The sequence below is a fragment of the Fictibacillus gelatini DSM 15865 genome (assembly GCF_000430745.1).
GTDB classification, from domain to species: Bacteria; Bacillota; Bacilli; order Bacillales; family Fictibacillaceae; genus Fictibacillus_A; species Fictibacillus_A gelatini.
In genome coordinates this window covers 38,597-94,944 of sequence record NZ_AUMP01000006.1, presented here as the reverse complement: position 1 = coordinate 94,944, position 56,348 = coordinate 38,597, and the positions used below count along the sequence as shown (strand labels likewise).

Annotated in this window: 63 protein-coding genes, 12 tRNA genes, 1 pseudogene and 1 other annotated feature (2 of these 77 running past the window's edge); of the genes and pseudogenes, 67 read left to right on the top strand and 9 right to left on the bottom strand. The window is 40.9% G+C overall.

The window, feature by feature from the left end; translation table 11 throughout:
- The 5 genes from H538_RS0109930 to H538_RS0109910 all read left to right on the top strand — a co-directional run.
- On the top strand, positions 1-170 hold the final stretch of the coding sequence (locus tag H538_RS0109930; RefSeq protein WP_026677465.1) for an ABC transporter permease. Its footprint begins 763 nt before the window's first position; 170 of the gene's 933 nt are visible here — the last part of the coding sequence; its start codon lies off the left edge, out of view; the stop codon is at positions 168-170.
- Position 171: 1 nt separating this feature from the next.
- Positions 172-1,125 carry an ABC transporter permease gene (locus H538_RS0109925; protein WP_026677464.1) on the top strand — a complete coding sequence of 318 codons (954 nt, stop codon included), beginning with the start codon at positions 172-174 and terminating at the stop codon, positions 1,123-1,125.
- A gap of 5 nt (positions 1,126-1,130) precedes the next feature.
- Positions 1,131-2,150 carry an ABC transporter ATP-binding protein gene (locus tag H538_RS0109920; RefSeq protein ID WP_026677463.1) on the top strand — a complete coding sequence of 340 codons (1,020 nt, stop codon included), beginning with the start codon at positions 1,131-1,133 and terminating at the stop codon, positions 2,148-2,150.
- Between the two features lie 23 nt (positions 2,151-2,173).
- Positions 2,174-3,790 (top strand): peptide ABC transporter substrate-binding protein, encoded by a 1,617-nt coding sequence (locus H538_RS0109915; RefSeq protein ID WP_026677462.1) that lies wholly within the window; start codon positions 2,174-2,176, stop codon positions 3,788-3,790.
- A gap of 63 nt (positions 3,791-3,853) precedes the next feature.
- A complete protein-coding gene (locus H538_RS0109910) occupies positions 3,854-4,771 on the top strand; it encodes a C40 family peptidase (protein ID WP_026677461.1) in 918 nt (305 codons plus the stop codon).
- 346 nt (positions 4,772-5,117) lie between these two features.
- Here the strand turns inward: H538_RS0109910 and H538_RS0109905 are convergent, their stop codons facing one another.
- The gene (locus H538_RS0109905; RefSeq protein ID WP_026677460.1) at positions 5,118-5,432 is read right to left on the bottom strand and encodes a MerR family transcriptional regulator; all 315 of its coding nucleotides are present in this window, start codon (positions 5,430-5,432) and stop codon (positions 5,118-5,120) included.
- 285 nt (positions 5,433-5,717) lie between these two features.
- Between H538_RS0109905 and H538_RS0109900 the strand changes: the two genes are divergently transcribed.
- Complete coding sequence (locus tag H538_RS0109900; protein ID WP_026677459.1) at positions 5,718-6,170, top strand: MarR family winged helix-turn-helix transcriptional regulator; 453 nt, start codon at positions 5,718-5,720, stop codon at positions 6,168-6,170.
- On the top strand, positions 6,167-9,295 hold the full coding sequence (locus H538_RS0109895; RefSeq protein WP_026677458.1) for an MMPL family transporter: 3,129 nt from the start codon (positions 6,167-6,169) through the stop codon (positions 9,293-9,295). Before H538_RS0109900 ends, H538_RS0109895 begins: the two co-directional genes overlap by 4 nt.
- A gap of 136 nt (positions 9,296-9,431) precedes the next feature.
- On the opposite strand, the gene H538_RS25080 is transcribed toward H538_RS0109895, so the two are convergent.
- Entirely contained in the window at positions 9,432-9,749 is a 318-nt protein-coding gene (locus H538_RS25080) for a YjcZ family sporulation protein (RefSeq protein ID WP_051291414.1), read from the bottom strand.
- 301 nt (positions 9,750-10,050) lie between these two features.
- On the opposite strand from H538_RS25080, the gene H538_RS0109885 reads away from it, so the two are divergent.
- The gene (locus H538_RS0109885) at positions 10,051-10,944 is read left to right on the top strand and encodes a GNAT family N-acetyltransferase (RefSeq protein ID WP_026677457.1); all 894 of its coding nucleotides are present in this window, start codon (positions 10,051-10,053) and stop codon (positions 10,942-10,944) included.
- Between the two features lie 78 nt (positions 10,945-11,022).
- Here the strand turns inward: H538_RS0109885 and H538_RS0109880 are convergent, their stop codons facing one another.
- On the bottom strand, positions 11,023-12,189 hold the full coding sequence (locus H538_RS0109880; protein ID WP_245595221.1) for a YhgE/Pip domain-containing protein: 1,167 nt from the start codon (positions 12,187-12,189) through the stop codon (positions 11,023-11,025).
- Positions 12,190-12,520: 331 nt separating this feature from the next.
- Between H538_RS0109880 and sigX the strand changes: the two genes are divergently transcribed.
- The 11 genes from sigX to H538_RS0109825 all read left to right on the top strand — a co-directional run bounded on the left by sigX (position 12,521) and on the right by H538_RS0109825 (position 22,642).
- Positions 12,521-13,066 (top strand): RNA polymerase sigma factor SigX, encoded by a 546-nt coding sequence (sigX, locus tag H538_RS0109875; protein ID WP_026677455.1) that lies wholly within the window; start codon positions 12,521-12,523, stop codon positions 13,064-13,066.
- Positions 13,053-14,258, top strand: a complete 1,206-nt coding sequence (locus H538_RS0109870; protein ID WP_026677454.1) for a hypothetical protein — start codon at positions 13,053-13,055, stop codon at positions 14,256-14,258. The genes sigX and H538_RS0109870 overlap by 14 nt, the downstream gene beginning before the upstream one ends.
- 365 nt (positions 14,259-14,623) lie before the next feature.
- On the top strand, positions 14,624-17,662 hold the full coding sequence (locus H538_RS0109865) for an efflux RND transporter permease subunit (protein WP_026677453.1): 3,039 nt from the start codon (positions 14,624-14,626) through the stop codon (positions 17,660-17,662).
- Between the two features lie 162 nt (positions 17,663-17,824).
- Complete coding sequence (locus tag H538_RS0109860; RefSeq protein WP_026677452.1) at positions 17,825-18,550, top strand: SDR family NAD(P)-dependent oxidoreductase; 726 nt, start codon at positions 17,825-17,827, stop codon at positions 18,548-18,550.
- Positions 18,550-19,581 carry an S-adenosylmethionine:tRNA ribosyltransferase-isomerase gene (locus H538_RS0109855; RefSeq protein ID WP_026677451.1) on the top strand — a complete coding sequence of 344 codons (1,032 nt, stop codon included), beginning with the start codon at positions 18,550-18,552 and terminating at the stop codon, positions 19,579-19,581. The genes H538_RS0109860 and H538_RS0109855 overlap by 1 nt, the downstream gene beginning before the upstream one ends.
- A gap of 12 nt (positions 19,582-19,593) precedes the next feature.
- The gene (locus tag H538_RS0109850; RefSeq protein WP_026677450.1) at positions 19,594-19,950 is read left to right on the top strand and encodes a VOC family protein; all 357 of its coding nucleotides are present in this window, start codon (positions 19,594-19,596) and stop codon (positions 19,948-19,950) included.
- Between the two features lie 101 nt (positions 19,951-20,051).
- Positions 20,052-20,561, top strand: coding sequence for a DUF6886 family protein (locus H538_RS0109845; RefSeq protein ID WP_026677449.1), 510 nt, complete (start codon positions 20,052-20,054; stop codon positions 20,559-20,561).
- Between the two features lie 115 nt (positions 20,562-20,676).
- Positions 20,677-21,084, top strand: a complete 408-nt coding sequence (locus H538_RS0109840; protein WP_211235562.1) for a VOC family protein — start codon at positions 20,677-20,679, stop codon at positions 21,082-21,084.
- Between the two features lie 20 nt (positions 21,085-21,104).
- Entirely contained in the window at positions 21,105-21,650 is a 546-nt protein-coding gene (gene lepB / locus H538_RS0109835; protein ID WP_026677447.1) for a signal peptidase I, read from the top strand.
- A gap of 50 nt (positions 21,651-21,700) precedes the next feature.
- Entirely contained in the window at positions 21,701-22,216 is a 516-nt protein-coding gene (locus tag H538_RS0109830; protein ID WP_026677446.1) for a DNA-3-methyladenine glycosylase I, read from the top strand.
- 90 nt (positions 22,217-22,306) lie between these two features.
- A complete protein-coding gene (locus H538_RS0109825) occupies positions 22,307-22,642 on the top strand; it encodes a L,D-transpeptidase (protein ID WP_026677445.1) in 336 nt (111 codons plus the stop codon).
- A 179-nt stretch (positions 22,643-22,821) separates the two neighbouring features.
- Here H538_RS0109825 and H538_RS0109820 read toward each other — a convergent pair whose 3' ends face one another.
- The gene (locus tag H538_RS0109820; protein WP_026677444.1) at positions 22,822-24,069 is read right to left on the bottom strand and encodes a helix-turn-helix transcriptional regulator; all 1,248 of its coding nucleotides are present in this window, start codon (positions 24,067-24,069) and stop codon (positions 22,822-22,824) included.
- A gap of 225 nt (positions 24,070-24,294) precedes the next feature.
- Between H538_RS0109820 and H538_RS0109815 the strand changes: the two genes are divergently transcribed.
- The 13 genes and pseudogenes from H538_RS0109815 (at position 24,295) to H538_RS27100 (ending at position 32,917) form a co-directional block, all read left to right on the top strand.
- Complete coding sequence (locus H538_RS0109815) at positions 24,295-25,194, top strand: hypothetical protein (RefSeq protein ID WP_026677443.1); 900 nt, start codon at positions 24,295-24,297, stop codon at positions 25,192-25,194.
- Between the two features lie 224 nt (positions 25,195-25,418).
- Positions 25,419-25,847, top strand: a complete 429-nt coding sequence (locus tag H538_RS0109810; protein WP_026677442.1) for a YwqH-like family protein — start codon at positions 25,419-25,421, stop codon at positions 25,845-25,847.
- Positions 25,847-26,110: a YwqI/YxiC family protein gene (locus H538_RS0109805; protein WP_026677441.1), complete on the top strand. Its 264-nt coding sequence runs from the start codon at positions 25,847-25,849 to the stop codon at positions 26,108-26,110. The genes H538_RS0109810 and H538_RS0109805 overlap by 1 nt, the downstream gene beginning before the upstream one ends.
- A gap of 23 nt (positions 26,111-26,133) precedes the next feature.
- Entirely contained in the window at positions 26,134-28,110 is a 1,977-nt protein-coding gene (locus H538_RS25075) for a ribonuclease YeeF family protein (protein WP_051291413.1), read from the top strand.
- On the top strand, positions 28,100-28,792 hold the full coding sequence (locus H538_RS0109795; protein WP_026677440.1) for an SMI1/KNR4 family protein: 693 nt from the start codon (positions 28,100-28,102) through the stop codon (positions 28,790-28,792). Before H538_RS25075 ends, H538_RS0109795 begins: the two co-directional genes overlap by 11 nt.
- Before the next feature lie 36 nt (positions 28,793-28,828).
- Positions 28,829-29,371 (top strand): T6SS immunity protein Tdi1 domain-containing protein, encoded by a 543-nt coding sequence (locus tag H538_RS0109790; protein ID WP_026677439.1) that lies wholly within the window; start codon positions 28,829-28,831, stop codon positions 29,369-29,371.
- Positions 29,372-29,508: 137 nt separating this feature from the next.
- Positions 29,509-30,021, top strand: a complete 513-nt coding sequence (locus tag H538_RS23505; RefSeq protein ID WP_081412620.1) for an immunity protein YezG family protein — start codon at positions 29,509-29,511, stop codon at positions 30,019-30,021.
- Positions 30,022-30,210 (top strand): immunity protein YezG family protein, encoded by a 189-nt coding sequence (locus H538_RS27040; protein WP_322786396.1) that lies wholly within the window; start codon positions 30,022-30,024, stop codon positions 30,208-30,210.
- Between the two features lie 38 nt (positions 30,211-30,248).
- A complete protein-coding gene (locus tag H538_RS27035; protein WP_322786395.1) occupies positions 30,249-30,554 on the top strand; it encodes an immunity protein YezG family protein in 306 nt (101 codons plus the stop codon).
- Positions 30,535-31,083, top strand: a complete 549-nt coding sequence (locus H538_RS0109775; RefSeq protein WP_026677438.1) for a T6SS immunity protein Tdi1 domain-containing protein — start codon at positions 30,535-30,537, stop codon at positions 31,081-31,083. Before H538_RS27035 ends, H538_RS0109775 begins: the two co-directional genes overlap by 20 nt.
- A gap of 62 nt (positions 31,084-31,145) precedes the next feature.
- Positions 31,146-31,538 carry a hypothetical protein gene (locus H538_RS0109770; protein ID WP_026677437.1) on the top strand — a complete coding sequence of 131 codons (393 nt, stop codon included), beginning with the start codon at positions 31,146-31,148 and terminating at the stop codon, positions 31,536-31,538.
- Between the two features lie 33 nt (positions 31,539-31,571).
- Positions 31,572-32,171, top strand: coding sequence for an immunity protein Imm33 domain-containing protein (locus H538_RS0109765; RefSeq protein WP_026677436.1), 600 nt, complete (start codon positions 31,572-31,574; stop codon positions 32,169-32,171).
- A 29-nt stretch (positions 32,172-32,200) separates the two neighbouring features.
- Positions 32,201-32,917, top strand: a pseudogene (locus tag H538_RS27100) (SMI1/KNR4 family protein).
- Positions 32,918-33,024: 107 nt separating this feature from the next.
- Here H538_RS27100 and H538_RS0109755 read toward each other — a convergent pair.
- Both H538_RS0109755 and H538_RS26075 read right to left on the bottom strand, forming a co-directional pair.
- Positions 33,025-33,942 (bottom strand): class I SAM-dependent methyltransferase, encoded by a 918-nt coding sequence (locus H538_RS0109755; RefSeq protein WP_026677435.1) that lies wholly within the window; start codon positions 33,940-33,942, stop codon positions 33,025-33,027.
- Between the two features lie 146 nt (positions 33,943-34,088).
- Positions 34,089-34,241, bottom strand: a complete 153-nt coding sequence (locus tag H538_RS26075; protein ID WP_154657942.1) for a hypothetical protein — start codon at positions 34,239-34,241, stop codon at positions 34,089-34,091.
- 155 nt (positions 34,242-34,396) lie between these two features.
- Here H538_RS26075 and H538_RS0109745 point away from each other — a divergent pair, with 155 nt between their 5' ends.
- From H538_RS0109745 to H538_RS0109730, 4 genes are all read left to right on the top strand, one after another.
- Positions 34,397-34,786 carry a VOC family protein gene (locus tag H538_RS0109745; protein ID WP_035350504.1) on the top strand — a complete coding sequence of 130 codons (390 nt, stop codon included), beginning with the start codon at positions 34,397-34,399 and terminating at the stop codon, positions 34,784-34,786.
- Between the two features lie 166 nt (positions 34,787-34,952).
- Entirely contained in the window at positions 34,953-35,306 is a 354-nt protein-coding gene (locus tag H538_RS0109740; RefSeq protein ID WP_026677433.1) for a GNAT family N-acetyltransferase, read from the top strand.
- 31 nt (positions 35,307-35,337) lie between these two features.
- A complete protein-coding gene (locus H538_RS0109735; protein ID WP_026677432.1) occupies positions 35,338-36,282 on the top strand; it encodes a magnesium transporter CorA family protein in 945 nt (314 codons plus the stop codon).
- A 160-nt stretch (positions 36,283-36,442) separates the two neighbouring features.
- Positions 36,443-36,868, top strand: coding sequence for a hypothetical protein (locus H538_RS0109730; RefSeq protein ID WP_026677431.1), 426 nt, complete (start codon positions 36,443-36,445; stop codon positions 36,866-36,868).
- Positions 36,869-36,936: 68 nt separating this feature from the next.
- Here the strand turns inward: H538_RS0109730 and H538_RS0109725 are convergent, their stop codons facing one another.
- A complete protein-coding gene (locus H538_RS0109725) occupies positions 36,937-37,818 on the bottom strand; it encodes a LysR family transcriptional regulator (protein WP_026677430.1) in 882 nt (293 codons plus the stop codon).
- Between the two features lie 115 nt (positions 37,819-37,933).
- Between H538_RS0109725 and H538_RS0109720 the strand changes: the two genes are divergently transcribed.
- Entirely contained in the window at positions 37,934-39,022 is a 1,089-nt protein-coding gene (locus H538_RS0109720) for a citrate synthase/methylcitrate synthase (protein WP_026677429.1), read from the top strand.
- A gap of 175 nt (positions 39,023-39,197) precedes the next feature.
- Here the strand turns inward: H538_RS0109720 and H538_RS0109715 are convergent, their stop codons facing one another.
- A complete protein-coding gene (locus H538_RS0109715; protein WP_322786394.1) occupies positions 39,198-39,764 on the bottom strand; it encodes a rhomboid family intramembrane serine protease in 567 nt (188 codons plus the stop codon).
- Positions 39,765-39,954: 190 nt separating this feature from the next.
- Between H538_RS0109715 and H538_RS0109710 the strand changes: the two genes are divergently transcribed.
- The 17 genes from H538_RS0109710 to H538_RS0109630 all read left to right on the top strand — a co-directional run bounded on the left by H538_RS0109710 (position 39,955) and on the right by H538_RS0109630 (position 53,630).
- Entirely contained in the window at positions 39,955-40,683 is a 729-nt protein-coding gene (locus tag H538_RS0109710; protein WP_026677427.1) for an ABC transporter ATP-binding protein, read from the top strand.
- Entirely contained in the window at positions 40,673-41,698 is a 1,026-nt protein-coding gene (locus H538_RS0109705) for an ABC transporter permease (RefSeq protein ID WP_026677426.1), read from the top strand. Before H538_RS0109710 ends, H538_RS0109705 begins: the two co-directional genes overlap by 11 nt.
- A gap of 30 nt (positions 41,699-41,728) precedes the next feature.
- Positions 41,729-42,388, top strand: a complete 660-nt coding sequence (locus H538_RS0109700) for a TetR/AcrR family transcriptional regulator (protein ID WP_026677425.1) — start codon at positions 41,729-41,731, stop codon at positions 42,386-42,388.
- A gap of 18 nt (positions 42,389-42,406) precedes the next feature.
- Positions 42,407-42,769 (top strand): holo-ACP synthase, encoded by a 363-nt coding sequence (gene acpS, locus H538_RS0109695; protein ID WP_026677424.1) that lies wholly within the window; start codon positions 42,407-42,409, stop codon positions 42,767-42,769.
- A gap of 228 nt (positions 42,770-42,997) precedes the next feature.
- Complete coding sequence (locus H538_RS0109690; protein ID WP_026677423.1) at positions 42,998-44,008, top strand: LolA family protein; 1,011 nt, start codon at positions 42,998-43,000, stop codon at positions 44,006-44,008.
- A gap of 156 nt (positions 44,009-44,164) precedes the next feature.
- A complete protein-coding gene (alr, locus tag H538_RS23490) occupies positions 44,165-45,298 on the top strand; it encodes an alanine racemase (RefSeq protein ID WP_035350502.1) in 1,134 nt (377 codons plus the stop codon).
- A gap of 205 nt (positions 45,299-45,503) precedes the next feature.
- Positions 45,504-45,773 (top strand): CopG family ribbon-helix-helix protein, encoded by a 270-nt coding sequence (locus H538_RS0109680; protein ID WP_211235563.1) that lies wholly within the window; start codon positions 45,504-45,506, stop codon positions 45,771-45,773.
- Positions 45,774-45,776: 3 nt separating this feature from the next.
- Entirely contained in the window at positions 45,777-46,127 is a 351-nt protein-coding gene (ndoA, locus tag H538_RS0109675) for a type II toxin-antitoxin system endoribonuclease NdoA (RefSeq protein ID WP_026677421.1), read from the top strand.
- A 235-nt stretch (positions 46,128-46,362) separates the two neighbouring features.
- Positions 46,363-47,181 carry an STAS domain-containing protein gene (locus H538_RS0109670; RefSeq protein WP_026677420.1) on the top strand — a complete coding sequence of 273 codons (819 nt, stop codon included), beginning with the start codon at positions 46,363-46,365 and terminating at the stop codon, positions 47,179-47,181.
- Between the two features lie 11 nt (positions 47,182-47,192).
- A complete protein-coding gene (locus tag H538_RS0109665; protein ID WP_026677419.1) occupies positions 47,193-47,549 on the top strand; it encodes an STAS domain-containing protein in 357 nt (118 codons plus the stop codon).
- A 2-nt stretch (positions 47,550-47,551) separates the two neighbouring features.
- Positions 47,552-47,953 (top strand): anti-sigma regulatory factor, encoded by a 402-nt coding sequence (locus H538_RS0109660; RefSeq protein ID WP_026677418.1) that lies wholly within the window; start codon positions 47,552-47,554, stop codon positions 47,951-47,953.
- An 11-nt stretch (positions 47,954-47,964) separates the two neighbouring features.
- Entirely contained in the window at positions 47,965-48,987 is a 1,023-nt protein-coding gene (locus H538_RS0109655) for a PP2C family protein-serine/threonine phosphatase (protein ID WP_035350499.1), read from the top strand.
- Between the two features lie 64 nt (positions 48,988-49,051).
- Complete coding sequence (locus tag H538_RS0109650; RefSeq protein ID WP_026677416.1) at positions 49,052-49,384, top strand: STAS domain-containing protein; 333 nt, start codon at positions 49,052-49,054, stop codon at positions 49,382-49,384.
- On the top strand, positions 49,381-49,863 hold the full coding sequence (gene rsbW, locus H538_RS0109645; RefSeq protein ID WP_026677415.1) for an anti-sigma B factor RsbW: 483 nt from the start codon (positions 49,381-49,383) through the stop codon (positions 49,861-49,863). The genes H538_RS0109650 and rsbW overlap by 4 nt, the downstream gene beginning before the upstream one ends.
- The gene (sigB, locus tag H538_RS0109640) at positions 49,829-50,620 is read left to right on the top strand and encodes an RNA polymerase sigma factor SigB (protein WP_026677414.1); all 792 of its coding nucleotides are present in this window, start codon (positions 49,829-49,831) and stop codon (positions 50,618-50,620) included. The genes rsbW and sigB overlap by 35 nt, the downstream gene beginning before the upstream one ends.
- Positions 50,617-51,225, top strand: a complete 609-nt coding sequence (locus tag H538_RS0109635) for a PP2C family serine/threonine-protein phosphatase (protein ID WP_026677413.1) — start codon at positions 50,617-50,619, stop codon at positions 51,223-51,225. The genes sigB and H538_RS0109635 overlap by 4 nt, the downstream gene beginning before the upstream one ends.
- 221 nt (positions 51,226-51,446) lie before the next feature.
- Entirely contained in the window at positions 51,447-53,630 is a 2,184-nt protein-coding gene (locus tag H538_RS0109630; RefSeq protein WP_026677412.1) for a Tex family protein, read from the top strand.
- Between the two features lie 28 nt (positions 53,631-53,658).
- Here H538_RS0109630 and cmpA read toward each other — a convergent pair whose 3' ends face one another.
- Positions 53,659-53,772, bottom strand: coding sequence for a cortex morphogenetic protein CmpA (gene cmpA, locus H538_RS26070; protein ID WP_154657941.1), 114 nt, complete (start codon positions 53,770-53,772; stop codon positions 53,659-53,661).
- A 91-nt stretch (positions 53,773-53,863) separates the two neighbouring features.
- Between cmpA and H538_RS0109620 the strand changes: the two genes are divergently transcribed.
- The 13 genes from H538_RS0109620 to H538_RS0109560 all read left to right on the top strand — a co-directional run bounded on the left by H538_RS0109620 (position 53,864) and on the right by H538_RS0109560 (position 55,905).
- A complete protein-coding gene (locus H538_RS0109620; protein ID WP_026677411.1) occupies positions 53,864-54,334 on the top strand; it encodes a SprT family protein in 471 nt (156 codons plus the stop codon).
- Between the two features lie 282 nt (positions 54,335-54,616).
- Positions 54,617-54,691 (top strand) — tRNA-Asn (locus tag H538_RS0109615).
- Between the two features lie 7 nt (positions 54,692-54,698).
- Positions 54,699-54,789: transfer RNA gene (locus H538_RS0109610), tRNA-Ser, on the top strand.
- A gap of 4 nt (positions 54,790-54,793) precedes the next feature.
- Positions 54,794-54,868, top strand: a tRNA-Glu gene (locus H538_RS0109605).
- A gap of 30 nt (positions 54,869-54,898) precedes the next feature.
- Positions 54,899-54,974: transfer RNA gene (locus tag H538_RS0109600), tRNA-Asp, on the top strand.
- Positions 54,975-54,980: 6 nt separating this feature from the next.
- Positions 54,981-55,055 (top strand) — tRNA-Gln (locus H538_RS0109595).
- A 170-nt stretch (positions 55,056-55,225) separates the two neighbouring features.
- Positions 55,226-55,301: transfer RNA gene (locus H538_RS0109590), tRNA-Lys, on the top strand.
- Positions 55,302-55,356: 55 nt separating this feature from the next.
- Positions 55,357-55,440: transfer RNA gene (locus tag H538_RS0109585), tRNA-Leu, on the top strand.
- An 18-nt stretch (positions 55,441-55,458) separates the two neighbouring features.
- A tRNA-Leu gene (locus H538_RS0109580) sits at positions 55,459-55,544 on the top strand.
- 44 nt (positions 55,545-55,588) lie between these two features.
- A tRNA-Arg gene (locus H538_RS0109575) sits at positions 55,589-55,665 on the top strand.
- Positions 55,666-55,668: 3 nt separating this feature from the next.
- Positions 55,669-55,745, top strand: a tRNA-Pro gene (locus H538_RS0109570).
- A gap of 4 nt (positions 55,746-55,749) precedes the next feature.
- Positions 55,750-55,823, top strand: a tRNA-Gly gene (locus H538_RS0109565).
- A 5-nt stretch (positions 55,824-55,828) separates the two neighbouring features.
- Positions 55,829-55,905, top strand: a tRNA-Ile gene (locus tag H538_RS0109560).
- A gap of 198 nt (positions 55,906-56,103) precedes the next feature.
- Positions 56,104-56,348: a sequence feature (16S ribosomal RNA rRNA prediction is too short), on the top strand; it runs 49 nt beyond the window's last position.

Here is a 56,348-nt window from a genome sequence, read left to right as displayed (position 1 = left end):
CCGGCATGGGCCAATATTTTGTCAGCAGCATTAACGACCGCGATTATCCTGTCATTATGGGCACGACCGTTTTTTACAGCACACTTCTCATTTTTTTGCTTTTTTTAGTCGACATTGCTTATGGAATTATTGACCCGAGAATTAAGCTCCATAAAAAGGAGGGGGAGTAGGATGGTGCTTCCAAATCGCACAGGTAATGAAAAAAGACAGTTCCCTCCGGATGAGTTGTTTATTCCTAAAAAAAGAAAAGCAAGGAATGCCGATGCAATTGTTCGTCCCGGGCTGTCGTACTGGCAGGATGCCCGCCGCAGATTGGTGAAAAACAAACTTGCGATGGCTGGATTGGTTTCGTTAATTTTACTTATCATCATGGCCATTTTCGGCCCGATTTTGTCACCGTATGAAGTGACGAAACAGGCATTAACCGAAAGCAATTTGCCGCCTTCTGCTTCACACTGGTTCGGTACGGACAACCTTGGCAGAGATGTCTTTACAAGAACATGGTATGGGGCGAGGATTTCGTTATTTGTCGGGGTTATGGCGGCATTGGTCGACTTTGTGATCGGCGTCATTTACGGAGGGATCTCGGGATACAAAGGCGGCAGGACCGATCATTATATGATGCGGATCGTTGAAATTTTATACGGTCTCCCTTATTTATTAATGGTCATTCTTCTTATGGTCGTCATGGGCCCGGGGCTTTTGACAATCATTGTTGCACTCAGTATTACCGGTTGGACAGGAATGGCGCGAATTGTTCGTGGGCAGGTGCTGCAATTAAAACATTACGAGTTCGTCCTCGCTTCAAAAACGTTTGGTGGTAAAACGAGACGGATTATTCGAAAACACCTGCTTCCAAACACGATGGGTCCGATCATTGTCCAAATGACGTTAACAGTTCCGACCGCGATATTCGCTGAAGCGTTTCTCAGCTTCATCGGGTTGGGCGTTCAGGCACCGTATGCAAGTTGGGGTGTCATGGCGAGTGATGCATTGTCGACAATTTTAACCGGCCAGTGGTGGCGGCTTTTCTTCCCGGCCTTTTTTATTTCATTAACGATGTTTGCGTTCAACGTGTTAGGTGATGGATTGCAGGATGCACTCGATCCAAAATTACGGAGGTGATCCGCATGAATACGATCCTTGATGTGAAAGATTTACACGTTTCATTTAAAACTTACGGCGGGGAAGTTCAGGCTGTCCGGGGAGTCAGTTTTACCGTTAAAAAAGGGGAGACCGTTGCGATTGTCGGGGAATCCGGATGCGGCAAAAGCGTGACCGCCCAGAGCATTATGAAGCTCATTCCGAATCCCCCGGGGAAAATTACATCCGGCAGCATTCTCTTTAAAGGCCGCGACCTTACAAAAATTTCCGAAAAAGAGATGAGGAAAATCCGCGGTTCAGACATTTCAATGATTTTTCAGGATCCAATGACTTCGCTCAATCCAACGTTAACAATCGGCGACCAGATTACGGAGGCGATTTTGCAACATGAACCAGTCGTGACGAAAAAAGAAGCCCAATTTCGGGCATGTGAAATGCTCGGGGAAGTCGGCATCGCCAATCCGAAAGAACGATTAAAACAATTTCCCCACCAGTTCAGCGGGGGGATGAGGCAGCGCATCATGATCGCGATGGCGCTCGTCTGTAATCCGTCCATTTTAATCGCGGACGAACCGACGACAGCTTTAGATGTGACCATTCAAGCGCAAATCATCGACCTTTTTAAAAAAATCCAGCGAAATACGGGGGTCGCAATCATTATGATTACCCACGATTTAGGGGTCGTTGCAAAGCTCGCCGATCGGATCAACGTCATGTATGCCGGTAAGGTTGTCGAGTCAGGAACGACCAGCGAAATTTTTTATAACCCTCAGCACCCTTACACGAAAGGATTGCTAAATTGCGTGCCGCGATTGGATTTGGAGCGCGGCCAGCCTTTAATTCCGATTCCCGGGTCGCCGCCAGATTTATTCGCACCGCCTATCGGTTGCGCTTATAGCTCAAGATGTGAGTTTGCCATGGAAGTATGCGATGCCTATCAGCCCGGTAGAACTCTTGTAGCAGAAGGGCATGAAGTAAATTGCTGGCTACAGGACCAAAGGGCGAAACAGGTCAAGTTTCATTTGCGTGAAAAGACATATAGCTAAAAATTTCAAGGAGGTACTTTCCGATGAAAAAATGGTCAGTCATGCTTGTTGCTTTTGTGATGATCGCAATGGTAGCAGGATGTACAACAGGGGCAAACCCGCCAGGCAAAGAGGGAGATAAAAGCGGGAAGGAGAAAATCGTATCACTAAATAACGGCAATGAACCGACTTCACTTGATCCGCCTATCGGTTTTGATGCCATTTCATATAACCCTTTAAACAACTTGATGGAAGGGTTGACCCGGCTTGGTAAAAATAACGAGCCGGAAGCAGCCACAGCTGAAAAATGGGAAGTTTCAAGCGATGGGAAAACGTATACGTTTAAAATCCGCGAGGACGCCAAATGGTCGGACGGAAAACCGGTGACAGCGCAAGATTTTGAATATGCATGGAAGCGTGTCGCAGACCCGAAAACAGCTTCTCCTGCGGCTTTCTTATCCTACTTTATTCAAGGGGCCGAGGAATTTAACACCGGTAAAGGAAGCGCACAAGATATGAAAGTGAAAGCGAAAGATGATAAGACGCTCGAAGTGACGTTGAACAGTCCGCAAAAATATTTTCTAAGCGTCATTTCCAACCCGGTATTCTTTCCCGTGCCGAAAGAAACGGTGGAAAAAAACAAAGACTGGGCAAAAGAAGCCAATACATTTGTTGGAAACGGCCCATTCAAATTGGCGGAGTGGAAGCATAAAGACCAGATGAAAATGGTCAAGAACAATAACTATTGGGATGCAAAAAGCGTGAAATTAGATGGCGTCGTCTGGAAAATGATCGGTGACAGCAACACAGAATACCAAATGTTCCAAACAGGGGAACTGTCAACATCAGGAATTCCCGCTGACTTAAGCGAAAAGTTATTTAAGGAAGGGAAAGCGAAGGTTGAAGATCAATCCGGGACTTACTTCTTCCGGTTTAATGTAAAAATGAAGCCGTTCCAAAACAAAAATATCCGGAAAGCGTTCAGCCTTGCCGTTAATCAAGAAGACATCGTTAACTATGTCACGAAAAATAAGGAAAAGCCGGCCCATGGGTTTGTCGCCTACGGATTTAATGACCCGGCGGGAGGGGATTTCCGCGAGATTGGCAGCGACTTGATCAAGCCGGATAAGGAAAAAGCAAAAGAGCTTCTGCAAAAGGGGATGAAAGAAGAAGGGTATGATAGACTTCCGCCAGTCACTTTAACCTATAGCACGGGGGATGATACACATAAGAAAATCGCTGAAGCTCTTCAGGAAATGTTCAAGGAAAACCTTGGCGTCAATGTTAAGCTGGCAAGCCTTGAGGCCAATGTCTTTTCAACGGATCAAAAAGCGTTGAAACTGCAATTTTCCCGCTCTTCCTTTTTAGCGGACTATGCGGACCCGATCAACTTTTTAGAAAGCTTTGTGACTGACAGCCCGATGAACCGGACAGGATGGGGCAACAAGGAATATGACAAGCTTATTGCAAGTGCGAAAAAAGAAGGCGATGAGAAGAAGCGGTTTGAAGACATGCATAAAGCGGAAAAGATTTTAATCGATGAAGCGCCAATTTTCCCGCTCTACTTCTATAATCAAGTGTACTTGCAAAATGAAAATGTAACCGGCATCGTCAGACATCCGGTTGGCTATTTGGAATTAAAGTGGGCGGACGTAAAATAGACGATAAGATGGGTGTTCTAAAGGGTGGACACCCATTTTAACGGAAAGATCGGAGGGCTTAGTTTGGAAAATGAATGGATCGTCAATGTATCCGTTGCGACGTTATGGACATCACCTGAATCTCCACGGGAGAAAGATCAGCTGCTGCTTTCTAATCCTGCACAAATAAAGAAGTGGATTTCATCGAACAGCTATGACGATAAGCTGGAGCTCCATGCCAAAAATATGATCCAGTCACAGCTACTTTATGGCCAAAAGGTGATTGTGACAGAAGAAAATGGAGAGTGGTTATCGGTTCTTGTTCCCGACCAGCCTTCTGGGAAAAACGAGTCCGGGTATCCGGGATGGATCCCGAAGCAGCAGCTCACGCCGGCTTCGTCATTTGAAGGCGGCTCCTATGATTCTTTTGCGGTTATCTCCTCTCCTACTGCTTTTTTATATCGTTTAGAAGAAAAGAAGGAAATAGAAATAAGTTTTAATACCCGGCTCGCCATTCAACAAATAGGGGAAGAATGGGTTGAGGTACGGACGGTTGATGGAACGAAAAAAGTAAGAAGAAATGATGTTGAAATTTTCTCTGTCTACGATGGCATCCCTAAAGGAACCGGGCAAGATATTGTCAGGGCAGCGGAGAAATTCCTTAACCTGGAGTATTTATGGGGCGGTATGTCGGGGTTCGGTTACGACTGCTCCGGTTTTGCTTATACGATGCACCATTTTAATGGAATCACGATCCCGAGAGATGCGTCTGACCAACATAAACGCGGGAAAAAAGTGACGAGAGACGAATTAGAACCGGGAGACCTTGTTTTTTTTGCCTACGACGAAGGCAAAGGTTTCGTTCATCATGTCGGAATCTATTACGGGAATGATCAAATGATCCACTCGCCGAAAACAGGAAAAACAGTTGAAATCATAACATTAACAAATTCTCCTTATGAGATTGAATTTTGCGGAGGCAGGAGATTTGGCAAGGAATAGAATCATAGCGCACGAAACCCTTCTTTCTAAGAGAAAAGAAGGGTTTTTTTAATGAAAAAACAATGTCAGATTTCCTTACATCATTGAAGCGAAGAAGGAGCTTCCGTGATGCGCTTTCCAATAAAGATAAGGTCCTATATGAAAATCAACCATTTAAAGGAAGAGGGATGAAATAAAAAAGAAAAAATGGTGTTCGTAGGAAATGGTTAGACCCCATTTGCAAAATGCCGGGTTTTAAAGTTTGTGCGGTAAGGGTAAGGCCGGTCATCGATTTAACAGTAAATTAGCTAGAGCGCTCCCGGACATTTGCCTGAGGGAGCGTTTTCGCTTGAAGGATAAATGTCGCTCATTCCCTTATTTTGAAATGGGCATTCAATTGCCCTCGAATCATTTTTTTAACTTCCTTTCGATCAAGTTGCTTTTCTCTCCGCATCATTTCTTTTCTAATTTCATAAGTTTGCACCCCGTCTTCAATTTGATTTGCGATTTCCATGAGCCGTTCAATATCTGAAAAAGAATATTTCCGATTGCCGTGCTTCGACCGTTCGGGAAAGATTAAATTCCGTTCTTCATAATAGCGAATTTGCCGGTGGGTCAGACCGGTTAATTCACTGACAATTCCGATGGTGATTACTTTTTTGTCTTTGTAAGACTGACTCATTTCATTCACCCCCGTTTATAATCCGCTGTTGCTCGTACTTAATGTTAATAAAAATAACAAATATATGTCAATAATTATACGAAAATTATAAAATTTCCGCTATGTTAGTGTAAGGATTTCTTACAATGATTTAAATCAAACGTTTGATTGATGGATCTGTTCTCTTATTGCTTCAAACCAGACTAAAATTTTCATTGACAGAGAATATACTTTTTCATATAGTTATCAACATAAACAGTTCAACTCGTGAACAATATGATTCTACATAGAAAAAAGGTGAATACAATGGATTTGCAGGAGGTTATTAACCGTTATGAAATGGCTTCATTTACGGTAACAAAGCGAATTCAGTCGCTAATTAAAGAGCAGTTGCAAGACATTTTAACGATCGAGCAGCATTGCATCTTGCGGACGATTAAATTGCTCGGGCGTGCAACGACAACTGAACTTGCAGAGATGTTTTTAGTGAATAAAAGCGCCATAACGGCAATCATTGCAAGATTAACAGAAAAAGGCTATATCAAACGGTTCCGTGATCGAAAAGACCGGCGGATCGTGTATTTAATGTTGACGGAAGAAGGAAATAACGTGTTTGAATGGGCAAATAAAAAGGTGTTTGAAATTGTTTCAACGTATTTGAAACAATTTGACCAGAAAGAAATTGAAGCGTTTATCCATACATTTGAAACGTTTGCCCAATTGCTCCATGAAGAGAAGGAGGAGAAATTAGAAGAATGAGAGGGATCATTAAAGCAAGATGGCTAATCGTTGCCGTTTGGATCCTGGTTGTTGCCGTATTGGTGATGACTGCACCAAATATGGCTAACCTCGTTCGGGAAAAAGGCCAGATCGGTGTTCCAGACGGGTATCCTTCTACCGATGCGCAAAAGTTGCTCAATCAAATGGACGAACATAAGGCAAAAGGCGAATCGCAGGTTGCTCTCGTTTTTCACGATCATGAGAGGCTTACGAAAGCGGACCTCGCGGAAATCAAACGTGGGCTTGACCGGCTTGATCACGATAGGCAAAGGCTCGGTGTCTCATCCATTCTTTCCCATTTTCATCAAAAAGAGTTAAAAGACCAGCTCGTCAGTAAAGATGGAAAAACGATTCTTGTCATGCTGACAGTTCAAAAAGGAAAGCGCGAGCCTGCCGAAATTTCAAAGGCGCTCTATCGGGAGTTGAACGACGTCAAAGTCGATCATTATTATACGAGCAGCTGGATGATTGATGAAGATGTCATGAAGAGCTCGCAGGATGGATTGAAAAAGACGGAATACATTACGGTTATTTTTATCCTGGCGGTTTTGCTCATTGTGTTCCGGTCATTGATTGCGCCGTTCATTCCGCTATTAACTGTCGGAATTAGCTATATTACTGCGCAATCGATTGTCGCATTTTTAGTGGACAAATGGGATTTTCCGCTCTCTAATTTTACGCAAATCTTTTTAGTGGCGGTCCTGTTCGGAATTGGAACGGACTATTGCATTTTGCTTTTAAGCCGATTTAAAGAAGAGATTGGCTCCCATGAGCATTTACATGATGCCATACTTGCAACCTATAAAACGGCAGGGAAAACGGTGCTGTTCAGCGGCATTGCGGTAATGTTCGGATTTGCTGTCATCGGGTTATCGACATTTAAGCTGTATCAATCGGCTGTCGGTGTTGCGGTTGGTATTGCCATATTGCTTCTTGCCCTTGTCACGATTGTTCCATTCTTTATGGCGGTCTTAGGAAAGAAGCTGTTCTGGCCGGCGAAAAAGTCAATTGAGCATAAACCGAGCCGGTTTTGGGGAGCTGCCGGAACGTTTTCCTTTAAGCGTCCGCTTCTTACGTTATTGTTAGTGGCCGCCATTGTTACGCCATTTCTGCTGACGTATAACGGGCAATTGTCGTACAATTCCCTCGAGGAAATCGGCGACAGCTACAATTCGGTGAAAGCCTTTAACATCATTGCAGATAGCTTCGGCCCCGGCGAATCGCTGCCAACGAAAATTGTAGTAAAAAATGATGAGCCGATGGACCACGCGTCATATTTAGCGACAATGGAAAAAATTAGCCGTGAAGTTGAAAAAGTAAACGGCGTGGATACGGTCAGAAGCGCGACAAGGCCAGTCGGAGATGAGCTAAAAGAACTGCTTGTCGCCAATCAAGTAAAGTCGCTGCACAAAGGGCTAGGCAAAAGCAACGATGGAATAAAAAAAATCAGTGACGGTTTAGAAGATGCGAGATCTAAACTATCGGAAAATGAACCGAAATTAAAAGAAACAACAAAAGGCATCGGTGCTCTTGTTGACGGAACGGATGACCTGAAAACAGGCGTCGGGGCAATTTCGGGCGGCCTATCAAACATCGAAAAAGCGATACGTGAAGGTTCTTCCGGTGCCGGGGAAATGAAAAAGGCAGTCACCGAAGCGAAAACCGGTGCACAATCGCTTTATGAAAACAGCCAGAAATTGCTTCAAGGCTATCAGCAGGCAGGTGCCGGTTTATCACAACTTGCAACGCATTATGAAGATGCGCAGAAAGGAATAGCGAAGGTTTCTGGGGCACTGAAAAGCCTTACCCCCCATTTTGCCAATCTGGAAAAAAACCATAAAGAACTTGCGGCGGATCAGGATTATCAAATGATGAAAGGAACCATCATGCAACTTCAAAGCGAGGTTAACCGACTTTCAAACGGATTGGCCCAGCTTAATCAAAACTTGAGTAAAACGTCAGTAGGGATCAAAACCGCAAACAACGGCCTCACGGAAGTAGTCAATGGACAAAAAAAAGTAAGCAATGGACTTGGTCAACTTGTGAAAGGATTGGAGCAACTTGAGTCCGGGCTATCCAAAACGGCCGAAGGGCAAAGCCAGGTCATTTCAAAACTTCCTGAAGTGCAAAATGGGCTTACCAGGATTAATAATGGGCAAAAACAGCTTCAAGAAGGATTTGGCCAATTGGATGGACAAATGAGCCAATTAACGAATGGATTAAAGAATAGTGCCGACGGGTTGCATAAAGTATCAGGCGGACTTGAATCGGCCAACGATTATTTAAAAGGGCTGTCATCCGCATCAGATAAGGAGCTTGCCGGATGGTATATACCGGATGTCGTTTTAAGCAATAATGATTTTCAGCAAGTGTTTAATACGTACATGTCACCGGACCGGAAAATGGCGACGATGGATGTTATTTTTAAGCAAAATCCGTATTCAAGCGAGGCGCTCGATAAAGTAGATGATATTAAAGCAGCGATAAAACGTGCCGTAAAGGGAACAAATTTGGAAAATGCACAGGTCGGCATCAGCGGAGTGACAAGCATGTATTCCGATTTAAATGATATTTCAACGTCTGACTATACCAAGACGGTTGCCATGATGCTCATAGGCATTGGCGTCATTTTAGTTTTGTTGCTCAGATCCGTCATTATGCCGCTCTACATTCTCGCTTCGCTTATTTTAACCTATTATACGGCGATGTCGGTGTCTGAAACGATTTTCGTCAACATCTTAGGCTACTCGGGTATTAGCTGGGCTGTTCCGTTTTTCGGGTTTGTCATACTGCTTGCCCTTGGAGTCGACTACAGCATTTTCTTAATGGACCGGTTTAATGAATATAAAGGAATTTCCGTTAAAGAAGCGATGATCGAATCAATGAAGAAAATGGGAACAGTCATTATTTCTGCGGTCATTATACTCGGCGGGACGTTTGCTGCGATGTATCCGTCAGGCGTACTATCGATGATGCAAATCGCGACCATTTTCCTGACTGGAGTATTCCTCTATGCATTCGTCATTCTTCCATTCTTTATCCCGGTCATGGTCAAAACATTCGGCAAAGCGAATTGGTGGCCGTTTGCCAGAAAAGAAGAATAAGAGAAAACAAGGTTGCAAGAAAAGTCTTGCAGCCTTGTTTCGTCTAACTGATTTTTAATTATAGGTGTAAAAAAAGGAATCGGCTATTTGCCGATTCCAATCCTGCTTCTTGCCTCTAGCCAAAGCGGCTTTAGAACTAACAGCCGCATCCGTCACATGAACTGCCGCCAAATCCTTTAGCGAAGCCACCGAATCCGGCACAAGAACATCCAACGATGATTAACAGGATGAAGAGGACGACGATAATAGCGAATCCGCGGCCCCAACCGCCGCCGTATCCAAAACCGCCGTAGCCGCCATATCCATAGCCATAACCGCCGTACCCATAGCCTCCGTATGGATAACCACCCATAACAGGTACACCGTAACCGACTCCGCCAACTCCAAATCCCGGATATCCACCGAAGCCGTAACCACCGCCAAAGCCAAATTGACGTTTTCCAGGTCTTTGCATAATAACTCTCCTTTCGTAAAAAGGGATTTACAACTCCTTGCATAATAGAGTATGTACATAACAGCAAAATAGTTTGGGACAAACAGTTAGGGCATTCGTGGAATTTTAAATTTTTTTGTGTAAACCCTTTGATGGGGGAGCCGAAATAAGTAATGTTATAGATCCCAATAGGCTTTAGCTTTTTCATGTCTAAACGGCGCTAAGCGATGTCGAACGCTTTTTGTTGAAAAGAATTGGAAATTCGTGCTACATTAAAATAAAATGACCAGTCATTTTTAATTTTGTCCCGGGAGGTTAAAATGTGATATCGATCAAACGATTCAGCGAATTAAGTTATAAGGAAGCGGTTGTGTTATGGAATGAGGGATTTAAATATTATTTTTCAAATATGACGATGACGGTCGATGCTTTTATTCGAAAGTTGGCAAATGAAGGTCTATCACCTGAACATTCAGTTGTGGCTTACGTGGATCATGTTGCTGTAGGGTTTGCCATAAATGGCTTTCGTGAGATGGATGGAAAAAAGATTGCATGGAATGGAGGAACCGGGATTAAACCTGAATTCCGCGGACAAGGAATCGGCAAAGTATTAATAGAGGCGTGTCTTGATGTGTATCGGGAACAAGGAGTGGATTTAGCCCTTTTGGAAGCGGTTGCACAAAATGAGCGGGCCATTGCTTTATATAAAAAAATGGGGTATGAAGTGTTTGAGGAACTTGTTTTTTTACAACAGAATGGAGCGATGACAATAGACGCTTTCCACACCAATTCCAATTTTGAAATAGTCCGGGGCATTCCTGAGGATATTCAGCTGCTCGAATTCTTTCAACCGATAAAGGCATGGCAAGTGCAAGTTCCAGGCTGCAAAGGCGCAGAATCAATCATTGTTAAAAAAGGCAATGAGGTTCTGGCATATGCGGTTTACCAGCGGATGATGGATGAGAAACATAACATTCAAACGATTGCTCTCAATCAGTGTGAGATCAAAGAGTCAATTGATGTTCAAAAGGTAGCTGATTTCATTCTCTATCATGTTTTCCAGCCGCATCATAAGATAAAAAGAATGGTAAGAAATCTCTCGAAAAATAACCGGCTTGTTTATAATACACTGCTCGCTGCTGGCTTTGAAACGCTCGTTGAGCAAGTTCATATGTCTAATCGGCTTGACCAACCTATTAAAGAGAGCATTCAATAAAAAGCTGCACCTCCAATTGTTCGTTGTGTCTAACAATTGGGGTGCAGTTCATTTTTACTCCGGTTTTTCGCTCTTTTGTCATGCTGTAGCATTTGTTTGGGGGCTGTTCTCTTTCGCTAACAGGATCCGAATGGCTGAAAGAAGAAGACATGTTATCGATATGAGCAGCAAACAATAGATGTCCTTTGTTAAATTGCCATCTCCAAAAGCGGTTGTAAAGTAGCCATTTGCCGCATAGGTCGCTGGAAGCAATTTGCCGATCGTTTGAAAAAAGCTGCTTAACATCATACGCGGGATAATGACCCCTGACGTAACGAGTTGTGCAGAAAGAATGATAATATTTAATAACATTCCTGCATTGCCGAAAAGAATGATAAACAGTTGACTGAGGCAAAGGAATGAATATAAGACAAGAGACTGAAACAGCCAGATGACAAAAATTGATGTTTTAAAATGCACATCGGAAGCCAGCATGAGCAACACAGTAAGTATAGAGATAAACATAGGGATTCCGAGATTAATAAGCTGCCTCGATATAAAAAGGGACCATTTTGAATACAGGCGAGAAATCTTTTTTGCTGCAAAAGATAGTTGTAAGCTCATAATCATGGCGCCGACAAACGATGCCAATACTACCATCATAGGGACCATGGTAGCGGAAAAGCTTTTCACTTCATTGGTTTTAATAATGGTTGCATGTACGCCGTTTATTCTAAATCCATTGATTACATCCATTAAATTTGGCGTTTTTAGGATGTTATCTTTATTTTGAGACTCAGACTGCTTTTTTAATTCCTTTGTAATTGCTGCTTTTTTTTGAATAAATACTTCTTCATTGACCCGTGTTGTAATTTCCTTCGCTACGTTTTCCATTGCCTTTCGAGTAGATTTGGAGTTCGATTGATTGATGTAGAAATTAATATTGGCTGTTTTTCCTTTTAAAATGTTTGTCGAAAAATTTCCCGGGATATAAACAATCATGTCGTATTGAAGCTGATTCATGTTCTTTTTTGCCTGGTGCAGTGAATTCAGGTCGGAAATTTTATATGTAAGACGTTGATGGATAGCTTTTACGATTTCCTTTCCTTGCTCGGGATCATCGTTTACAACGGCCATCCGAAGGGGATTAACATGGCGGCTCTCGCCATGGTATCCGCTTAGCCAGACAAAGAAAAACGCCAGCTGAAAGGCAAGGGCTAAACCAATTCCAATGTATGTTTCCCGTTGCTTAAAAAAGCGCTTCATGGCTTTCACGCATTTCTCTCCTTATACTTTTTAAATAAATAGAAACGTCAACAACAAAAAGAAAGACCAGCAGAAGAATCTTCCGGCAATCTTTTCTTAAGTATCTAATAATTGTATATACTCCCTTGTCCCTCTGTCAAATGCCATACGTTTTATTTTTGATATGAAAATAAATGTGATGTGATTGTTTCCATATTGTAACCATAAGATAAATGGAATGTAGTAAATTAATAGAGACAGATTTTAATAGGACGGCACAAATTCAGATTAATAATGTAACTTTTTAATAAGATTAGCGACTAATAGTATAGAACGTTAGGGGGTCTATTTTGTGGAAGACTCATTTGACCGGTTATATGAGGAGTATCACCAATCTCTGTTTCAATATATTTTTTATATGGTAAGAAATCGGGAAGTTGCAGAAGATTTAGTTCAAGAAGTGTATATAAAAGTTTTAAAGTCATATAAAAGCTTTGAAGGAAAAAGCTCTGAAAAAACATGGCTCCATTCGATTGCAAGACATGTCACGATTGATTGGATTCGCAAGCAAAACCGCAGAAAAAAGAAACTTTTATTCTTTACGTTATCGGAAAAAGAAAACTTGATAAAAGATCATGAACCATTGCCGGACGAATGGGTAACACAAAAAGAATCGGTCAAGCAGTTATATAAAACATTGCATAAATGCACGCAAGACCAACAACAAGTACTCATTCTTCGTTTTATTCAATCACTCTCCATTACGGAAACTGCTGCAGTGCTCGGCTGGTCGGAAAGTAAAGTGAAAACGACGCAACATCGGGCAGTTAAGCGGCTAAGAGATCTTTTGGATCAGCGTTTGGGCTTAGAGGAGGAATTGAAAGATGGAATCGTTTAAGTGGAATGAAGAGCAAATCCAAAAACAATTGGAAAATATGCCTCCCATAAAGGATAGGCAATCGAAAGAGCGCGTCTTTCAACAAGTTAAATCAAAACTGGAAGAATCCGAACGAAAGAAAAGGTGGGTCAAAACAAGGGTTGTTCCGACGATCGCGACGGCATGTGTTGTTGTCATGATCTCAGTTCTCATCCCTGTAAATCACCAGAGTAATCAATCTTCCTCCTCCAAGAAAAGAGTAGAGGATATAAAAGGCTTCGAATCATCTGGAATGGATACACCGCATGATTTAACAAAGAACGGAAAACTATCACTTGTAAGCCTGGAAAATAAAGAGCAAAACTCAAACTCATTCATTAAAAACGGCGAGAGATACCATGCTCCGATTTTGAAAGGCCAAATCAAGCAACCAGATCAAGCGGTGGTGACGATTGCCTATTTAGAACGGGAAATGCCATGTATTGTTCCGGTTAGCTTTCTTGTGAAGGATAAAGGGTCTTACGTAAAAAATGTTAAGCAAGTATTGACCAAATTTAAACCGGAGACAGTTGGGTTGGACACGACCATCTTAAATAAGCTGTCGTTTAAAGAAGATGGAAATACGATAGTCGTTGATATTCCTTCAGGCGAAATCCGTGACAAGAAAGAGGCTGCCTTATTTGAAAAATTATTGGAATACACGTTTGCCTATAATCATCAATTTACAAAAGCAAAATTAATGACAAATGGGAAACCCGGGATAACAATTGGAGACAATCAAAGAAAACGCGAATTTAATCTTGATTTAGTCGGATCGCCAACGTTTGTCATGCAAACGGATACCGGTGACGAATTTTTAGTGAACAGTTACGGGACGAATATAAAACATATTCCAAGGGATTTTAAAAATGCCTTAAATGAACTTAAATACGGAATAAAGGACGAGCGCCAATTATCGCCTGTCATTCCTAAACATATTAAGCTAGGAGCGTCAGGACAACAATCATCAGCCGTCGTTTCATTTCATCAAAAATCTCCATTAAAAAATAATATGGAGACAAGAAAAATGCTTGATGCCATTGTTGTAACGGCAAAAGCCTACGGACATAAACATGTGCAATTTAAAAATACTGGCGTTCAAAAAATGGGGCCATACCGTTTTAATCGCTCAATCGACGAAACAGTAGGAATAAATTATGTTGAAGCAAATTAAGAGTGCAGCTGCTTACCATCGTAGGCAGCTGTACTTTTTTTCCTTCTAGTACAACTACGCCTGAAGTCTTAGTAAAAGACACGCCCCGAGAACGTTTTGGAAAAGAAAGGAACCCGCTAATCTATAATCTATGAGGTGCAAAAGTAAGGGGGGAACAGATATGGCCACTTTCTTTAATTTTTACATAAAAAAGGCGAGAGGGGCGGTTTATTTTTTATTATGATGAGTTTTGTCATAGGGAAAAGTGACAAATGTAATCATTTTATTAATTTGGAAAGAAATATGTTGTATTTCAATCTCTAGCATAATAAAATGTGGCTGTATTTCTTTTTATTGGAAGATGAAAATAAAAAAGGAGGCAGTATATGCTGCACTTAACAAAATTTTCTATGAAGAACCGTGCCGCGATCGTCATTATGGTTTTTATCATATCTATAATGGGAATTCTGTCGGGAAATAAACTTTCGATGGAATTTCTCCCAAGCCTCGATAATCCGGTGGTTACCATTACGACGTTAGCTGATGGAATGGACACCGGGTCGATGGCGAAATCGATCACAAGCCCGCTTGAAAAAGATTTAAGAAATGTAAAGCATTTAGAATCGATTGTATCGACTACTAATCAAGGAATCTCTAAAATTGACCTATCATTTGGCGTTAAAACGGATATGAAAGAAGCTAAGAGGGAAGTTGAAAGTATCGTGAACAGTTTTCCTCTTCCCGATGGAGTAAAAAAGCCATATGTCGTGCAATTAAATACATCGATGATTCCGATCGAACAGATTGCAATTAATAAGGAAGGAAAATTTACAACTGACGACCAAAAAGAAATCGAAGATGTTGCCATTTCCCAGCTTGAAAGCATTGACGGTGTAGGGGATGTAACGCTATATGGAAAGTCTGCCCGGGAGATATCCATTGAATTGAACGAAAAGGAAATGCTGGCTAAAAAAGTAACTATGCCGCAAATTATAGCCGCTTTGAAAGGGAAGAATATTTCCTTCCCTGCCGGTGATATTACGTTGAATGGAAAAACGAACTCTTTGCGCGTCGTTGGAAAAATGAAAGACTTAAATGAATTAAAAGAATTGCCGGTTGCTCCTCATGTCGTGCTAAAAGACGTTGCCGATGTAACGAAACAACAAACGAACAATTCCGTTACAAGGGTCGATGGAAAAGAAGCAATGTATATTGCTGTGACCAAAGAAGATAGCGGAAACGCCGTTCAAGTTGGAAAAGATGTCAAGGAAAAGTTGAAAGCGATTAATAAACAATTTGATGGCAAGTATCATCTGGAAGACATTTATTCTACTTCTCAATCCGTTTACGACTCAGTTATGCGGATGGCAAAAGAAGTCGCTTTAGGAGCTTTGTTTGCTTCCGTCGTCATCTTGCTTTTCCTGCGAAACTTTAAGTCTACGATTATCGCAATTGTCAGTATCCCGCTTTCGATTTTTATTACACTTATTCTCTTAGAGAAATCAGGCATTACACTCAACATCCTTACACTTGGAGGACTTGCGGTTGCTGTCGGCCGGCTAGTCGATGACAGCATCGTCGTTATTGAAAATATATACCGGAGGCTGCAGACGGGTGAACGGTCGAAAGAACTGATCATTGATTCAGTAAAAGAAGTGGCTGTTGCGATTACATCCTCGACGATTACGACGATTGCCGTATTTTTGCCAATTGGACTCGTTGAAGGATTTATCGGCGTATTTTTCAAACCGTTTGCGTTAACAGTCGTATACTCGCTTTTAGCCTCTCTAATTGTCGCATTGACTGTTGTGCCATTAATGAGTTTCGTTTTGTTGAAAAAGGTGAAATCCCATTCCTTTAAAAAGCCTGAGCGCTACTTATCTGCTTTAAAATGGTCACTGAACCATAAAATTATCGTTTGTGTTTTATGTTTAGCGATGTTCGTCGGTTCAATTGCCATGTATGTCATGTTGCCCACCGGGACGATCTCTTCAGCTGATGAAAGTATGGTCCAGGTGAAAATGGAATATCCGGAAGACATGAAGTTCGAGGATATAAAGAATGGGGCATTTCGCCTTGAAGATGAATTAAAGGGCTTAAAAGGAGTAGAGACGACGATCTCACAAGTCGGGACAGACGAAGATATGGCCCAATTCGGGGAGGCGCAAACGGATAACATTGCTACGCTTACCGTTAAAATGAAAAAAGGCGCAAATGCAGATGCGTTCATTAAGAAGGTTAAATCACTTGCAAATGACTATAAGCCCGCTCAAATTTCAACAAGCAAAGCAAGCATGATGGGCGGATCTGGATCCGATAAAGTGACGTTGAACGTTACAGCGGAAAATAAAAAGGATCTCGTGCCAACAGCCATCGAACTGAAAAAGAAAATGGAGGAAATGAAAGGCCTTGATAAAGTCGAGTCGAACTATGAAGACTTGAAAAACGAATGGCGGCTTAACGTCGACCAGAAAAAAGCGCAGGCGAAAGGGTTGTCCGCCGAAGACATAGGCAATCAAGTGCGCGCGCTTGTCGGAAAAACGCCTGTCGGCCAATTAACCATCGGCGGTGAAGACTTGCCGGTAAAAATAAGCTATGATCTATCAAAAACAAAAGACAGAGAGGATTTATTAAATACGGCAATCGTCTCTCAAACAGCCGGTCCCGTCAAATTAAAGGATGTCGCCTCCTTAAAATTCGAACCGGCTAAATCGAAAGAATTCCATAAAGACGGAAAAGAGTATTTGCAAGTATCAGCAGTCATCACCGGGAAAAATGTTAAGCAAGTCAATACAGACATTACGAAAATGTTAAACAAATTGAAGAAGCCATCCGGTGTAAAAGTAAGCGTTGCCGGGGCAACCGAGGAAATGAACAAAGAATTTGCTGACCTGTTCCAGGCAATGGGAGTGGCGATCGCGATCGTTTACCTGGTCATGGTCATTACGTTTGGCCAGGCACGGGCACCGTTTGCGATCCTGTTCTCCCTTCCGCTGGCAGCGGTTGGGGCGATACTCGGTCTTGTCATTTCAAAAATACAAGTGGATCCGTCCGCGTTAATAGGCGCACTAATGCTCATTGGCATTGTCGTAACGAATGCAATTGTATTAATTGACCGTGTTCAGCAGCAAAAAGCGAAAGGATTATCTACACGGGAAGCCATTCTTGAAGCGGGTGCCATTCGCCTTCGTCCGATCATGATGACGGCTGTTGCTACCATTTGTGCGATGATTCCTCTTCTCTTCAGTGAAGATAATGGAAGCCTTGTTTCTAAGAGTTTAGGTGTAGTCGTCATCGGCGGTTTAACCGTATCAACTCTCCTGACGTTGATTGTCATACCTGTGATTTACGAGATCCTCGAAAAGTTAACGAACCTGTTTCAACGCAAGAGGAAAAAAGAAACTGTTTCAAAAGCGAGTGTATAAAAAAAGCTGCCTTCTTTGGCAGCTTTTTTTAGTGCACCTCTTGTCGAAAAATTTTCACACGAAAAGATTGACGTCTGAAAATTAGTACGATTATAATGTAAATAACTTATTAAATATAAAAGTATAAAAAGTATTTAAAATAACTTTAAGGAGGATCTTGAGATGGCAAAAGTAGTAATGATTACAGGGGCTTCTAAAGGATTAGGAAGAGCATTGACGCTATATTTTGCGCAAAAAGGGCATCAACTTGCGATCTGTGCGAGAGGGGAAGAAAAGCTAAGAGAAGTTCAACAGGAAGCGGAAAAACTCGGGGCAGAGGTGTTGGCGGTCGTTGCGGATGCATCAGTCGCACGCGATGTAGAACGGTTTGTCGCAATGACTGAAGACCGTTTCGGGAAGATTGATGTTCTTATTAATAATGCCTCAATGCTCGGGCCAAGCCCGATGCCATATTTGCTTGATTATCCTGAAGAAGATTTTGCCGATGTTTTGCGCGTGAATGCGATTGGCCCGTTCCTCGTTACAAGACGGGTGCTCCCGGCTATGTTGCAGCGCAATGAAGGAAGCATCATCAATGTGACATCGGAGGCTGGCAATGTTGGTTATGCAGGCTGGGGTGCCTATGGAATCTCGAAGTTTGCACTTGAAGGTTTGACCGAAACGTGGGCGGATGAAGTGAGTGAAACGGGAGTCCGCGTGAACATGGTTGACCCCGGTGAGATGGATACAGAAATGCATGCGCTCGCCGTACCAGATTGCGATTACGAGCTCGCCAATCCGAATGATATTGTACATGTGTTCGGCTATCTTGCCTCTGATCGCGCAAAAGGAGTCAATGGTAAGCGGTTTAGCGCCCAGGAGTTTTCACTAGAAGGGAGCGGGAACTAATGGCGGTGTCTGCGATCAATTTCTCATTGCCGGAAGAATTAAATGCGAAAATGCCGCCGGAGAGAAGGGGGATTCGCCGCGATTATGTGCGGATGATGGTTCTTCATAAAGAAACAGGGGATCGAGAGCATGCACAATTTTATAAGCTTGATCGCTATTTAGAAAAAGGAGACCTTGTCGTACTGAATTCAAGCCGTACGGTCCCGGCCGTTTTAAAAGGAACATTGAAAAAAGAGGAGGGTCGGGAAGTAGAAATCCGGCTCGCCCATCGGAAAAGCGAGAAGGTCTGGGAGGCGCTGGCCGTCCGTGAAGAAATGAACATCGGAGAACAGATTTGTTTCTCCCCGGTATTATCCGCAACGGTTATCAAGACCCATCAAGATGCTCCTTTTGTCACACTGGAGTTCAACTTATGCTGCTCCGACCTGTACGATCAAATTTATGCAATCGGCCAGCCGATCCGCTATGAGTATATTGAGAAGCCGTGGGATCTTGATTATTATCAGACCGTCTATGGAACAGCACCTGGATCTGTTGAAATGCCGTCAGCAGGGCGCGCTTTCAGCTGGGAATTGTTATTTCGCTTGCAGAAAAAGGGGGTGCGGATCGTCTTCATCCAGCTTCATACCGGATTAAGCTATTTGCTTGATGATAAGTGGCATTTAGGCCCACGGGAAAACTACGAAGAATACCATCTGCCGCAAGAGGCAGCTGAAGCGATTGCTGAAACAAAAGCAAATGGGGGAAGGATCATTGCTGTCGGGACAACGGTCGTCAGGTCCCTTGAAAGCGCGGCTGACGAAAAGGGAATCGTCCAGGCACAAAGTGGTTGGACCAATTTATACATTCACGAAAAAACAAAGCTGAAGGTCGTTGACGGATTAATTACTGGACTACATGAACCGGAAGCGAGCCATTTAGATTTGTTATCTGCCTTTGTAAAAAAGAACCATTTGTACAGGGCCTATCAGGAAGCGATTCAAATGAACTATTTATGGCATGAATTTGGCGATATGAATTTAATTATTTAAAGAGGTGAAGTGATGCGAGTCCATCATTATGGAATTGATGTAAGCCATCTTGAAGCATCAGTTGAATTTTATCAAACGTTTCTCCATTTGAAAGTGATAGAGCGAATGTCTTTTATGGACGAAAAAATAGTGTTTTTAGCGGGGGATGGGTTATGCATCGAGCTAATTGAAGGATCGGATGGGCGTCCTCCCGCTTCAGCTCATCTCGCGTTTTTAGTGAACGATCTTGGGCAATTAATGAACGAACTTGGAAACCGCGGGTTCGTTCCAGCAGAAGGACCATACCGGATTAAGAAAGATTGGAAGTCCGCCTTTTATAAAGGTCCGGATGGCGAAATGATCGAGTTTATGGAAATGAAGGCAATTTAATAAAATAATGGAAAGGCGCAAGGGAAACCTGCGCTTTTTTTATAGGACTAAAGGAGGAATTCGGCGCATTTATAAGGAAATAATGAGTGAGGGGGATATATATGCTTTTTCATTTTAGCGAGGATCCAACGATTCAAAGTTTTATACCGAGGCACCATCCCGCGTATCCTGATAAGCCATCAATGGTCTGGGCCATTGATGAAGAACGGGCGCCACTCTATTTTTTCCCGCGTGATTGTCCAAGGATCGGCTATTGGGCTATTGAAACAACAACAACCGAAGATCAGCTTACGTTTTTTTCACATTCAACTGCAAAAAAGATCGTTGCAATTGAAGGAAAGTGGTTAGAAAAAATAATGACGACAAAGCTTTATGTGTATCATTTTCCGGAAAGTTCCTTTTATTGTCTCGACCGCGGTGCAGGATATTATGTTTCTCATGAAGAAGTTCAGCCAATTGATAGGAAGCCGGTCGGAAGCTTATTGCAACGTTTAGTAGAAGCAGATGTAGAATTGAGGATTACGCCGTCACTCGTCCCGCTAAAAAATGCATTAATTCATTCAAGCCTCCACTTTTCAATGGTCCGTATACGCAATGCTCAGCTTTTATGATTATTTGATCTATTTTGGAATAGGTGTAGGACTTAAGTTAAGAATCGTTACGAAAACTTTACAATAATTAGAACATGGAAATAAGATTCATTTAATAAACTAGTAGAGGGAATGTATGGCACAATCAAAAACAAATATATTGCACCATATTGAAATCAATGTTACAAATCTTGAGGAATCCGCTGCTTTTTGGGGATGGATTTTAACGGAACTAGGGTTTACCCGCTTTCAAACATGGCCCGACGGCATAAGTTGGAAGCTGGGGGACACGTATCTCGTATTCGTGCAAACAAAAGACAAGTATAAGCATATCTCTTATCACCGGTGCGCAACGGGATTGAACCATCTTGCTTTTTGGGGAAAATCGCGTAATTTTGTTGATGAAATAGCGGGCAAGCTAAAGGAGAAAGGGATTCCCTTGCTGTATGAAGACCGTTATCCATATGCGGGCGGGCCATCACACTATGCTGTATTTTTCGAAGATCCGAATCGAATTAAAGTAGAAATTGTCGCACCCGATTAAAAAAGGAGTGATAAAAGCAAATGGAACGAAAAAAGAAGAAAAGTGAACTATTGACATGGGTGAAGTCCATTTTGCTGGCACTCATATTCGTTTTTATTATTAAGACCTATTTATTTGCCCCGTATTTAGTAGAAGGGACATCAATGTCTCCAACGTTGCATAATCATGACAAACTGTATGTCAATAAAATTATTTACACGTTGTCTGAACCGAAAAAAGGCGATATCGTCATTATTAAAGGGCAAGACAAACGCTATGTAAAACGGGTTATCGGTTTGGACGGAGATGTTATTCAAATGAAGAATGATTCACTATACGTCAATGGTAAACGCGTAAACGAACCGTATTTGCGTCCGAATAAAATAGAAGCAAGGAGCCTGGGGCTTTATTTAACAGAAGACTTTGGCCCAATAAAAGTACCTAAAGGGAAAGCGTTCGTAATGGGAGATAACCGTTTGAAAAGCATGGACTCTAGAAATGGACTCGGCTTAATTAATTTAAAACGTATCGAAGGACGTTCAGAGTTCGTCATTTATCCATTTTCCGATGTTCGAAAAACAAAATAAGCACAACCGAAAGATCGAGGGTTAAAAACACAGAAAAAGAGGGGATGACAATGAATGAGATCAAACGATGCAGATGGGGCGAAGAGGACGACTTATTAAGAAGCTACCATGATGAAGAATGGGGGAGAGGAGTAACGGATGATGACCAACTGTTTGAATTCCTGACGTTAGAGATTTTCCAGGCGGGATTAAGCTGGCGGACGATTTTGCATAAACGGGAAAATTTCAGGGAGGCCTTTTCGCAGTTTCATATTAAAACAGTCATGCAATATGGCAAGGAAAAGGTTGAGGAATTGATGCAGAATGCAGGGATCATTCGAAATCGGAGGAAAATTGAAGCGACGATCGAGAACGCCCAAAGGTGCCATCAGCTCATTCGTGAATACGGAAGCCTGTTTTCATTTTTTCAGCAGCTGCCTGAAGGAAAAGAGGACAAGCAAAAAGCAATGAAGGCGACGTTTAAACACGTCGGTTTAACTACGGCAGAAAGTTTCCTTATGGCAACCGGATTAATTCCAGCAACCCATGAAGAAGGCTGCTTTTTAGAACGGAAAACGCGAACATAACAGTTAAACAGACGTTTGTATAAAAAATAGGACGAGATCAAGCGCCAAATACCTCCTTCGCACATAAAGTAATAGAGGAGGTGTTTTTTTATGCCTTACGAAATTTTCGTCTCAACGACAAGACGCCAGCTTTCCTTGTTTAAAGAGGGAAAATTGGTCAAGCAATATCCGGTTGGTATTGGGAAAATGTTGACCCCGACACCAGTCGGAACATTTACAATCATTAATAAATCACCGAATCCGGGTGGACCATTTGGCGTGATGTGGATGGGACTGTCCAAGCCGCACTACGGAATTCATGGCACGAATAATCCATCATCCATCGGCAAATACGTCTCCCACGGCTGCATCCGCATGTACAACCACGACGTACTCGAGCTCGCCCATACCGTACCAATCGGAACACCGGTGCATATACATCCTTAAGAAATAATAAAGAGCTCTTTATTAGAGCTCTTTATTTATAGAGTTAGTGGTGAAGATGTTGTTCTTCCGGTTTGTTCAATGGCACCGTTGAAGCTCGGAGCAGATGCTATAGCAACACCTAGCACCAGCAATAAGACTATAAAAGTTTTTTTCATTTTGAATCACCCCTTTCTAATTGATCAAATTAGTTTTTTCCTTACTTCATTTGCTAATCTATAATAATAACTTGCTTTTTTATATTGAGAAATTTCATAGTAATAATTTGCTAAAATCTCAGAATGTTCGGCCATATATTGCCAAAAGTTCATTTTTTCAAAATAAGGGATAGATTTTTTACTTAATAAGTTTTCAAACTTAATTCCTTTAGTATCGTTGATTTGATACTCCAGAACTTTATATAAATAATAAAGCTCACTATCAGCGTTCTTTATATCGTTTTTTATCTTACTTAACCATTCTAAAGCTTGTTTTTTATCACCAATTTTCCATAACTCATTTGCAATTAAATAATAGGTTCGATACTTGGTTTTATTAGGTTGATTTTCTTTATAAACTAAACTTGTTTTATAGTTCTCTATTGCTTTCTTTGAATCATTTAAGCAAGAAAAAATATAACCAAGGTTATGGTAAATAACACCACAAAGAAATTCATCCTTAAAAGATTCCGCTACTTTTAGTGCTTGTTTATAGTGATATTCAGCTTGACTGTAATTATGAATTCTTCTGTTACCGATTCCTAAAAGAACATGGCAATCAGCTGATCGTGAATAATTATATTCTTTATCAAAGATATCTAAAGCTTTATACGTATAATTCAGAACATCCATTATATATGTTAACCTACTGTAAGTTAGAGCAATATAGTAATACAGTACGGCTACTTCTACGTTTGGAAGCTGTAGAGACTTTAATAGTTCTTCTGCCTTTAAATAGAGATCTAAAGATGCCTTAAAATCTTCAATATAATAATTGTATTGTCCAAGGATGAGGAAGTAGTAAAATTTGAGCTCATCGGTTAATATATCCTTCAACATTTCAATTTTTTTTATAACGTTTTTACAGCTTTCTAGATCTTCCTCGGATAATAAATACCGCAAATAAAACAAGTCAAAACGTAGAAGAAGTTCCGGATTCGTTATTCCCTCCATTTTTTCCTCGACATTTTTCAAAAATTGTTTAGCCTGGTCAAATTTCCGATCAACCATCATCATATTCCACTCATTCAGCATGTCGAGGATTTCTTTGTTGTCTGCTTCTTCCGGCGAGATGCCTAAACGTTCGCAAAGCTGGATAATCACTTCATCACTAGATTTGGCGCCGGCTTTTTCGATTTTACTTAAATAAGAGACGGAGCAAATTCCTTGAGACAATTCTTCAAGGGTTAGGCCTTTGACCTTTCTATAATATCTTATTCGTTGGCCGACCAAAAAATCACCCCTTTAGAGTTGGGAAAATTGTCATGGAAACCACCCGTTTATTGAGGGTATTTTCTACTACTTTTCCCAATACGAAGTCCTAAATTATCTGATAAAATAAATATAACAGAAAACAAGAAATTTTTGTTGGGATTGTACTATTTTTTTATAAAAAATTCCACTGAAAGCCGAGAACGTACGGCAAACCCGGCGGAACAAAACAAGGAGGAGAGCATAATGACCCAAATGTACATGCCATCATCACGTGTTGATCAGAAGAAAGGCTCGCTTTATGACTCAATTGATCCTGAACTAGCCGGAATGATTCCAACAGATGAAGAGTTGGAAAAAGTATTGCATTCGGAGCTTCTCGTGGATTGCCATAACAACTATTGGTACGCGAAGGAAGAGGAGAATAAGCAATTCACGATTTATGTTTTTGAACAGAAAAATGGAGTACTAAAGTCCTGGAGATCAAAAGGGCAACCTAATTTTTATGAATTTCCCGATTGTGTTGCCGTCGCCTGTGAAGGGGATGGTTCGAAAGGGTCGGTTCTTATTTTCTCAAAAGAGGAACCGGAGCTTTTGAAAGAATGGAAAGTAAATGGTTATTTATGGGATGTTGAAAAGCACGGGGAGACTATTTATATTTCCTGCTATATCGTTGGAGAAGATCAAGCCGTTTTATATCAGATTCAAAACGGCAAGAAAAAACGGATTAATTTAGGAAGAAGCTTTACCCCGACAGATATTCTTTGCATTGACGATAAAGTGTATATTTCCGCATCACCTATCTTAAACGGCGATCCGAAAAAAATTGTTGTGTTGAATGAAAAAGGAACGGTTATTCAAGAATATCCGCTTGAAATCTCTCCTAGGAGCTTGTATCACATTGGAGACGAAATCCTTATTTATGAGCTCGATCTTGCAAAAGGGAAAAGCGAACGAATTGTTTATCTCAATATAAAAACAGGGGAGCAAAAGCAGCATTATATTCCTCATTCCCAAATTGTAAAATGCACAAGCCGCTCACTCTCGCTTCTTCAACAAGACAGCCAAACATTGTATATTTGGGACCATGCCAATCGGAAAATCGTCAAAAAGGAGAAAATTAGCGATCAACAAAAAATCCTTTAATCATACATCCTGCACATTTAGTGGCGTGCAGGTTTTTTTATTTGTAGTAAAAAAGTTTCATATTAAAAATGAAACAATTGAGTAGGAAGAATTTACTATGCGCTTGCCTCGTTATAGGAAGAAAGAATCATTTTATTTAGTAAGAGTCCATGCTGGAGGCGACTTTGCTATAATGGGAAAAAACGGAACTAGTAGTATACGATTCGCGTTTTGGAGGTATAGGAATGGGTTTATCAGATATGCTTGGGGACATTCATGCGTCCATTTCGAGAAAGTCGGCCGATGTGGATGAAAAAATCTCCAGGCTTGAAGAAGCGAAAAGAAAAATTGATCGAGAGCAAAATTCCAGCCTTGTGGAGATTAAACGGATTTTGAGACCAGATTTAGGCAACGGCTGGATGGGAAAACGAGCGGACAGTTTCCACGATTTCCGCAATGACGCCTATAAAGACATGGAAAAAGTTTGTCATGATGACTACGATGACTACAAAAGTAGCATTGAATGGAAAATTAAAGAACTGGAGGCTGAGCGAGGGCTCCTGAACATGGCGAAGAAAGCAGCGCATGAAGCGGACGTGTTGGCGGAAAAAGGAGAACACGCGCTTGAAGAACTCGGCAACAAAATCAATGACTTAAAAAGGTGGTTATTTTAATGGAAGTTAAATTAAAATACGATGTCGTCATGCAAAAACTCAACGGCGTGCAAAAAGCGCTTGACGCCCTCACTCTTCCAGAGCCGCCTTCTGATTTGCTCGGAATCAACGAACTCGGATTTACAACAAAGTGGAAGGAACGAGAAGGCCACCTTCATAAAAATGTGTCGGAGTATAAAAAGGTCGTTCTAAAAAATGTTGAGGATACGCGTGCCAATGTGGACTTACTGAAAAAGCAGGATGAGGCGGTCGTTCGAAACTAAAAGAGAAAGGGAATTAGAGACACATGGCGAATAGTAAAGTATATGAAGCGAAGACGCTCGTTGCGGCAATGGAAGAACGGGCAAAGCACTATAAAACTTTCCAGGAACAGTTGAACGATTTAAAAAAAGCATTTCAAGCCGTAGTTGATTTAGGCGATGATTTTAAAGGAAAAGGCGCTGATGCGATCAAAGACTTTTATAGGGCGCAAATTGATGTCGTTGACGAATGGATTGACCTGACGAAACAACAGATAGCTTTTTTCAACGGAATTAAAGCTTCAACGGAGGACGTCAACCTTGCTGATGGAACGGTCGTCCACCTTCCTTTTTTGGAAAATGAGTTAAAGCGTGCCTATCAAACATCAAATGACCTTGTCTATCACCAGCAGGAAGAATTAAAGAAAATCTTCAATGACATTAGCGATATTATATCTTTGGACGTATTTTCAAGGGAGCCTTTTGCAGAGCATATAAACAAAGCGAATAAAGAACGGAAAGACACAATTGAAAAGGTTAACCAGTTCGACCATGATTTAAAAGAGGAATACGCCCTTTCAGAGCCAACGGAAAATATGGTACTCGGGCTTTACAGCGCGTTAATCGAAGCGACAAAAAAGGACGGGGAAATTTCTCCTATCCACTTTAGCCTCAATGCTTACCATAACAGCAAAGTCTATCAATTAAAAGACGATGTGCAAAAAAATACGAAAGCGTATCTTGACTTCAAAGAAGAACAGGCTGAGGTAAGAAGGCTGAAGAAGCTCGAGGAGGAACGGAAGAACCGCCCGTGGTATGAAAAAGCATGGGATACGGTTTGCACTTTTACGGGGGAGATTACCGGGTATTATGATGCGAAGAGAGCAGCGGAAGGCATCGACCCGGTCACCGGAAGAAAGCTGTCAGCGGCAGAACGGGTTGCAGCCGGAGCCATGGCTGCCGCCGGGTTCATTCCAGTCATCGGCTGGGCAGGCCGGGCGCTAAAAGGCGGAAGCGCCATTTACAAGACAGCAAGGGGAATCAATGCCGCAAGCCACGCGCTTGATGCATACAAGGCCACAAAGACGCTCGATGCTCTCAAGATGACGGAAAAAGGAATCTACGGATTTATCGCCGCCAACGGTATGACTGAAGCCGCCACAGGAAAAGACATGTTCGGCAACCAACTGACGAAGGAGCAGCGCGAAAACAGCTTCCTGCAGGCGCTGACGATGGGTGCCCTCGGCGGAATGAGCCATTACGCGGATAAACTACATGCGAAAAATTTTCCATACAGCCATGCCTACACAAGCCAAAAAGTGGCCGAAGCCCAGCGAATCATGCAAGAATTAAGAAGAAAAGTCGGCCAAATCAAAATACCCGTCGGAATCCATTCAGAAGTTCTCGCAACACCAATCGGAACCATCCGTCACTTCAGCCTCGACCAACGAACCTTAAGCGAAGTGAAGCAAAACTTTGCGAATAAGCGGGTTGCTGAGGTTAGAGGTGGGGGTAGTAGCGCTGGTTCTAACGATATATCCAAAGTATCAGAGGGGCCAAGATATGGTGAAAGAAGGATTTCGGATAAAGAATATCGTAAGTTAAGAGCAAAGACACCATCAAGGAAGATCCAAAGGCAAGTTAATCAAAATATTGATAATATTATTGGAACACCTGATCCGGCTTTACCGGGTAAAAAAATAGAAGGAACTTTACAAGCTGATCACATAGTTTCCATGGATAAAATCACTAAAATGGAAGGATTCGATACATTAACCGAGAAACAAAAAATTGAAGTATTAAATCATCCCGATAATTTTGTTGGTTTAAGTGAAGCCGCCAATAAGTCAAAGGGAGCAAAGTCTTATTCCGAATGGACAATGTACAAAAAAGAGGGCATTCCTGTATCTTCTGAGTTTCGAGAAAAAATGATGGCAGAAGAGAAGCGATTAGAAAGTGAGCTTCAAAGGTTAATAGATAAGTTAAACATGTTAAATAGAGGGGAATCAAATAATGGTGGATAAATTAACTTTTTTGAATCAATATCGCAAGAACGTTAAACTTATTCCTCAGGAAGAATTAGTCAATCTTGAAATAGACACTATCCCTACATATTGGATAGATGTTCTAAAGGAAAAGGACCAAACAAAAAAATTAAAACAAGTAGTGGAACTCTGGAAGAGTATAAGTGGGGATGAATTGCGGAATACCATTTCATATTTATCTGAAAATCTTCGTGATGTTGAATTAATTATTGATAATGGTAATTTTGCAATTTTATATAGTGTAAAGGTTGAAGATGGCATTGATTATTTTGAAGGCGGAATTCCTACCAAAAATATAAATCATCCGGACTTAAATAAAAATTGGGGTAAAATTCCGAGCTCCATAAGGAACTTTTACGAAAACTTGCATAATGGTTTTTATTATTTTCCAAGCCGCGCAATGGGGTTAGTTGCGTTAGAGAATGTTACGTACTTTGATAATGATGAATGGGGGATCATTGAGGATTTAGAAGAACCGCTCGGCATAAATTTATCAAGTACTTTTGGTTTCTTTAATAGTGGGATGGGCGGATATATCGCCATTGATTTCAACAACTGTGAAAATGACAATGCGACATTATGGTTCGTTGACGATCAACCGCAATATAATGTGAATTTTTGGGACATGGTAGACGAATGGATTGTCATTGGATTTGAATAATTATTAAATCGAAAAAAGGGATTTATATATAATGGATTGCAAATTTTTGATGACTTTAAATTTGAAGAAAAAGCTCCGCAAAGCCTTATCGAGAAGTATAGGGAGAAGGTTCCGGAAGAATTATTAGAAGTATGGGAAGAAAAAGGCTTTGGCAGTATTCTTGACGGTTATTTGAAGTTTATTAACCCGGAAAGCTTTCAAGATTTAATGTATGGCTCTTATTTCAGAGGTAATGTTTCTATCCCTATTTTTGCGACAGGGATGGGTGATCTTATAACTTGGGAAGAAAATAGATATTTGAGGCTCATTAACTATCGAAAAGGAAGATTCAAAGGAATTTCAGCGGGTTTTGAATTTTTCTTTTCTGATTTTGAAGATCGTTCTTTTTGTGAAAAGTATTTAGATTGGAATCCGTATACGGACGCTGTGGAGAAATACGGTAAACCCAAATTTGATGAATGCTTTGGTTATGTACTTCTTCTTGGATTAGGCGGGGTTGAAAAAGTGGAGAACTTAAAAAAGGTGAAGCTAATTGAGTATATTTATTTAATTATTCAATTTTTGGGACCAATTGAATAACTGAAGGATGTAAATGAAGATGTTATTAATTTAGTAACCTACTGTGGCCAGTAGGTTACTACTTCAGAACATTTACCTTGGAAGTATTATCTTTCAAGGCTATTTTCTTTACCGAAAAGACCGGGAGGCTATTAAGTATGGATACGGAACTGCATAAAATATATCAGGAAATAGCATTAACAGTGAATGAAATCATTCCGGAAAAGTGGGATAAGGTATATATTTATGCAGAAGTCCAAGAAGATGTTTCTAAAGTAGGATTCTTTTATTTCCCGGAAGGAAAAGATAAACCAATAAATGTTCTTGATATTGCTGGTTTATTTGATATTGACGAAGAGTATGTAGATGATTTGAGGTATAAAATCGATGATTGCTTTGAAGATCTATGGAACCTGTTTGTAAAAAATGGACAGGATGTTTGGACGAATTTAACCTTTATCTTAGAATCTTCAGGGGAGTTTAAAATCGATTATGACTACGAGGATTTAACAGATGTTGATGATTTCGAAAGACAAATCATTTGGAAGTATAAATATTTGGGGATTGAACCATCAGTTGAAACAAAACGAGCAAGACAAATTTTTGAAAATTCCTCTCATATACAAAAGGTAAGGCGGCTCGATTACAGAAAGAATGCTAGGGGAAAATAGATGAATGAAGCAAAAAATGATGGCATCTATAATGAAATAGCTAATTTGGTAGTTAAAACCATTCCAGAAGAATGGAATGAGGTTTTTCTTTATGGTGATGTCGTAGATGGAACTCAGATAGCTTATTTTTATTACTACCCGGAAGGTAAGAAGACTCCAGTTTATAGTCATATATTCCAGAACTATTAAATGTAAACAGTGAAGATTATCAAACATTATGGCACCAGTTGTTAGATAGCCTTCACAAATTACAGAAAGAATTTGAAATAAATGATCAGGAACCATGGACGAATCTCACTTTATTTTTTGATAAATTTGGCAAATTCAAAGTGGATTTCAATTATGTAGATCTATCAAACGTAATTCCTCACGAACAAAAAACGATATGGAAGTATAAGTACTTAGGCCAAGAACCAAAGACGAATTCCGGAAAAAAATATCTTGAAAAGTACCTTAATAATAGAAATGAAAATTTTTTAGATAACTACCTTAAAAATTTGAAGGGGAGTGAATTTGAGCAACAAAATCTTTGATGATTTTACATTTAAAGAAAGGACCCCGGAAGAAGTTATTCAACGTTACAGTGGCAAGTTGCCGGAGGAGATATTGGGAATTTGGCATCAATATGGCTTTGGGAGCTTCTTAAATGGTTATTTAAAATTCATCAATCCTGCACAATATGTAGAGTTATTGAAAGAAGTTTATGTCAGGAGTGAACAGGCGGTCCCTGTTGCCGTAACATCAATGGGAGATATCATTGTCTGGGAGAAAAGCAGATATTTAAACTTATTAAATTTTAGAAAAATGCGAGTCGATGTAATCTGTGCGGGTTTTGCTTTCTTTTTAGAAGATTTAAATGATATAAGTTTTCTTGAAGAAGAGTTAAGCTGGGAACCTTACCCTGAGGCAGTTGAAATTTACGGTCAACCCGCATTTGACGAATGTTTTGGCTATGTACCTCTTTTAGGATTGGGTGGCACTGAAAAAGTAGAGAACTTGAAAAAGGTTAAAGTAATGGAACATATTTATTTAACTGCTCAATTTTTCGGCCCTCTTGAATAAATAAAAGAAGCCAACAGACTGGACGTTTAAAAGTCAGGCGAAGAAGTTATGGCGGTGGCAAAATGGTTTATAAATATCTGAAATTAGGCATTACAAATAATGATAGGGAAAGCGTAGTGAAGGATGTAGAAAGAATACTGCAAATATCCTTTGAAAGACGGGAAAGCAGTTATTGGGGAGAGTACTATATTGCTAAAATAGATCATTCCCAGGGCATTCAATTAACGTACAATTTTATAGATGAAGGCTGGCAGGAGGAAGAGTATCAGGATTGTCCTCTGTTATTGTCAATAGACGAATTGGCAGAGCCTGAAAGGGAAATGTGGATGATTTGTAACGAATTGCGATACATAAAACCACTGTATATGACTGAGGTTGAACCAAATGTTTTCTTCAAGAAGTATTTGTTTCAAGACGGCGTTTTTAAATTAGAAAGCGAATACCATATGAAATAAAAGGATGGCCCAAAAATTCGAAAGAGGTGCATAGTGAAAAAATTCATCCGAACAATAGAAAACAAGAACATCATCATCCAGGCGGAAGGACAATTAGATTTCCAAGTAAACCATTTATTTAATATCCTATCAAAAGTTGATAAAAGTAAGTTAATAGATGGATTTTCGTTGCAAATCGGTTGGTCCGTCTTTTTTCTTACTCAAAAAGAAGATGGGTATCATGTTGCCGCCCCGGATTTTGCGAAAAATCCCTTTCAGGATATGACGGAAGATTTGACCATACCTCTATGGATTCAGTTCAAGCAAATTCATTTTTTGCAAAAGTTAAACCTTCACGGGGAAACAGTGAAGTTTAGCGACAAAATTATTGCCGCCAGAAAGGCACTCCAATACGATAATCTATTTTTGCAAAGAAGCAGCGGCTGCGAAAAAGGCGATTCAGGCTGGTATATAGGTCCCGTGGATTATGAAGTTGAAACAGAGGAATTGGAAGCATTTTATGCCTACCAACTGCTAAAATGGAGGCCAGCACTTATTCAAGTTTTGGCATTGCCATTTGAATATATGGTTGTTTTTGAGAAAGATGAAATTAAAGCGGTCTTGGACGATCAAGATATCGATATTTGGAATTAAATTGTGCAAATACAGGGGTGAAGTGTTCAATGGATGATTCCGGAAAGCTGGAATTTTTGAATAAATATACGCTGGATAAAAATCTTTGTGTTAACCTATTGCATGCAGATGAAGTCAGTCGTTTAAAAGAAGGCCTGGTTCCTGATGAATGGAAGGAAATTTTTATCACTGAAGACAAGCCGGGTAAAATAAAAAAGTTGCTTACTATAAGGGAGAGTTTTGTCGGCAAAGAAATGAGCAATACAATATCCTAATTAAAAGACTTTCTGATCGATGTTGAGATGATGAAAATAGGAAGCAGATATTCCATTCTGTATTCCATAAAAAACCAAAGAGGAAAAGTTGTATATTATGAGGGGAGAAATCCCAAGGAAAATTTTAATAATGACCAATTAGAAGAGGACTGGCCGAACATCCCACTCAAAATTAGAGAGTTTTATAAAAATGTTCATAACGGCTTTTATTATTACCCGAGTAAGTCGATGGGGCTTGACCCATTAGAAGAAGTCACTTATTTAGATGAATATGAATGGGGGATTCTTGAAGATATTGGGGAAGAAAACCTTAAAATTGATTTAAGCTCATCTTATGGTTTTTTCAGTAATGGGATGGGGACATACGTAGTCATTGATTATAAAAATTGTGATCATGGCAATGCGGCATTATGGTCTTCAAAAGTAGAGCCGGAATACAATCTCAAGTTCTGGGATGTGGTGGACGAATGGATGGTAATCGGTTTTGAATAGGACCCAATCATCCTACTCAAAAAGGGGCCCGCTCTATTAGAAAGCAAAGCCCCCTTCCGCTTATAGATCTCGAAATCTTTTTAGCACCCATGCGGTCTTTAAAGAATTTATTTTTTTACGGCATGAATGAAATGGATCGTTTCAAAGGCCGTGAGATAATCTGTTCGGTCGTTGAAAAAACGGTTATCAATCGTTGCCGGCGTTAAATGTTCATAAATGAGCAAGCCTGATCTTTCCAGCATTCTCTCCATCTCCTCATAGGAAAAGCACGCTTTCATTGGTTCCCTGCTTGCTTCGGCCATTTTTACCATGTTTTCGACCCTGTTGGAAATGCCTCTTTCTTCAAAAAGCTTCTCATCTGCGAAATCAAAAACGATGGAGCTCCCTGATGGAACTCTGGCAAATAAATGGTCGATTAAGCTTGAATTTTCTTCTTTCGTTAAATAGTAGGAAACCCCTAAAAGGCTAAAGAAAGTTTTCTTGTTCACATCAAAGCCTTCATTTATGAGCTGGCGATAGGAAAACGTTTTGCTGAAATCCATGGAAACAAAATGAAGGTTGTCCGGTATCTGTAATCCGACTTTGCCCAATCTTTCCTTTTTAGTTGCCTGTGTAGAAGGATAATCAACTTCAAATATATCCACGGTGTTTTCCAACTCTGGATGCCGGAAGCAAAACGTATCTAATCCGGCTCCAAGAATGACGTATTGTTCTACCCCTAACTTCACTTCATTAAGCAATACATTTTCACAATATGCGGAGCGGGCAAGGGGAGTCGGGGAAAGTTGAACCTGTGTAATCCATTTCAATCGTTCATCCGCATTGCCTTTGAATTTTTCCGCTATATCCTTGTTGAAGAATTGCGCGCCTTGAACCATATTCCGTTTTATGTCATTAAATTCTTGTTGGGTAATTAACTCTTTGGCTAAATCGTCGTTGAAGATTTTAGGTGAATCGAATTGGCAATGATATGCTCTGCCAAACGCTGATACGAGTGAAGTTAAACTTGGCTTATTTTCCTCCATGCATCCACGCCCTTTCAGTTTTAAAACAAAAAATGGGATTTCCCCCGGCCAGGAGAATCCCATTATACAACTCAATATTTTATTTGTAAATTATAGCACGAATTAAATATTTTGTCAAGTTTTTGATTGCTGGTTTTCTTGAATTTTCATGACTCTTTTCCCTGATCTAAAATTCTCTCGCGAGTTTCAAGAGCTTCTTTAATCATTACAATTTCGTTTGGCGAAGTATGGTTATGGGTTAGTTCAAAAAGTATGGCTCTTGCGTCGTTATCCCTTAACTTAACGTTACCAAGTCTCATTTTTGTCACCACCAATGTATAGTATTAGCATTATTGGTTTAGCCAGGAAACCGAAATTTAAAACGTCATTCATCTTTTAATCGATCCTACACAAAAAACAATGTGCAGGATTTTTTTGCGTCGCAACGAACTTACTCAATATGGGGGAATGAATCATGGAGAAAAAATGGATTCCTGGAATTAATCATATTGAATTTTGGGTGAGCGATAGGAAGCGGTCGATGGATTTTTACCGGCCGCTGTTCCAGTTGATTGGCTGGCGCGAGATGGCAAATGGGACCTTTAGTTCCGGCCGTATTGAAATTTATTTTAAAGAAGAAAAGGTGAAGAAAACCGATTCGATCGGATCGCGTCATATTTGCTTCCAGGCGATTGACAGGGAAACCGTTGACAACGTCGCGCGTTTTTTAGTAGAAGCGAAGGCTTCTATCATTAGAGGCCCGGTTGAAAGGCCCGAATATTCACCGGGGTATTATACAGTCGACTTTCGCGACCCGGATAGTTATGTGATCGAAGTAGCTTATACACCAAACATGGAATTATAGGAGGAGCAGTAATGGCACCGGGGTGGCAAGGATCAGCAGCCATTTGCATTAACGAGAACAACGAACTTCTTTGTTCAATAAGTTAAAGGAAAGGGAATAGAATAAAGGGATGGCGTTTATCTCATTTCGCCCCAGGAGAAACTACTGGTAATGGAGGGGTGCGTATATGGACGAAACAATTCGAGAAGCGAGCCTTGGAGATTTTCCTGACATAGAAGGATTGTTAAACGAGCAACACCTGCCGGAGAAATGGACGAAAGAGCATTGGGAGTCGTTGATTGACCGGGAAGATTACGGATTGTTTGTCGCTGAAATAGACAATGAAATCGTCGGATTCGCTGCGGCAAAAGTGACCGGGTTTCCGGAAACCCTTTCGACGGGAATGTTAAAAAAACCCCTGGCCTCCATTACTCATGTAGTCGTACAAAAAGGACATAAAGATGTCCATCCTGAGCTAATCCAGCGCTGTTTACTCTGGGCAAGGAAAATGGGGGCGGATGATTTTCGTTTTCCTTTTTAACAATTTGATAAAAAAAGGGGGAGAGGTCAGGTTGGAACATCGATTTAAGAAAAATTGGTGCTGGCATGAATTTAACTTTGATAATGTAGAAGAGATTCAACAGCTTATCGCCGATACCCCTGTTTATAACCATTGGTCGAAACATATAACAGAAAGAAAAACGAATTTCTTGCATGTCGACAAAAAGGATGAGATCGGCTCCGTTTTGTACGGTTCGCTCGTTTATTATCAAAATCCTTACAACCAGAACGATTACAAGTGGTTCCACTTTTTTGTGTCTACTTCTTATTTTGTAACGGTCGGTTTTGATCTTTCGCTATTAAATCGGACAAACCGCGAGACGATGTATAAAGAAATGGATCAATGCCATTCGGCGCAGGAAGGCTTTTTTGTTTTAGTTGGAGAACTTTTAAACAATTTTTTAGACGGGATTGACAAGTTTGAATATAAATTGACGAAGATGCGCCGGGACGTGCAAGAAAACAATCGGACGTACCTGCTCGATAAAATTTATGATCTCCGTCATGAGTTGCTCAATTGGAACGACCTGGCGATCCCTGTTGAAGAATTGAAGCTAGCTGCTGAAGAAGCGTTTCTGGATGACATTACTCAGGCGACAGAATACCGGAGAACGTGTGTCAGAATTGAGCGGACGTTTCGCTTGATCCAGCATTACCGCCAGGATATCGATACGTTGCTGAATTTGGAAGAGGTATTGTCTTCCCATCGCGGAAACGAGATTATGAAAACGTTGACCGTCTTTACGGTTATTTTTACACCGGCTATGGTGCTTGGCGCCATATGGGGAATGAATTTTAAATATATGCCGGAGCTCCATTTAAAATATGGCTATCTTTATTCATTGCTTATCATCGGTTTTTCTACCGTCGCGGTTTATATTTGGCTCAGGATGAAAGGATGGACCGGTGATTTGCTTAAAAAACGAAAAAATATCGATCGCGGCAAGATTCGTTAATCTTTAGATTAATGGGTTTTGTCTTTTTTTGTTTCTAACTATTGGAAAAAAAGCCGATACATAAAGGGAAAAAGCAGTTCTGTCCTATTTCCGTATTTTACCGATTGAATTTTATCTAAATGTTTAGCTAAAGGCGAAATGTATGAATAGAAAATTTTAAATGGCTCTTTTCAATTACGGGTTTACTCATTTTAAACGTCATTTTATTCATAAAGGAACCGTTATCAAAGATGAAAAGGAAATACCTCATATTATAAAGGAAGATTTAGCGTATACGACTCTAATCGGAGAAAAGGTAAAACAGCAGGTTATACAGGCAGGTCATCTCGTTCTTAAAATTGCGAAGGGCAAAACATTGATTGATTGCCAGTTATTTAACCCAAACACGGAAAAGAATAAAGAGAAAGAGAAGCATACAACGAAGGTTCACAAGTTGAAAGCAATGGGTGCCGCGACAAACACAATGCTTATAGTTTCCTTTTTATTTCTTCTTTTCCTTTTTGTCCTGATCATCATTCGAGTGCGTACTGCACGAAAAAGGAGAGCTCGTCGTCTTCAAAAATCAGTAACGAGCCATAAACCTTGATCCTATTTCGGGAATAAGAAAAGTAGTTGCATACGGTATTAAAAAGGCGTGCCTACAAGGTGCGCCTTTCACTTTAAGTGGTAAAAGTCTTTTAAAAATGTTTCAAATAACTCCGCTTCCTGGATTTCGTATTTTTTTGCAACATATGTTGAAGCTTCTGGCATTTGCAGAAACGGAATATCCACTTCAAGCAATCTCCCTTCGAGAAATTCCCGTTGAACCGAAGAACGAGGCAAGAACGAAAAGCCCAATCCTTCCTCTATAAAGCGGACGGTTACGACACTCTGGGTAATGACCATCGTCCGAGCGGCTGGATAAAAGGAGCGAATTTCTGTTAACAGGTCATCCCAATAAACCGGGTGATTGTGGGTAAAAAGGGTAAATTGTTCAAATAAGTAATCAATGTCCGGAGGCGGGCTTTCCCAGTCGCCATCGGTATGGGGAGCGACAAGAATGACGGGGTCTTTATATAAACTATAGCTTGTTACATCCGACTGAATAGGCTTCATCCGCGACAATCCGAAATCCGCTTTACCTGTCGAGATCGCTTCACCGATTTCGTTCGACTCCATTACCATAATGACAACGTTAACGGAGGGGTAATTTTTCATAAATTGTTGCAAAATAAAAGGCAAAATTGACCCTGCAATTAATGGAGAAACAGCAAGAACCAATTTCTTTTCATACCCTTGCTGCCAGTTTTTCAATTCCGTCATACTATTTCTGTAACTGTCCAGCAATTGACGGGCATTAGGAAGAAATCGGTGACCTGCTCTTGTTAATTGTACATTTCTTCCTACTTTTTCAAAAAGCTTGATCCCCATTTCTTTTTCTAAATGCTGAATATGCATCGTAACGGTTGGTTGCGCAAGATAAAGCCGTTCAGCGGCAAGACGGTAATTTTCATATTTGGCGGCAATAACAAACGTTTTAATCCAACGAATGTCCATACATTCCTCCTGATCAATTATGAATGATGATTAATAATAAGAGAATTAACTATTAGATATGATGATAATTGAAGTGTATCATAAAACTATGACAATTTTGAAAGGGGAATGAAATATGGTTGTTGCCGGATTGGAAGGAATTGTAGCTGCTGAAACCAACATTAGTCTCGTCGATGGGGAAAAAGGCCATCTCGTTTATCGAGGGTATTGGGCAAAGGATTTAGCGCTACACTATAGTTTTGAAGAAGTCGCGTTTTTACTATGGAATGACAGGCTACCGGAAAAAGAAGAACTTCAGTTTCTCAAGGCAAAGTTTCAGCGCACGCGCACTCTCTCTCTCGACACCATTTCACTTATAAAAAATCTCCCTTCTTCAATGGACATGATGGCTGTATTAAGAACCGTTCTATCTTCTTTAGGTGATGATAAGTTTGGCTGGCCGTCTGACATCGATCAAGCAGTTGCATTAACAAGCATCGTACCAAGTATCATTGCCATACGTTATCGTAATCAAAATGGACAATCTATTGTAATGCCTGATCAAAACTTAAACCATGTGGAAAACTTCCTATATATGCTGACAGGGAAAATTCCATCGAAAGCACATGTTAAAGCGTTAACTGCTTATTTAGTGCTAACAATGGAACATGGAATGAATGCTTCAACTTTCACAGCAAGAGTCATTGCATCCACTCAATCGGATATGGTTTCAGCTATAACGGGCGCGATCGGAGCGATGAAAGGACCACTGCATGGCGGGGCACCGTCAGAAGTCATGGACATGCTTGATGAAGTTGGTTCAAAAGAACACGCTGAAAAATGGATTCGGTCTGTACTTGAACGTGGAGAAAAATTAATGGGGTTTGGCCACCGTGTCTATAAAACAAGAGATCCACGCGCCGAAGCATTGCAGGAGATTACAGGAAACCTCGTAAAAGAAGATGAGTGGTTTGACCTTGCCAACTACGTGGAAAAGAAAGCGATTGAACTTTTAAATGAATACAAACCGGGAAGAAGGATCTATACGAATGTTGAGTTTTTTGCTGCCGCTATCTTGCGGGCGGTGCAAATCCCAAGAGAAATCTTTACTTCTGTATTCACCGCTAGCCGAATGGTCGGATGGACGGCACATGTTCTCGAGCAAAACATGAACAACCGTATTTTCAGACCACAATCAGAATATATTGGCCGTATGCCCGAGTAAAAACAGAAACGTTACGCTTTCAGAGTGTGGAAAAACACTATGTTTTCTTCCACACTCTTTTTTATTTGTAGAAACAAAGTTCTAACTCGCATTAATTCAGCCGATTTTAGAAATAATTCAGCCAAATTCAAGCATCATTCAGCCAAAGAGTAATGAAGCGAATTTTAATTGATCTTTAGCGCCGGCGTGGAACCAAAGCCATAAGGAGAGGAGCAAGAGCGGCTCCTCCGACAAGCCCGAAAAGGTGGCCAAGAACATTGATGCTTTCATTACTAATGAATGTTGACCCTAAATTAATGATAAGGAAAATAAGCAAAATTTGTGAATCGGCACGGCTAAAATATTCTTTTCGGCTGTACATTAAATAAAGGTAAATTCCGAACAAGCCAAAAATGGCGCCCGAAGCTCCGATATGAACATAATCAAGCGGCAGCATAAGATAAGTTGCAATGTCTGCAATAATTCCGGCGCCTAAATAGCCGATCAAAAATTTTACCTTGCCTAAAATCCGCTCAAGTGCCGGGGCAAATAAAACAAGAGAAAACGAGTTAAACAGTAAATGCAAAAATCCTTGATGGGTGAAAATCGGTGTAACAAAACGCCAATATTCCCCTTCACGTATGTAATAGTTCGAACCGGCCATCAGGTGAAACAGTGAATATTGGTATGGACCGAAATTTATAAGAAGAAAAACAATGAGTTGAATTGCGACAATCATTGAGACAATCGGATAAAGCCGCAAAAAGGTTCGAAAATCCTCATTTCGTAAAAAAATCGTAATCACCACCGTTAATATAGGTAAATCTATTTTAACATAAATACAATCAAGGAATCATTTGGTAACCCCTTCTGATGATTCACTTTTCACACAACTTACCTTATGTTATTATCGAAGTGAGTAATCACTCATTTTGGGAAGGGGAGTAGATACCGTGGAGGGGATTGTTGCTGTTCAAAATGTTTCAAAACATTTTGGTGATCATGTCGTTTTAAATGACCTGTCATTAACAATGGGGAGGCCTGAAATCTTTGGTTTATTAGGTCCATCCGGTTCGGGAAAAACGACGCTCGTGAAAATGATTGCGGGGATTGATGCACCATCATCAGGAACGGTTTCAGTTTTTGGCGAGGGAATGCCGAATTTAAAGTTGATGGGCCAGATTGGTTATATGGCGCAGGCTGATGCACTCTATGAAGAATTAACGGCGAAGGAAAATTTGGAGTTTTTCGCATCGCTATATGGTTTAAATCAAGCGAAACGGCAAAAACGGATTGTTGAAGTGATGGAAATGGTCAGTTTAAAATCGGACCTTAAAAAAATGGTAAAGGACTACTCTGGCGGGATGAAAAGAAGATTGTCACTTGCGATCGCTCTCCTGCACGAACCGAAACTATTGATTTTGGACGAACCGACCGTCGGGATTGACCCGGTATTGCGTAAAGCCATTTGGGATAAATTTGAATCGTTGCGTGACAATGGGACGGCCATTTTGGTAACGACCCATGTCATGGACGAAGCTGAACGGTGTGATCGTCTAGGCCTTATTCGGGATGGGGAAATGATTGCTACCGGAGAGCCGGGCCAGCTGAAGCGTGAAACGAATTCATCGACAATCGAAGAAGCATTTTTGTTCTACGGAGGTGCGGGCCATGCGAATTAGGGCCATCGTTATCCGTATTTTACAACAATTTTTCCGCGATAAACGAACGCTCGCTTTAATGCTATTGGCACCCCTTTTAATTTTAACAATGCTCTGGCTCGTTTTTAATGGAAAAGATTATAAACCATCCATCGCAGCTATAGATTTGCCATCTTCCTTCATTGCAAAGTTGAACGAAAATGATGTTAAACTTAAAACACTGCCGTATAAGGACGCGATGGTAGAGTTGAAAGAAGGAAAATTAGATGCCGTCATCTCTCATTCCAATCGAGAACTTCAGATCAAATTAGAAGGAAGTGATCCAACGGTTAATAAGGAAACCATCAACAAGATTCAAGAAACGATGAAAGAACTAAGTCCAGAAAAAACGCAAGCAAAGCTAAGTATTTCGTATCTTTATGGATCAAAAGACATGAGTTCATTTGATAACTTTGGGCCTGTGTTGCTTGGGTTTTTTGCTTTTTTCTTCGTGTTTCTCATCGCAGGTGTTGCCTTCCTAAGAGAACGGACAAGAGGAACGCTTGAAAGGCTGATGGCTAGTCCTTTAAAACGGTGGGAAATCGTTATCGGATATGTAATAGGCTTTGGCGTGTTTACAACTTTTCAATCAGCGATTATTGCTTCTTATGCGATTTATGTTCTCGATATGCTTATGAATGGCTCATTTATTTATGTGTTGATCATCACCTTGCTTTTATCTTTGACGGCATTGACGCTTGGGACGCTATTGTCATCTTTTGCGAACAATGAATTGCAAATGATGCAATTTATTCCGCTTGTCGTCGTCCCGCAAATCTTTTTTTCCGGGTTGTTCAATCTGGAGACGATTTCCCCATGGGTTCGTTGGATTGGTCCATTAACCCCGCTATATTATGCTGCCGATGCCCTGCGCGATGTAATGATTCGAGGGAAAGGCTGGAGTGGAATTGCCACGGATATTTGCATGCTTATCGGATTCTCACTTTTGTTTATGCTATTAAACGTTGTGGCGCTTAAAAAGCATAGACGGATATAATAGGAAAGAATTTTTTTGAAGGAGATACTTATGAAAGATCAAGAATGGCTCGCTGAGATTTTGCAAGTAAAAGATGAGGAAAAGCTGACGGATAAGCAAAAAAAAATTATTGCCGCTGCCATTGAAATTTTTTCGGAAAAAGGATACTCCGCTTCGTCAACGAGTGAAATTGCAAAACGAGCGGGGGTAGCGGAAGGAACCATTTTCCGCCATTATAAAACAAAAAAGGAATTGCTCATCTCGATTGTCGGCCCGATAATGGCAAAATTAATTGCTCCGTTTATCATTCGAGATGTAGATAAAGTGTTAAAAAAGGATTTTGACCATTTTGAAGACTTTTTACGGGCAATGATTGAAAACCGCCGTGAATTTATTAAAAATAATTTGCCTGTGTTAAAGATTTTGTTGCAGGAAATCCCATTTCATCCTGAGTTAAAAGAACTTTTCATGGAACATATTGCAAAAAAATTGTATGAGCGCTTCAAACGGGTTGTCGAACACTTCCAAAAAAAAGGCGAACTTATCGATATGCCGTCTAATTCCGTCATTCGATTAACGGCATCAAGCATTGTCGGCTATTTATTGGCGAAATATATTCTTCTGCCTGATGCCAGGTGGGATGATGAAAAAGAGATAGAGCGAACGATCGCATTTATTATGCACGGATTAGGAGCGAAACAATCATTTTAAAAGAAAGAGGACATGTTGATGATCATTGGAACAGGAATTGATATTGTTGAGATTTCCCGCGTCAAAAAAACATATGAAAAACAGCCCCGCTTTGCGGATCGGATATTAACGGATCGGGAGCTGAAAGACTTTCACGGCTTATCCGGTCATCGGCAAGCGGAATTTCTCGCTGGCCGTTTTGCTGCCAAGGAAGCTTATTCAAAAGCATTAGGAACCGGCATCGGAAAGGATCTTAGCTTTCGTGATATTGAAATTGCAAAAGATGAGAACGGAAAACCGATCGTTAGCCGTCCTGAAAACGAGTACGTCGCGCATTTATCGATCTCTCATTCAAAGGACTTTGCGGTAGCGCAAGTAATTTTAGAAAGCCTGTCATGCTAGTCTGCATATTGTCCCATCTGGTCTCATATATTGTAATGCGGTCAGGAGGGGCTATGTATCGCGCTTAAAAATGACAGTTTCAAGTTTAGTGAGTCAACGTTAGGACTCAAACTGAAGAAATGTTCGAATCGAAAGAACAATATCTTCAAATGATGTGAGCTGTTCATCAAGGTTGCGAGAAATAGAAACCCTTCTTTGTCGAAAATATGGGACAAAGGGGATGGGAAAATGAAGAAGACACTGTCAATTGCGTTGATGGCGTTGCTATTCATATTCGCATTGGCGGGGTGCGGAGCGAAAAGTCAGGACGATGTCGTTCAATCATTAAGCAAAAAAATCGATAAGATGAGCGGGTATAAAGCGAATGCAACGATGACGCTCCAAACGGGAGAAAAGCCTGTCAAGTATTCACTCGAGATCTGGTATAAAAAGCCGAACTTTTATCGGGTCAATCTGAAGAACGCTAAAAAAGACCAGAGTCAAATGATTCTTAGAAACAAAGACGGTGTGTTTGTGCTGACCCCAGCTTTAAACAAAAGCTTTCGTTTTGACAGTGACTGGCCGGAAAATAACAGCCAAATTTATTTAGTAGAATCGCTCGTATCTGACATTTTAAACGATTCCACGAGAAGTTTTAAAAAGAAAGAAGACTCGTATGTGTTCCATACGAAAACACATTATCAAAACAAAAACTTGTACCAACAGGAAATTACGATCTCAAAAGATTTAAGCCCCAAACAAGTTCGCGTCATGGATAAGGATGAACATGAAATTGTAAAGCTCGACTTTACAAATGTTCAATTCGATCCGAAGTTTGATAAAAACGCATTCGATATGCAAACGAATATGACGGGAGCACAATTGGAATTGCCAACGCTTGGAGAAGATTCAAAACCGATGGAGACCGTTTATCCAAATGATACGCTTGGACTTAAGGCTCAAAAGGAAAAAACGGTTAAAACCGAAGAAGGCTCTAAAGTCGTTCTATCCTATAGCGATGAAAATGAAAAGAAATCGTTTACTCTTATTGAGCAAAAAGTCGATGTTGTACCGACACAACAGCATGTATCCATTCCTGAAGGCGAACCGGTTGATCTCGGATTTACGATTGGGGCAATGGACACCAATTCGATTTCATGGACACATAACGGCATCGATTATTTTCTTGCATCGACAACATTAAAACAAGAAGAATTAATATCGATTGCCCGTTCCGTTTATGAACATGTTTCCAAGTAAGAAAAACGCGTTTGCGTTTTTCTTACTTATGTTTGAGCGAAAAAAAACAAATCCCTTCCACATTTCTTATTTCATAAGGTAAAATAAAATGAATGGAATAGTTCTTATCACTTTAAGATATATATGTAAGTGTTGAGATGTGAGGGAGAGATAAGAGTGAATGAGCAGAAGTTTTATAGGGATACATGGGCTGAAATTGACCTCACATGTATCGAACATAATATTCGTTCTATCAAAGCAATACTCACCCCAAAAGCACACGTTATGGCGGTTGTAAAAGCCAATGGATATGGCCATGGTGCCGTGGAAGTTGCTAAACGGGCGCTTGAAGCCGGGGCAAGCTTTCTCGGGGTTGCGCTTTTGGATGAAGCGATTAGTTTACGGGAAGCCGGGATAAAAGCCCCGATACTTGTTCTCGGCAGAGTGCGGCCCCAGGACGTAGCGATTGCAAGCAACTATCAAATTTCCCTTACTGTTTTTCAATCGGAGTGGGTGAGAGAAGCGCTCGAACACCTTCCTTCAGATAATCGTATAAATGTTCATATTAAATTGGATACGGGCATGGGAAGAATTGGTCTACGTGAAATAGAAGAAGTGAAACAATTAATTGATCTTCTTATGCCAAACGATAAGCTTATCATTGAAGGCATATTTACGCACTTTGCAACTGCGGATGAACTGGATTCTCCATTAGTTGAACAGCAATTGACGAAATTCAGGGAGATGGTTGGCTGGCTAAAAGAATGGGGAGTTGAACCGGCGTTTGTACATTGTGCGAACAGTGCAGCAACGCTTCGCTTCCCGGAGGCTCCTTTTAACCTTTTCCGCGTTGGGATTGCGATGTACGGTTTGTCCCCTTCGCCTGAGTTAAAGAAGGTGCTTCCGGTCTCCTTGAAAGAAGCCTTCAGCCTTCATTCCCGGCTTATACATGTAAAAAAAATTCAAGCTGGAGACACGGTTAGTTACGGTGCCACCTATACAGCTAAAGGTGAAGAATGGATTGGTACGATACCAATCGGTTATGCTGATGGATGGATGAGACGTTATGCCGAGGGCGGGCATGTTATTGTGGGTGGCGTGAAAGTGCCGATCGTCGGCCGAATTTGCATGGATCAATGCATGGTCCGCCTGCCTTATGAGATGAAGATCGGTGAACTCGTGACAATGATCGGACGGCAGGGGAAAGAGGAGATCACCATCGACTCACTTGCAAAACAAATAGGTACAATCAACTATGAAATTCCCTGTCTAATAACGGCAAGAGTTCCGCGCATATATAAAAAAATGTAAAAAAGACAGGTCGAATTTTAGAAAATATGAATGTAATTTAAAATTTTTAGCAGAATATTAGAAGGAGTATTAAAAAAGTTGAAGAATAATTAGTTTAGAAAATCACTTTGCATTGGCTCATACCTAATGGTAATATTATATGAGTTGAAAAATGAATCTGATCGTAGCAAGCTTTGCGCTGGAGGTGTAGGGTGTGTCCGAATTAATGAACACAAAAAGAATTGTTATTAATCTACCCCAACAAATTGTGAGTGAGGTAGACCGTATTATTAAAAGCGAAAATTTGGACCGCAGCGAGTTTATCCATCAAGCAACAAAAATGTATTTGCGTGAACGGAAGAAGCGTCATATTCGCGAATCTATGAGACAGGGTTATATGGAGATGGCGAAAATCAATCTAAACATCGCATCAGAAGCCTTTCTTTTAGAGGAGGAAGCTAATCATACGGTAGGCCGCTTAGTGAGCGGGGTGTAATAATTGATTGTTAAACGTGGTGACGTTTATTTTGCAGACCTATCCCCTGTGGTTGGCTCTGAGCAAGGAGGAATAAGGCCCGTCCTGGTAATCCAAAACGATATCGGAAATCGATTTAGTCCCACTGTTATTGTTGCGGCCATTACCGCTCAAATTCAAAAAGCGAAACTGCCGACACATGTTGAAATCGATGCAAAGAAATACGGTTTTGAACGTGATTCGGTTATATTGCTTGAACAAATCCGGACCATTGATAAGCAACGGTTAACGGATAAGATCACGCATCTTGATGAGGATATGATGCGCAGAGTAGACGAAGCGTTGCAAATCAGTCTTGGCCTTATTGACTTTTAAACGAACAACCGAAGCGGAAATGAATCTTTCCGCTTCGGTTTTATTTATTTTCAGAGAATCCGTTTTTTCGCTGTTTCTGATTTGACGTCCTGGATAAAATTTGCGGTGCAATGATTGTACTGACGATTACGATTACATAACAAAAATCGTCAGTTGTATTCAAAAGATTGCAAGAAATTGGCGAACATGAAATAATAACATTAGGCTACTATTGTCTTATGGAGGTTGCAAATTCATGCGTAACATGATTAATGATATTAGTTCAAATAAGCGAGATGTGATTGCGCAAAAATGGAAAAATGAACTCAGTACTTTAAAAAATCTATGTATTTCCTCCAAAATAACCCCCGATATGTTCGAACAATTAAATGAAGAGTTTTTAGATATGATGATCCGGTATATCAATCAAAATGATATTGAAAAAGATCAAACACTCCACCGCTTTTTTGATAAAGTATTGCAGCTGAATATGCCGCTTAAATTTTTGACTCAAGGATTGCAAACGTTCCGGCGTGTCATTTTGGACGTTCTTTTACAAGAAGATGTGAAGAAAGAAAAAGCGATAGATATTTATCAGCATGTCGATCGTTTAATCGACCCTTTGCTCAATGAAGTGGTAGAGGAATCTTCGCTTTTCTGGGAAAAGACGGTTTCCGCACAGAAAACAGCGTTAATGGAATTATCCGCGCCAGTTATTCCCGTTCTTGAAAACATTACAGTTATGCCTTTAATCGGTACGATTGATACCGAGCGAGCAAAGTTAATTATGGAAAACTTGCTCGATGGAGTCATTAAAAACCGCTCTTTAGTCGTTCTTATCGATATTACCGGTGTTCCGGTTGTAGATACAATGGTCGCCCACCATATCATTCAAGCTGCAGATGCCGTTCGCCTTCTTGGAGCGACATGCATTCTTGTCGGGATTCGTCCGGAAATTGCCCAAACGATCATTAGCTTAGGAATTGATTTAAGCTATTTCCCAACCAAAAGTACGCTTTTAAAAGGAATCGAACATGCTTTAGAAATAACCAATCAACAGTTACTAAAGAAATAGGGGTGATATCAATGCGAATTCCTATTTTAAAAATGCATGAATACTTGCTAATTTCCATTCAAGTTGAACTTGATGATCAAACCGCATTGCAATTTCAGGAAGATTTGCTTAAGCGGATTCACGATACAGGAGCAAAAGGTGTTGTCATTGATTTAACATCGGTTGACATGATTGATTCTTTTATAGCTAAAGTACTTGGCGATGTCGTTCGGATGTCGAAGCTAATGGGTGCACAGGTGATGCTTACGGGGATTCAACCTGCTGTTGCGATTACTTTGATCGATTTAGGGATTTCAATGAGAGAGGTTCCCACTGCGCTTGACCTTGAACAAGGACTCGATAAATTGCGGCTGGAACTGGAGGAGTGATGATGAGCATCCAATCCTGTGTAGAAGTGCGCAATGAGTGGGATATTGTAAGCGCAAGACAGTTAGGGCGAAATATGGCTAAGGAATTAGGGTTCGGAACGGTTGATCAAGCACGAATTACAACCGCAATCTCCGAGCTTGCCAGGAATATTTATTTGTATGCAGGGCACGGCAAAGTTTGTATTGAAGCGGTTGAAGAAATGGGTAAAAAAGGGCTGAAAATCATTGCGACTGATAAAGGTCCGGGGATACGCGATATTCGAAAAGTGATGGAAGACGGCTATACAACTTCAGGAGGATTAGGAGCGGGCCTGCCGGGAGTGAAACGGTTAATGGACGAGTTTTCCATTGATTCAAGTGTTAATGTAGGAACCGAAATCATTGCAACGAAATGGATTCGTTAGGAGTGTTGCAAGTGAAGAACAACAGTAATCCAGGCAGTAATAATCGCACAAAAGAACGCTACAAAACGATATTAACAACCTATTTAAAAGAAAAAAGCGAAACGGCTTTATATCGAGGCCAGCAATTTAGCCGAAAATTAATTGAACAGCAAATTCCCCCCGAAGATTTAGTGAGCCAACATGTTCAAGTCATGCAAGAGTTATTTCCTGACATGAGTGAAAAACTGAAAGATTCGTTTGATTTTCTTCTCGAAGTTATGGTTGGCTATGGGTTTGCTTACCGGGAACACCAGAGCTTAAAATCCCGCCAGCGCCAACTTGAATCAGAAATTGAAGTGGCAGCGACAATGCAACAAAATCTCATATTAGGTGACCCTCCGACGTTTGATGGCCTCGATATAGGGGTCATTAGCGTGCCGGCGAAAAAAATGAACGGTGATTATTATAATTTTATGAACGATGGCGCGAATCTCAGTATGGCAATCGCCGACATTATCGGAAAAGGAATTCCTGCTGCGATGTCAATGTCGATGATTAAATACGCGATGGATAGTTTGTCCCAGCACTGCATAAAGCCGAATTTACTGCTTGAAAATTTAAACAGAGTCGTCGAGCAAAACGTTAACCCAAGCATGTTCATCACGATGTTTTATGGGGTATATGACCCTACTAAACATAAGTTGTTTTATTCGAGCGCCGGTCATGAACCAGGCTTTTTTTATAGTAAAAAAGAAGATAAATTTCATGATCTGTTCGCTAAAGGCCTTGTTTTAGGCGTCTCAAAAACGGTGAGTTATAAAGAGTTTGAAAAAAAGGTTGAACCGGGCGATATGATTATTCTTCTTTCAGATGGCGTGACGGAATGCCGGACCGAAAAAGGCTTTATCGAGAGGCAGGAAATTATCGAGTTAATTCGGGAAAATATGCATTTGCCTGCACAGCAAATGGTTGACCGTGTATTTTATGAACTCGAGAAATTGCAAGAATTTGAACTTCGTGACGATTTTACATTGATTGTTTTAAAACGAGTTTAGAGAATGCGATATCAGGGTAATAAGCTTTTATACGGATTAAGAAACATATCCTGGAGGGAAATATATGAACTTAGAAATTCAACATAAACAAACGAATGAAACACACGAGATTTCTTTAAATGGGGAAATCGATGCATATACAGCACCTAAATTAAGAGAAGTTTTATTTCCAATAACGGAAAAAAGAGAGCAGAAAATCATCATTGATTTGCAGCAAGTCAATTATATGGACAGTACTGGCCTCGGAATTTTTGTCGGCGCCATGAAAGCAACGAAGAAAAGCGGGAGCACGTTGAAACTTTCTGGGGCTACAAACCGCGTCCGCCGATTGTTCGAAATTACCGGCTTAACTGAAGTGATTGATTTAGACAACGAGGTAAAGGGGGAGGCAAGATGAAAAGAGCCTCTGATTTTATCGAGATGACGGTACCGGCTAAACCGGAATATGTCGGAATCGTACGGTTAACCATTTCGGGTATTGCCAATCGAATGGGTTTTTCTTTTGATGAAATTGAAGACATTAAGATCGCCGTTTCTGAGGCATGTACGAATGCGGTCAGCCATGCTTATAGCAATTCCGAGGAAGGACAGGTGAAAGTTGGCTGCGCGATGTTTGGGGACCGGCTGGAAATTATGGTAATGGATAATGGCAAAAGCTTTGATCTAGATACGATTACGAACTCGCTTGGACCGGTTCATGGAAAGTCCATTGAACAATTAAATGAAGGAGGGTTAGGCCTATTCCTAATTGAAACACTAATGGACAAAGTCGAAATTAGTGGTGAAGCTGGAGTGGTCGTCATGATGACGAAGTATCTTCACAGAGATGAGGTGTCCGAGCATGTCAACAGAACCTCGGAAGCACCAACACAATAAAGAAGAAATTTATAAATGGATTGAAGCACTTCAAAAAGACCCGGAAAATGATGTGGTCCAAACAAAGCTGGTTCATCAATATGAGGATCTTGTGCATTCATTAGCCCGGAAATTTTCAAAAGGAAAAGGGATCCATGAAGATCTAGTTCAAGTTGGAATGATTGGATTATTGGGCGCGCTTCGCCGGTATGATGCGAGTTTTGGGCGTTCGTTTGAGTCGTTTGCCATCCCGACGATTATTGGAGAGATTAAACGCTTTATTCGCGATAAAACGTGGAGCGTTCATGTTCCAAGACGAATTAAAGAGCTTGGCCCCCGGATTCGGAAGACGGTAGAAGAACTGACAAATAAACTTCAACGTTCTCCAAAAATACAAGAAATTGCTGATTATTTGGATGTAACAGAAGAAGAAGTGTTAGAAACAATGGAGATGGGGAAAAGTTATCAATCGTTATCTGTTGATAGTACGATTGAAGCAGACCAGGAAGGCAGTACGGTAACGATTCTTGATTTAGTCGGCTCCCAAGAAGAAGGGTATAATCGGGTCGATAAACAAATGGTGTTGGAAAAGGCGTTTAAAGTATTATCAGAGCGCGAACAAGAAATTTTAAAATGCACTTATTTTGAAAACTTAAGCCAGAAAGAAACCGGCGAAAAATTGAATATTTCTCAAATGCACGTGTCACGCCTGCAACGAAGAGCGTTAGAGAAGCTCCGGGAAGCGATTCAAATCGAGCCGTCGGAGGCTTTGAAATGATTCAACAATACTCCTATGACAAACTCGATGTTGCGGTTTTCCAAACATCCAAAAAAGGAAACGAGCATTGCGGAGATAGTTTTTTTATAGAAGAAACAGATCGATACTTCATCTGTGCGCTCGCTGATGGTCTTGGGAGCGGATCGATGGCGAAAGAAGCTTCTGAAACCGCTATTCAAATCATCAAAGAAAACCATTTTCAAGATATTTATGACTTGATGGATCTCAGCAATCGGAAGTTGAAAAATACGAGAGGTGCCGTCCTTTCGATTTTTAAAATTGATTATGAGAGAAGAACCGTTTATTTTTCGGGTGTTGGGAATATACGTTTTTTCTTTACAGGGAAAAATGACAAAATACAATATCCAATGCCTACGCCGGGTTTTTTATCGGGAAGGCCATTTCCGTTTCGCCTTCAACAGTTCGATCTATCGAATGAACTTTCTTTTATTATTTATTCTGACGGGTTTGACATTCAATCGAAAAATAAATATCTTTTAAGAGATTTAGATTCGCCCGTGAAATCCATTCAGTCCCTCGGAAATTTTGTTCAAGATTTTAGTGATGACGCAACATGCCTAATAGGCAAAATGAAATTCGGTTAAAAACGTTAAGGAAACGCAATTTTGTTTCTTTAACGTTTTTTGTGTTTTGAAAGCCAGGTTTTTATACAGGCACTTGCATGATGTATAATGAGAACATATATTAATCAAAAGAATACATAACACCGTTTTTCTTTTGATTCAGAGGCCAGAGGTCAGAATGGTTTAAATTGGGATGGTGCCAATTTGAAAATTCTTACCTTTGAACGAAAGGGGCTTTTTCATTGGAGAAAACGATCGAGAAAACGGATGAAACCTTTTCTAGTATTGCAAAAGAGCTAGGGGTAAAAGCAAAGCAAGTTCAAAATGTGATTGGATTGTTAGATGAAGGCAATACAGTGCCATTTATCGCCCGCTATCGAAAAGAACTGACAGGCGGACTGGATGAAGTTCAAATTAAAGAGATCATGGATAAATGGAATTATGCCCGGAATTTAAGTGAACGTAAGGAGGAGGTCATACGATTAATCGAAGAACAAGGCAAGCTGACGAATGAATTAAAAGCAGCGATCGAAAAAGCCGGAAAGCTTCAAGAAGTCGAAGACCTGTATCGGCCATACAAGCAGAAACGAAGGACAAGAGCGACAATTGCTAAAGAAAAAGGGCTCGGGGGGCTTGCGGACTGGTTGTTGGAACAAAAAAGCCAGATCAACGTAGAAAAAGAAGCGCAAAAGTACTTATCTGAAGAAAAAGAAGTTTTAACAATTGAAGATGCTCTTAAGGGAGCCCAAGATATTATTGCTGAATGGATATCTGATGATGCGGAAACACGGAAATGGATACGCCATCTTACATATAATGAAGGAATTGTCAGGACAACGGTTAAAAATAAAGACGCAGACGAAAAGCGTGTCTATGAAATGTATTATGAATACTCGGAACCTGTCCAAAAAATCGTTCCTCATCGGATCCTGGCTGTGAACCGGGGTGAAAAGGAAGACATATTGAAGGTTGCGATTGAAGCGCCAGAAGAAAAAATAGTGGAGAGATTGTCCAAAAAAATCATTAAAAATACTCTATCCGAGGCAAAGCCTTTTGTAGAAGAGGCGCTGGCAGACGGATATAAACGATTGATTGCTCCTTCGATCGAACGAGAAATTCGAGCAGAGTTGACAGACAAAGGAGAAGAGCAAGCCATACACATTTTTTCAGAAAATCTGCGTAACCTCCTTTTGCAACCACCGTTAAAAGGAAAGATCGTTCTCGGAGTGGACCCCGCGTATCGAACAGGATGTAAGCTTGGAGTCGTGGATGAAACAGGAAAAATGCTTCACATTGTAACCATCTATCCGACCCCGCCGAAGTCCGAAGTGGAAAAATCAGAAAAAGTCGTTCTAGATATCATTCAAAAGTACAACATCGATGTCATTGCCATCGGAAATGGAACGGCATCAAGGGAAACAGAACAATTTATTGCAGATACGATTAAAAAAGCGGATCGGCCGGTTTCGTATATGATTGTCAATGAAGCTGGGGCAAGTGTTTATTCTGCTTCTTCTGTTGCAAGAGAAGAATTTCCGGATTTGCAAGTTGAAGAACGAAGCGCGATTTCCATAGCGAGAAGGCTTCAAGATCCTCTTGCAGAACTTGTGAAAATTGATCCAAAATCAGTAGGAGTTGGTCAATACCAGCACGATGTTTCACAAAAAAGGCTAAATGAATCGTTAACATTCGTTGTTGAAACCGCCGTTAACCAGGTAGGCGTAAATGTCAATACAGCTTCACCATCTCTTTTGCAATACGTTTCCGGGTTATCCAAATCTGTTGCGCAAAATATCGTAAAGCATCGTGAAGAAAAAGGTAAATTTACAACGAGAGCCGAGTTGAAACACATTCCGCGGCTTGGTGCTAAAACATACGAACAATGTATTGGCTTTTTACGCATCATAGATGGAGAACAACCGCTTGATCAAACGGCAATCCATCCGGAAAGCTATAAAGAGGCTCTGCAGCTTTTAAAAGAGATGAAAGCTGATATTAATGACATCGGCAGTCCGGAACTAAGCGAAAAGCTTAAAAAAGCGGACGTAAAACTTCTTGCTGAGAAATTGCAGATTGGAGAGCCGACATTGTTGGATATCATTGACGGACTTTCTCGACCAGGACGGGATTTGCGTGAAGAGCTTTCGAAACCGTTGTTGAAAACCGATGTCTTAAAGCTTGAAGATTTAACAAAGGGGATGGAACTACAGGGAACTGTCCGTAATGTTGTTGATTTTGGAGCTTTTGTAGACATCGGCGTAAAGCAGGATGGGCTTGTTCATATTTCAAAATTAGCTCGTAAATTTGTTAAACATCCAATGGACGTTGTAGCAGTTGGACAAGTCGTTACGGTCTGGGTTGACGATGTTGATATTCAAAAAGGACGCGTCGCCCTGACAATGCTTGAACCGGAAACGAAAAAATAAAAACGGAAAGCACTACTTATAATTTTGGTTATGAGTAGTGCTTTTGGTTATAAAAAAACCAGCATTGATTAAGCAAGACGATTTGATACCGGTCTTTTCGATAATAGGCGCGGCGCAATTGTTTTTTGAACCATGTAGGCATATAACACACCTCCCAGGTTATGTGTTGTGCTTTAGTTTATGTACCTATGCTTGTTAACGTGAACGAAAACTTTAAATAAAGGAGTTTGATGATGCAACAACGCGAATTACAAATGTTAGTGAAGAACATATCGAATGAATGTTTTCACAAGCCTTTTAGGCACGAAGCAAGGTTTAACAAGCGGCTCCGAACAACAGGCGGTCGATACCTTTTGTCATCACACGATATTGAGATTAATCCAAAGCAATATATAGAACATGGGATGAATGAGTTAATAGGGATAATTAAACATGAGCTTTGCCATTATCATCTTCATCTTGAAGGGAAAGGATATAAACATAAGGACCAGGATTTCAAAGAGTTATTAAAGCAAGTGGGAGGATCCCGTTATTGTAAGGCACTCCCGTCGCAAAAAAAGAAAGAAACGTATAAATACCTTTATATGTGTACCGTCTGCAATGAAAAGTATAGGAGAAAAAGAAGAATAAACCTTGCAAGGTATAGATGCGGACGGTGTAATGGCCCATTAAGACAAGGATTACTTGCCGGAACTGAATCGTGAAAAACTTGTTCATCATTAAGCAGAACAAAGGGTGTTTTGCATATACGAATCGTTCATTATGATAATCGGATAAACGCCCTTCTTTACATTTCACCATTATTCATGTGCATTTTAAGAAAACCTCATCTTTTTTTAAGAAAGGTGTTGACGGAAGGTTGATCAATATGTTAGATTATAAAAGTCGCTAACGGAGCAAGTCGTTAAGAGCGAAAATAAAAATCAAAAAGACAGTTGACAAACAAAACTGAAGTGAGTACAATATTAATTGTCTTGAAAAAATATTCCACAGTAGCTCAGTGGTAGAGCTATCGGCTGTTAACCGATCGGTCGCAGGTTCGAGTCCTGCCTGTGGAGCCATTCACACAGAGAAGTACCCAAGTGGCTCAAGGGGCTCCCCTGCTAAGGGAGTAGGTCGCTAACGCGGCGCGAGGGTTCGAATCCCTTCTTCTCTGCCATAGTGGCCCGTTGGTCAAGTGGTTAAGACACCGCCCTTTCACGGCGGTAACACGGGTTCGAATCCCGTACGGGTCACCATTTCATTCTATTAGGACAAGCTTATATTTTGGATCCGTGGTGTAGTGGTTAACATGCCTGCCTGTCACGCAGGAGATCGCCGGTTCGATCCCGGTCGGGTCCGCCATGATGTTGGGCTATAGCCAAGCGGTAAGGCAACGGACTTTGACTCCGTCATGCGTTGGTTCGAATCCAGCTAGCCCAGCCATTTTTTTATGAATTGCTTGCTCAGTAATGAGCGATTTTTAATGAGTTGCAAGATCGGTCGCGAGCAAAACTGCGCGAATTCGCTTCGGGTTGTCTCATTCTACGGCAAACATTGCCGGGAGAGGAAGAGACAGGGGATCGAATGAGTGTCTTCATCGAATATTTATCTATGAGCCATTAGCTCAGTCGGTAGAGCATCTGACTTTTAATCAGAGGGTCGAAGGTTCGAGTCCTTCATGGCTCACCATTTATTTAAAATGAATTAAACCAAACTTTAAGCGTTTCAATTACATCCAAATATTGCGGGTGTGGCGGAATTGGCAGACGCGCTAGACTTAGGATCTAGTGTCTTTGACGTGGGGGTTCGAGTCCCTTCACCCGCACCACCTTTTAAATAATTATATGCGGTCGTGGCGGAATGGCAGACGCGCTAGCTTGAGGGGCTAGTGGGGGCAACCCCGTGGAGGTTCGAGTCCTCTCGACCGCACCAAAGATAATATAAAATCCAAATGGATAAATCTTAAATCATATATTGCGCCCTTAGCTCAGCTGGATAGAGTGTTTGACTACGAATCAAAAGGTCGGGAGTTCGAATCTCTCAGGGCGCGCCATAGCGGGAAGTGGCTCAGCTTGGTAGAGCACCTGGTTTGGGACCAGGGGGTCGCAGGTTCAAATCCTGTCTTCCCGACCATTTCGCGGGTGTAGTTTAATGGTAAAACAAGAGCCTTCCAAGCTCTGGTCGTGAGTTCGATTCTCATCACCCGCTCCAATTTTGGGCCTATAGCTCAGCTGGTTAGAGCGCACGCCTGATAAGCGTGAGGTCGATGGTTCGAGTCCATTTAGGCCCACCATTTTTCATGAAATAACACTTGACATTTTAAGTTTAAGTTGTTATGATGAAAAAGTTGCTCTTAATGTTCTTTGAAAACTAAACAAAAGCCAGGTAAGTCAGGGATAAACAATCCCGCAATTCTTATTTGAAATGATTGAGCAAGACAAACTTTATTGGAGAGTTTGATCCTGGCTCAGGACGAACGCTGGCGGCGTGCCTAATACATGCAAGTCGAGCGGACGGAAGGAGAGCTTGCTCTCTGGAAGTTAGCGGCGGACGGGTGAGTAACACGTGGGCAACCTGCCTCATAGATGGGGATAACACCGAGAAATCGGTGCTAATACCGAATAATAGAGCGGAGCGCATGCTCCGCGCTTGAAAGTCGGCTTTGAGCTGACACTATGAGATGGGCCCGCGGCGCATTAGCTAGTAGGTGAGGTAACGGCTCACCTAGGCGACGAT

What these genes read in the sequence shown, in the direction of transcription:
- H538_RS0109925 (WP_026677464.1), top strand. Translation starts at nt 172, where the DNA reads ATGGTGCTTCCAAATCGCACAGGTAATGAAAAAAGACAGTTCCCTCCG.
- H538_RS0109920 (WP_026677463.1), top strand. Translation starts at nt 1,131, where the DNA reads ATGAATACGATCCTTGATGTGAAAGATTTACACGTTTCATTTAAAACT.
- H538_RS0109915 (WP_026677462.1), top strand. Translation starts at nt 2,174, where the DNA reads ATGAAAAAATGGTCAGTCATGCTTGTTGCTTTTGTGATGATCGCAATG.
- H538_RS0109905 (WP_026677460.1), bottom strand. Translation starts at nt 5,432, where the DNA reads ATGAGTCAGTCTTACAAAGACAAAAAAGTAATCACCATCGGAATTGTC.
- H538_RS0109900 (WP_026677459.1), top strand. Translation starts at nt 5,718, where the DNA reads ATGGATTTGCAGGAGGTTATTAACCGTTATGAAATGGCTTCATTTACG.
- H538_RS0109895 (WP_026677458.1), top strand. Translation starts at nt 6,167, where the DNA reads ATGAGAGGGATCATTAAAGCAAGATGGCTAATCGTTGCCGTTTGGATC.
- H538_RS25080 (WP_051291414.1), bottom strand. Translation starts at nt 9,749, where the DNA reads ATGCAAAGACCTGGAAAACGTCAATTTGGCTTTGGCGGTGGTTACGGC.
- H538_RS0109880 (WP_245595221.1), bottom strand. Translation starts at nt 12,189, where the DNA reads ATGAAGCGCTTTTTTAAGCAACGGGAAACATACATTGGAATTGGTTTA.
- H538_RS0109870 (WP_026677454.1), top strand. Translation starts at nt 13,053, where the DNA reads ATGGAATCGTTTAAGTGGAATGAAGAGCAAATCCAAAAACAATTGGAA.
- H538_RS0109865 (WP_026677453.1), top strand. Translation starts at nt 14,624, where the DNA reads ATGCTGCACTTAACAAAATTTTCTATGAAGAACCGTGCCGCGATCGTC.
- H538_RS0109860 (WP_026677452.1), top strand. Translation starts at nt 17,825, where the DNA reads ATGGCAAAAGTAGTAATGATTACAGGGGCTTCTAAAGGATTAGGAAGA.
- H538_RS0109855 (WP_026677451.1), top strand. Translation starts at nt 18,550, where the DNA reads ATGGCGGTGTCTGCGATCAATTTCTCATTGCCGGAAGAATTAAATGCG.
- H538_RS0109850 (WP_026677450.1), top strand. Translation starts at nt 19,594, where the DNA reads ATGCGAGTCCATCATTATGGAATTGATGTAAGCCATCTTGAAGCATCA.
- H538_RS0109845 (WP_026677449.1), top strand. Translation starts at nt 20,052, where the DNA reads ATGCTTTTTCATTTTAGCGAGGATCCAACGATTCAAAGTTTTATACCG.
- H538_RS0109840 (WP_211235562.1), top strand. Translation starts at nt 20,677, where the DNA reads ATGGCACAATCAAAAACAAATATATTGCACCATATTGAAATCAATGTT.
- lepB (WP_026677447.1), top strand. Translation starts at nt 21,105, where the DNA reads ATGGAACGAAAAAAGAAGAAAAGTGAACTATTGACATGGGTGAAGTCC.
- H538_RS0109830 (WP_026677446.1), top strand. Translation starts at nt 21,701, where the DNA reads ATGAATGAGATCAAACGATGCAGATGGGGCGAAGAGGACGACTTATTA.
- H538_RS0109825 (WP_026677445.1), top strand. Translation starts at nt 22,307, where the DNA reads ATGCCTTACGAAATTTTCGTCTCAACGACAAGACGCCAGCTTTCCTTG.
- H538_RS0109815 (WP_026677443.1), top strand. Translation starts at nt 24,295, where the DNA reads ATGACCCAAATGTACATGCCATCATCACGTGTTGATCAGAAGAAAGGC.
- H538_RS0109810 (WP_026677442.1), top strand. Translation starts at nt 25,419, where the DNA reads ATGGGTTTATCAGATATGCTTGGGGACATTCATGCGTCCATTTCGAGA.
- H538_RS0109805 (WP_026677441.1), top strand. Translation starts at nt 25,847, where the DNA reads ATGGAAGTTAAATTAAAATACGATGTCGTCATGCAAAAACTCAACGGC.
- H538_RS25075 (WP_051291413.1), top strand. Translation starts at nt 26,134, where the DNA reads ATGGCGAATAGTAAAGTATATGAAGCGAAGACGCTCGTTGCGGCAATG.
- H538_RS0109795 (WP_026677440.1), top strand. Translation starts at nt 28,100, where the DNA reads ATGGTGGATAAATTAACTTTTTTGAATCAATATCGCAAGAACGTTAAA.
- H538_RS23505 (WP_081412620.1), top strand. Translation starts at nt 29,509, where the DNA reads ATGGATACGGAACTGCATAAAATATATCAGGAAATAGCATTAACAGTG.
- H538_RS27040 (WP_322786396.1), top strand. Translation starts at nt 30,022, where the DNA reads ATGAATGAAGCAAAAAATGATGGCATCTATAATGAAATAGCTAATTTG.
- H538_RS0109770 (WP_026677437.1), top strand. Translation starts at nt 31,146, where the DNA reads ATGGTTTATAAATATCTGAAATTAGGCATTACAAATAATGATAGGGAA.
- H538_RS0109755 (WP_026677435.1), bottom strand. Translation starts at nt 33,942, where the DNA reads ATGGAGGAAAATAAGCCAAGTTTAACTTCACTCGTATCAGCGTTTGGC.
- H538_RS26075 (WP_154657942.1), bottom strand. Translation starts at nt 34,241, where the DNA reads ATGAGACTTGGTAACGTTAAGTTAAGGGATAACGACGCAAGAGCCATA.
- H538_RS0109745 (WP_035350504.1), top strand. Translation starts at nt 34,397, where the DNA reads ATGGAGAAAAAATGGATTCCTGGAATTAATCATATTGAATTTTGGGTG.
- H538_RS0109740 (WP_026677433.1), top strand. Translation starts at nt 34,953, where the DNA reads ATGGACGAAACAATTCGAGAAGCGAGCCTTGGAGATTTTCCTGACATA.
- H538_RS0109730 (WP_026677431.1), top strand. Translation starts at nt 36,443, where the DNA reads ATGGCTCTTTTCAATTACGGGTTTACTCATTTTAAACGTCATTTTATT.
- H538_RS0109725 (WP_026677430.1), bottom strand. Translation starts at nt 37,818, where the DNA reads ATGGACATTCGTTGGATTAAAACGTTTGTTATTGCCGCCAAATATGAA.
- H538_RS0109720 (WP_026677429.1), top strand. Translation starts at nt 37,934, where the DNA reads ATGGTTGTTGCCGGATTGGAAGGAATTGTAGCTGCTGAAACCAACATT.
- H538_RS0109705 (WP_026677426.1), top strand. Translation starts at nt 40,673, where the DNA reads ATGCGAATTAGGGCCATCGTTATCCGTATTTTACAACAATTTTTCCGC.
- H538_RS0109700 (WP_026677425.1), top strand. Translation starts at nt 41,729, where the DNA reads ATGAAAGATCAAGAATGGCTCGCTGAGATTTTGCAAGTAAAAGATGAG.
- acpS (WP_026677424.1), top strand. Translation starts at nt 42,407, where the DNA reads ATGATCATTGGAACAGGAATTGATATTGTTGAGATTTCCCGCGTCAAA.
- H538_RS0109690 (WP_026677423.1), top strand. Translation starts at nt 42,998, where the DNA reads ATGAAGAAGACACTGTCAATTGCGTTGATGGCGTTGCTATTCATATTC.
- H538_RS0109680 (WP_211235563.1), top strand. Translation starts at nt 45,504, where the DNA reads ATGAACACAAAAAGAATTGTTATTAATCTACCCCAACAAATTGTGAGT.
- H538_RS0109670 (WP_026677420.1), top strand. Translation starts at nt 46,363, where the DNA reads ATGCGTAACATGATTAATGATATTAGTTCAAATAAGCGAGATGTGATT.
- H538_RS0109665 (WP_026677419.1), top strand. Translation starts at nt 47,193, where the DNA reads ATGCGAATTCCTATTTTAAAAATGCATGAATACTTGCTAATTTCCATT.
- H538_RS0109660 (WP_026677418.1), top strand. Translation starts at nt 47,552, where the DNA reads ATGAGCATCCAATCCTGTGTAGAAGTGCGCAATGAGTGGGATATTGTA.
- H538_RS0109650 (WP_026677416.1), top strand. Translation starts at nt 49,052, where the DNA reads ATGAACTTAGAAATTCAACATAAACAAACGAATGAAACACACGAGATT.
- rsbW (WP_026677415.1), top strand. Translation starts at nt 49,381, where the DNA reads ATGAAAAGAGCCTCTGATTTTATCGAGATGACGGTACCGGCTAAACCG.
- sigB (WP_026677414.1), top strand. Translation starts at nt 49,829, where the DNA reads ATGTCAACAGAACCTCGGAAGCACCAACACAATAAAGAAGAAATTTAT.
- H538_RS0109635 (WP_026677413.1), top strand. Translation starts at nt 50,617, where the DNA reads ATGATTCAACAATACTCCTATGACAAACTCGATGTTGCGGTTTTCCAA.
- cmpA (WP_154657941.1), bottom strand. Translation starts at nt 53,772, where the DNA reads ATGCCTACATGGTTCAAAAAACAATTGCGCCGCGCCTATTATCGAAAA.
- H538_RS0109620 (WP_026677411.1), top strand. Translation starts at nt 53,864, where the DNA reads ATGCAACAACGCGAATTACAAATGTTAGTGAAGAACATATCGAATGAA.